Source organism: Pseudomonas sp. NPDC089741, from assembly GCF_044748825.1.
Classification (GTDB): domain Bacteria; phylum Pseudomonadota; class Gammaproteobacteria; order Pseudomonadales; family Pseudomonadaceae; genus Aquipseudomonas; species Aquipseudomonas helmanticensis.
The window spans coordinates 4,678-47,013 of sequence record NZ_JBIVGT010000042.1 but is presented as its reverse complement, the minus strand read 5'-3'; the positions used below and the strand labels follow the sequence as shown (position 1 = coordinate 47,013).

The window sequence follows — 42,336 nt, the reverse complement described above, 5'->3', positions numbered from 1 at the left end:
CCCCTGAGCGCGTGATCGAGACCGCGGTTAAAGGCATGCTGCCTAAAAACCCACTGGGTCGCGACATGTACCGTAAGCTGAAAGTCTATGCGGGCGCTGCACACCCACATACTGCTCAGCAGCCCCAAGAACTGAAGTTTTAACGGAATAGTACATTATGTCGGCGACTCAAAATTACGGCACTGGCCGTCGCAAGACCGCAACCGCACGCGTTTTCCTGCGTCCGGGTACTGGTAACATCTCCATCAACAACCGTTCGCTGGAAAACTTCTTCGGCCGCGAAACTGCCCGCATGGTAGTTCGCCAGCCGCTGGAGCTGACTGAGACTGTCGAGAAGTTCGACATCTACGTCACCGTGATCGGCGGTGGTGTAAGTGGTCAAGCTGGCGCAATCCGCCACGGCATCACTCGCGCTCTGATGGACTACGACGAAACCCTGCGTGGCGCTCTGCGCAAAGCTGGCTTCGTTACTCGCGACGCCCGTGAAGTTGAACGTAAGAAAGTTGGTCTGCGTAAAGCGCGTAAGCGTCCGCAGTACTCGAAGCGTTAATTCCGCTTCTACGTTCAAAAAGAACGCCCGATTCCTCACGGAAGCGGGCGTTTTTTTATGCCTGCGATTTATCAAAAGAATTGCGCTGTGACAACTTGCCACATTCGTAGACCCCCTATACTGCAAGGCTTGAGGGTGAGAGCTCCGGGTAATTCCCTTGTCAGAATTGGGGCTTTTCATTACCATTCGGCAAAATTTTTATAAGTAACATTGATTTATTTAGTAGATGCCTGATTTAACAGGCCACAAAGCTGATGGGAGAGGACTGAATGAGCAATGACGGCGTGAATGCAGGCCGGCGTCGCTTCTTGGTAGCAGCCACATCCGTGGTGGGTGCTGCAGGAGCGGTGGGGGCTGCGGTCCCGTTCGTGGGGTCATGGTTTCCCAGTGCCAAGGCGAAAGCCGCCGGTGCACCGGTGAAAGTGAATGTCGGCAAGATCGAGCCAGGACAGCAGATGATTGCTGAGTGGCGCGGCCAGCCGGTGTTCATTGTCCGCCGTACCAAGGAAATCCTGGATAATCTGAAAAAGATCGAGGGCCAGCTCTCCGATCCGGATTCCAAAAACTCCACGCAACCCACCTATGTCGATCCTGAAGTGCGTTCGATCAAGCCGGAAATTCTGCTGCTGATCGGGATCTGCACACACCTGGGTTGCTCACCGACCTTCCGTCCCGAAGTGGCACCTGCGGATCTGGGTAAAGACTGGGTAGGCGGTTATTTCTGCCCTTGCGACGGGTCGCGCGACGCTCTGGCTGGCCGCGTCTACAAGTCGCAACCTGCGCCTTTGAACCTGCCAGTTCCCCCGCATTCCTATGAGACCGATGACCTGATTGTCATTGGCGTCGATACGGAGAAAGCGTGATGAGCAAGTTCATGGATTGGGTTGATGCGCGCTTTCCTGCGACCAAAATGTGGGAAGACCATCTCAGCAAGTATTACGCGCCAAAAAACTTCAACTTCTTCTACTTTTTCGGCTCCCTGGCGTTGCTGGTGCTGGTCAACCAGATCGTCACCGGTGTCTGGCTGACGATGAGCTACACGCCGTCGGCAGAGGAGGCATTCGCTTCCGTCGAATACATCATGCGCGACGTCGAGTACGGCTCGATCCTGCGTTTGTTGCACTCGACCGGCGCCTCGGCGTTCTTCATCGTGGTTTATCTGCACATGTTCCGTGGCTTGCTCTACGGTTCGTACCAGAAACCGCGCGAGCTGGTCTGGGTCTTCGGCATGCTGATTTACCTGGCGCTGATGGCGGAAGCCTTCATGGGTTACCTGCTGCCATGGGGTCAGATGTCCTACTGGGGTGCCCAGGTGATCATCTCGCTGTTCGGTGCGATACCGGTCATCGGTAACGACCTGACTCAGTGGATTCGTGGTGACTACCTGATCTCGGGCATTACCCTCAACCGCTTCTTCGCCTTGCACGTCGTCGCTCTGCCGATCGTCATTCTCGGCCTGGTGGTGCTGCACATTCTGGCGCTGCACGAAGTCGGTTCGAACAACCCTGACGGCGTCGACATCAAGAAGCACAAAGACGAAAACGGCATCCCGCTGGACGGCATTGCCTTCCACCCGTACTACACCGTGAAAGACATTGTCGGTGTCGTAGTGTTCCTGTTTATCTTCTGCTTTATTGTGTTCTTCTTTCCGGAAATGGGCGGCTACTTCCTCGAAAAACCAAACTTCGAGCAAGCCAACCCGTTCAAGACGCCGGAGCATATTGCGCCGGTCTGGTACTTCACGCCGTTCTACGCAATCCTGCGAGCGATCCCCGACAAACTCATGGGCGTCATCGCCATGGGCGCGGCGATTGCGGTGCTGTTCGTGCTGCCATGGCTGGATCGCAGTCCGGTCAAGTCGATGCGCTATAAAGGCTGGATGAGCAAAATCTGGCTGCTGGTGTTCTGCATTTCGTTCGTGATCCTCGGCATTCTGGGCGTACTGGCCCCGACGCCGGAGCGCACTCTGGTATCGCAGGTCTGCACCTTCCTGTACTTCGCCTACTTCATTCTGATGCCGTTCTACACCCGGCTCGAGAAGACCAAACCGGTTCCGGAAAGGGTGACTGGCTGATGAAAAAGTTATTTTTTGCTCTGATTTTTGCTGCTTTGCCTGTCCTGTCTTTCGCTGCCGAGCATGGTGGTCCGGAACTGGAAAAAGTCGACATCGACGTCTCCGACAAGGCTGCCCTGCAGGATGGCGCGCGGACCTTTGCCAACTATTGCATGGGTTGCCACAGTGCCAAGTTCCAGCGTTACGAGCGGGTTGCCGATGACTTCGGTATCCCGCACGAAATGATGCTGGAAAAACTGGTGTTCACCGGCGCGAAGATCGGCGATCACATGAACATCGGCATGCAGCCGGCCGACGCCAAGACCTGGTTCGGCGCGGCGCCACCGGACCTGACCCTGGTGGCTCGCGTTCGTGGTACCGACTGGCTCTACGGTTACCTGCACTCGTTCTACGAAGATCCGGCACGTCCTTGGGGGGTGAACAACAAGGTCTTCCCGAACGTCGGCATGCCTAACGTACTGGTCGGCCTGCAAGGTCGTCAGGTCGTCGGCTGCAAGCAGGTGCAGATCGTCGAGGACGGCAAGAAGCAATACGATCCGCTGACCGGTACGCCTTTGACGCATGAAGCGTGTGATCAGCTGACCATCGTGCCGAAGACCGGTACTCTGAATGCAGAGCAGTTCGATGAGAAGGTCAAGAATCTGGTAACCTTCCTGGCTTACTCGGCTAACCCGGTTAAGCTGCAACATCAGCGCATCGGTACTTATGTCTTGCTGTACCTGGCGTTCTTCTTTGTGTTCGCCTACCTGCTCAAGCGTGAATACTGGAAAGACGTGCACTGATACGCTTCAAGCATTGCTGTTAATCGCGCGCGCCCAAGGGCGCCTCCAATAACGTAGCGTCTGGTTCGCCAGGTGCTGCGGGAGGCGCCCTCTGGGCGCGCGCGTTTTTCCGGTTCCGACAAATTCAACAAGCGAGGAGGATCGCCATGGGCGTGACCAATCGGTTGGCCTGTTACTCCGACCCCGCCGACCACTATTCCCACCGAGTGCGCATCGTGCTTGCAGAGAAGGGTGTCAGCGCCGAAATCATTTATGTGGAGGCTGGTCGCCAGCCGCCTAAACTGATTGAGGTGAACCCTTACGGAAGTCTGCCTACGCTGGTCGATCGTGACCTGGCGTTGTGGGAGTCGACCGTGGTGATGGAATATCTGGATGAGCGTTACCCGCACCCGCCATTGCTGCCGGTTTATCCGGTGGCGCGTGCCAACAGCCGTCTGCTGATTCACCGTATTCAGCGTGACTGGTGTGGTCTGGTGGATCTGATCCTGGATCCGAAAAGCAAAGAGGCCGCGCGAGTCGTGGCGCGCAAGGAATTGCGTGAAAGCCTGACGGGCGTGTCGCCGCTGTTTGCCGACAAGCCATTTTTCCTCAGTGAGGAACAAAGTCTGGTGGATTGCTGCCTATTGCCAATACTCTGGCGTTTGCCGATTCTGGGTATTGAACTGCCGCGGCCAGCCAAGCCGCTGCTTGATTATATGGAGCGCTCGTTTGCGCGTGAGGCTTTCCAGGCGAGTCTGTCTGGTGTCGAACGCGATATGCGCTAAGGCTTAAGGAGCCGCTATGAACTCCAGTCGACCTTATCTGGTCCGCGCGCTCTACGAGTGGATTGTTGATAACGATTGCACCCCGCACATGCTGGTCAATTCCGAATTCCCGGCGGTGCAAGTGCCACAGGGTTTCGCCAGTGACGGGCAGATTGTCCTGAACATCTCGCCGAGCGCCGTGCGTCATCTGCACATGGACAACGACGTGGTGACCTTCGAAGGTCGCTTCGGTGGTGTTCCGCACAGCTTGTACGTGCCGATCAGTGCTATTCTCGGGATCTACGCCCGGGAGAACGGTCAGGGCATGGTGTTCGATCTCGAGTCGCCAATGGGTGACGAAGACGACATCGAGTCGGATGACGACTTGCCACCACCGGACAGTGAGCCACCGCGTCCAAGCGGCCGGCCAAGCCTGAAAGTGGTGAAATAAAAAAAGGCGATCCGGATGGATCGCCTTTTTCATGCGCGTCTCAAAAATGCATACACATCTCAAAACTGCATACATATCTCAAAATTTCATCACATCTCAAAACTGTAGGAGCTGCCGAAGGCTGCGATCTTTTGATCTTGCTTTAAAAAGATCACGATCAAAAGATCGTCCATCGCGGCCCGAGCCTTCGGCAGCTCCTACACGGAGATGTGTATCAGTCGATGTATTCGAAGAGTTTGACGATCTTCTGTACGCCGGAAACACCCTGCACCAGATTGGTTGCCTGAGTAGCTTCCTGTTTGGTCAGCAGACCCAGCAAGTAGACGATACCGTTCTCGGTCACGACCTTGATGCGCGAGCCGGGGATGCTGGCGTCGGTGAGCATCTGCGTCTTGATCTTGGAGGTCAGCCAGGTGTCATTCTGGCGCGCCAGGAAGCCGGACGGCGGTATGACCTGCAGTTCGTTATGCACGGTTTTTACCCGTTGAACGGCGGCTGCCGCCTGCTCAGCCTTCGCTTTCAAGTCTGCGCGCGGCGTTTGACCGGCCAGTAGCACGACGCCGTTGAAGCTGGTGACGACGATGTGCGAATCGTTGTCCAGAGCCGGGTCGGCCTTAGCCACGTTCACACCCACTTTGGTTTCGATCAGCGAATCGTCGATCTTGCTGCCGAAGGTGCGCGTGCCACGGTCGTCGTCGATCGGTGCTTCACGGCTGGCGTTCACCACCGAGGTGCAGCCGCTGATGCCGAGGCACAGGGTCAAGGCCAGAAGGCCAAGGCGATTAGGGGTCATTCTTCACTCCCGAACAGTTGGCTGTCGATCAGATCGCAAAGGCAATGGATCGCCAGCAAGTGGACTTCTTGAATACGTGCAGTGACATTGGCCGGTACGCGAATCTCGACGTCCTCGGGCAACAGCAGCGACGCCATGCCGCCGCCATCGCGTCCGGTCAAAGCTACGACAATCATTTCGCGATCATGTGCGGCCTGGATCGCTTGAATAATGTTCGCCGAGTTGCCGCTGGTCGAGATTGCCAGCAAGACATCGCCCGGTTGGCCGAGTGCGCGGATCTGTTTGGAGAACACTTCGTTGTAGCTGTAGTCGTTGGCGATCGAGGTGATCGTCGACGTGTCGGTGGTCAGGGCGATGGCCGGCAGGCTCGGGCGCTCGCGCTCAAAACGGTTGAGCAGCTCGGAAGAGAAGTGCTGGGCATCGCCGGCCGAGCCGCCATTGCCGCACGAAAGCATTTTGCCCTCGTTGAGCAGGGCGTTGACCATGATCTGGCTGGCTTGCTCGATGTGCGGTGCAAGTACGTCCATCGCCTGTTGCTTGGTGTCGATACTGGCCTGGAAAAGCTGGCGAATTCGGGATTGCATGTCCATCTGTGTGACCTTAAGTGGCGCGGCTGTTCGGCACGTGAATGTGCAGCCCGCAAAGCAAAGAGCAAAAGTTGTCGGGTGAAAATGTCCGGGGCGGAGGCAGATCAGCAGTCAAACGCATTCTGCAACCAGTTCAGCTGATTCGGGTGGCTGTCGATTGCCACCACATCGAAGCGGCAGGGGGAATTGGCCCAACGCGACTCGCGCTGAAGAAAATACTGCGCAGCGAAAATCAGTTTCTGCTGCTTGCGCCCATCGATGCTAGCGAGCGCGCCACCCCATTGGGTGTTTTTTCTGTAGCGAACTTCAACGAATACTACTGTATCGCCATCAAGCATGACCAGATCAAGCTCGCCGCGTTTGCATAACCAGTTCTGCGCAAGCAACTGCAATCCTTGGTTTTGCAGATGCTCGAGCGCCTGGCGCTCGGCATCCTTGCCGCTTTGCGAGCTTGACCTGTCAGGCATCAGCGCGGGGTGTCCGGCAGGCGTTGAACCTGACCGCTGACGAACTGCGCCCAAGGCAGCTGACGCACAACACGTTGGGTCTGGGTCATGCCGAGGCTGCCCGACTCACCATCAATGCGGCTGTCCGGCAGGGCTTTGAGTTGGCCCAGGCGCGGCGCCAGGCGATAGGCATCGACACCCATTGCGTACAAGCGACCGAGGCTGCCGGCGGCTTGTGGCCACTGCGCAACCACTTGCTGACGCAGTGGATCGCTGTTGTCCAGCAGCCACGGGGTTTCGCAGAAGCGAATGCCGTTCATGTCGTTGTACTGGTTCACGTCGCCACTGGCGCTGTAAACGTGCGAGGTCGCGTAAACCGGAACGTCGCCGGCGTACTGGAAGTTCAGGGTCGGCTTGATCTGCTGCGCCTGTTGTGGCGTGGCGGCAAGGAAGATGAACTCAATGTCCTGGCGACGCGAAGGCTGGGCGGCGACGTTGGTGCCGGCGGCATTCTGCAGGCTTTTGGCGCGGGCTTCGCTCTGGCGCAGCTGGAACATGTCGGCGATCTGCTGGGCCAGTTGCACTGGCTGATCGACACGTTCGGTGGCAACGATGCTGCCGCCGTTGGCCTGCCAGTCCTGGCTGAAAGCGCGCAGTACGCGCTCGCCCCATTCGCCTTTCGGCACCATGATTGCGGCACGATGCAGGCCGTCAGCGCGAGCGCGGCGGGAAACTTCGCGGGCTTCGTCTTCGGCAGCCAGACCAAACTGGAACAGCTGCGCCGGGCCTTGATCGCCTTCGCTGTAGTTCAGCGCAAGGGTGGTGATCGGCAGTTGCGGACGAGTGCTCAGTTGTTTGACCAGTGGTTTTTCCAGTGGGCCAACGACCAGTTGCACACCGTCCGCCTGAGCCTTGCGGTAGAACTCGTCCATCGAGGTCAGTTTCGAGCTGTCGTAGAACTCGATGGCCGGCGGCTTTTGTCCGGCCTGTTGAGCCTGGTAGTGCGCAGCCATGAAGCCTTCACGCAGAGCTTTGCCGACAGCGGCCAGCGGGCCGTCTTGCGGCAGCAGCAGGGCGATCTTGCTCAGCGGCTGGCTGGCCAGTTCCTTGAGTTTGGTCAGCGGCAGCGGCAGGTTGATTGCGGCCGGGTGTTTTGGATTCTGTGCACGCCAGGTATCGATCGCAGCTTGCTGTTGTTCCAGAGTGCCAGCGGATTTCACCGCCAGCGCCAGGCCCATCCAGCCGCCGAGGTCGTCGCTGGTGTTCGGTTGCAATTGGTCGGTTGGCAGCGAGCCGATCAGGGTCCAGATCGCTTCGTGGTTCTTGCTCGCGGCTTCGCCTTGCAGCATCGGTGCGATGAACACGCGCTCGCGGGCGGCAGCCAGTGTCTGGCCATCGGCTTCAAGGGCGCGGGCGTGAACGGTGCCAGTGCGCACTTGCTGCTCTTCAGGCATTTCGCCCAAGTGTTGCAGGCTTGGATGACTCAGGGCAGTCAGCGCGGCTTTCGGCTGATTGCGGGTCATCGCCAGCTCAGCGTTCAGTGTGCTGGCGAAGATCTGCTGGCCTGGCTTCAGTTGCTCCATCGGCACTTGTTGCAGGATCTGCGCGGACTGTCCGGCATTGCCTTGGCGATAGGCCAGGTCCGCCGCGCTCAAGCGCAACAGGGCGGCTTTTTCCGGGGTTTTCGCCTGGGTAGCCTGTTCGAGCAGTTGCTCGATGCTGGCATCCGGGGTCCGTGGAAGTTCGCCAAGGCTGGAGGAAGGGGAGCTGGCGCAAGCCGCCAACAAGGCAGCGAGGCAGAGGGCAGTGAACAGCCGCAGGCAAGCGATCATGTAAGTGTTCCTGATACTCGATCAAATTAGCGTCGAATTGTACCCAAGCACTGGCCGGGGCGCGATGTTAGTGGCGTGAAACGGACAATTTAGCTGGAGTAAATGTTGCAGCGGCGCACAACTGCACGCAAAACCGCAGGCGGGCAGAGCGCATCGCAAGCCTCGTGACGCGCTACAATGGCGGCTTTTACCGAACACGAGGTGTGCGCTTTGACTGCTCCAGGTCCTTTGAATTCCGCTGCTGGCTCGCTTTATGTGGTGGCGACGCCCATCGGCAACCTGGACGACATCAGCGCCCGGGCTCTGAAGATCCTCCGCGAAGTGGCCTTGATCGCTGCCGAAGATACGCGTCATTCGGCGCGTCTGATGCAGCACTTCGGGATTACCACGCCGCTGGCTGCCTGTCACGAGCACAACGAACGAGATGAAGGTAGTCGCTTTATCACCCGTTTGCTGGCGGGCGACAACGTTGCGCTGATTTCCGACGCCGGCACGCCGCTGATTTCCGATCCGGGTTATCACCTGGTGCGTCAGGCCCGTGCTGCCGGCATCAGTGTCGTGCCGGTGCCGGGCGCCTGTGCATTGATTGCTGCGCTGTCGGCGGCGGGGCTGCCGTCCGATCGTTTTATCTTCGAAGGTTTCCTGCCGGCCAAATCGGTCGGGCGCAAGGCGCGTCTCGAAGCTGTTAAAGAAGAGCCGCGTACGTTGATTTTCTATGAGGCTCCGCACCGCATCCTTGAATGCCTGCAGGATATGGAAGAAGTGTTTGGCGGTGAGCGTCAGGCATTGCTCGCCCGTGAAATAACCAAGACGTTCGAAACACTCAAGGGCTTGCCGCTGGCTGAATTGCGCGCATTCGTTGAATCCGACAGTAATCAGCAGCGCGGCGAATGCGTGGTGTTGGTGGCAGGCTGGACGCCGCCGGAGTCCGAAGACGCGGTCAGCAGCGAAGCGATGCGCATCCTCGATCTGTTGCTCGAAGAAATGCCGCTCAAGCGTGCTGCCGCGCTGGCAGCGCAGATCACCGGTGAGCGCAAAAACGTGCTGTATCAGGTCGCGCTGGATAAACAGAAAGGCGTGTAAGCCGTCGCCCATAGCGGTCTTGAGGCTTTTAGCGCTTGTTCTTCAGGCGCTCTGCCGTTAACCTTCGCGGCGGAGAGTCGATCGGACAGTCGCTGCCTTCTATGAAAATTAGGGGGGGGAGGAAAGTCCGGGCTCCATAGGGCGAAGTGCCAGGTAATGCCTGGGAGGCGTGAGCCTACGGAAAGTGCCACAGAAAATAACCGCCTAAGCGCTTCGGCGCCGGTAAGGGTGAAAAGGTGCGGTAAGAGCGCACCGCACGCCGCCCACCAGTCCGGGGCTAGGTAAACCCCACTTGGAGCAAGACCAAATAGGGTCCCAAGGCGTGGCCCGCGCTGGGACCGGGTAGGTTGCTAAAGATGTCCAGTGATGGCCATCGTAGACGAATGACTGTTCAAGACAGAACCCGGCTTACAGATCGACTCTCCACCTTTTTCTTTCCCTGCTTGAATCAAAGACGACAGGGCTGTGTAATATCAGCAGGCCTGGTCTGAAAGTTCGGCAGCGGCAAACGCAGTAATAGCCATTTCCCACCTTGCTTCAATCAACAGCAGAAGCGCTTTTGTAATACCGAAAAAATCTTACTCTTAACAAATTACTTTAACTTTCGAGCGCAGCTATCAGTGCTGCATCAAGTTATGGGTCGAAACTCCGCGCCAGATTGTCGTTACTCCTCCTTTTAAGCTCCTAAATCTCCGTTCTGTAAGGGTTTTCCTTTAATCCGCGCCTTGACGGTGTGGTGGGCGCATTCCTATAGTGTGCGCAAGTGGCGGAAAGTGGCATGAAGTGGGTTTTTTGAGCTCAAAACGATAAAAATTGGAGAAACGCAGACGTGTTTCGCGGAGCTAACGCTATCAGTCTCGATGCAAAGGGCCGTCTCGCTATGCCGAGCCGGTACCGTGACGAGCTCGATTCGCGTAGTTCCGGCCAATTGATCGTCACCATTGATGCCGTTGATCCATGTCTGTGCGTCTATCCGCTCGACGAGTGGGAAATTATTGAAACCAAGTTGCGCGCACTCCCTTCGCTTCGCGAAGAGAACCGTCGCCTGCAGCGTTTATTGATCGGCAACGCCGTCGACCTCGAGCTCGATGGCAGTGGCCGTTTTCTGGTTCCACCGCGTTTGCGCGAATACGCCAAGCTCGATAAGCGCGCGATGCTGGTGGGCCAACTGAACAAGTTCCAATTGTGGGACGAGGATGCATGGAACGCGGTATCTGCCGCCGACCTTGCTGCCATTCAACAACCGGGCGCGATGCCTGATGAACTGCGTGATTTGATCCTGTGACTATTGATAGCGGCTTTAACCACATCACCGTACTGCTTGACGAAGCCGTCGAGGCTCTCGCCGTACGTCCTGATGGCTGCTATCTGGACGGTACGTTCGGGCGCGGCGGACACAGCCGGTTGATCCTCAGCCAGCTCGGCACGGACGGTCGGCTCATCGGGTTCGACAAAGATCCACAAGCGATTGCCACCGGGCAAACGCTAGCGGCCGAAGACGGCCGCTTTGTCGTTGTGCAGCGCAGCTTTGCCGAACTCGGTTCGGTGGTTGCCGAGCAAGGTCTGAGCGGCAAGGTCAGCGGTATTCTGCTCGACCTCGGCGTGTCTTCGCCGCAGCTCGACGACGCTGAGCGCGGCTTCAGTTTCCTCAACGACGGCCCGCTGGACATGCGCATGGACCCGTCCCGTGGCATCAGCGCCGCCGAATTCGTCAACACTGCGCCGGCTGAGGAAATCGCCCGGGTGTTCAAGGAATACGGCGAAGAACGTTTCTCCGGGCGCATGGCCCGTGCTGTGGCCGAACGTCGTGACATCAAGCCGTTCGAGCGCACCGCCGATCTGGCCGAAGTGTTGAAAGTTGCCAACCCGGCGTGGGAAAAGGGCAAGAACCCGGCCACCCGTGCATTCCAGGGTTTGCGCATTCACGTCAACAACGAACTGGGTGATCTGGAAGCCGGCCTCGAAGCGGCGCTGGATGCTCTGGAAATTGGCGGCCGTCTGGTGGTGATCAGCTTCCATTCGCTGGAAGATCGCATCGTCAAACTGTTCATGCGCAAGCTGGTGAAAGGCGAAGCCGACAACCTGCCGCGCAACCTGCCGGTTCGCCACGTTGCGTTCGAACCGAAAATCAAAGTCCATGGCAAAGCGCAGACGGCCTCCGACGCCGAACTCAAAGCCAACCCACGTTCCCGTAGCGCCGTCATGCGCGTCGCGGAGAAGCTGCGGTGAGCAAGCTTTTCGCCAAGCCACTGCCCGGCGGCAGCTTTCTGATGCTGTTGCTGTTTATCGGCGTGCTCGTGTCGGCCATCGCCGTCTCGTACAGCGCGCACTGGAACCGGCAGTTGCTCAACACCCTCTACAACGAACTCAGCGTGCGCGACAAAGCGCAGGCCGAGTGGGGGCGGCTGATTCTCGAGCAAAGCACCTGGACCGCGCACAGCCGTATCGAAGTGCTGGCCACCGAACAACTGAAAATGCACATTCCGGGCGCGGCTGACGTGAAGATGGTGGCGCCATGATGAAACTCGAAGGCGCACTGTTCCCATGGCGTTTCCGCGTGATGGTCGGGCTGCTCGGCGTGATGGTCGCGGCGATCTGCTGGCGCATCATCGACCTGCAAGTGGTTGACCGTGACTTCCTCAAAGGTCAGGGTGACGCGCGCAGTCTGCGGCACATTCCGATTCCTGCTCACCGTGGTCTGATCACTGACCGTAACGGCGAGCCTTTGGCCGTGAGTACTCCGGTCACCACGCTGTGGGCCAACGCCAAGGAAATGCAGACGGCGAAAGAGAAATGGCCGGCACTCGCTGCCGCGCTGGGGCAGGACCCGAAAGCCCTGACCGAACGCCTCGAAGCCCAGGCCAACAAGGAATTCATTTACCTGGTGCGCGGGCTGACTCCCGAGCAGGGCCAGGCTGTGCTCGACCTGAAAGTGCCGGGCGTCTACGGCATCGAAGAATTCCGCCGGTTCTACCCGGCCGGTGAAGTCACCGCGCACATGGTCGGTTTTACCGACATCGATGACCACGGTCGCGAAGGTGTCGAACTCGCCTATGACGAATGGCTCGCCGGTGTGCCCGGCAAGCGGCAGGTCATCAAGGATCGGCGCGGTCGGCTGATCAAGGATGTCCAGGTCACCAAAAACGCCAAGGCCGGCAAGCCCTTGGCGTTGTCCATTGACCTGCGTCTGCAATACCTGGCCAACCGTGAACTGCGCAACGCGATCATCGAGAACGGCGCCAAGGCCGGCAGCCTGGTGATCATGGACGTCAAGACCGGCGAGATTCTCGCCATGGTCAACCAGCCGACCTACAACCCGAACAACCGTCGCAACCTGCAACCGGCGATGATGCGTAACCGCGCAATGATCGACGTGTTCGAACCGGGTTCGACCATGAAAGCCATCTCGATGAGCGCCGCGATCGAGTCCGGTCGCTGGAAACCGACGGACACCGTCGAGGTGTACCCGGGTACCTTGCAGATTGGCAAGTACACCATCAAGGACGTTTCAAGGACCGAAGGCCCGGTGCTGGACATGACCGGGATTCTGATCAATTCCAGTAACGTCGGCATGAGTAAGGTCGCGTTCGATATCGGCGGCGAAACCATTTACCGCTTGGCACAGAAAGTCGGCCTCGGCCAGGACACCGGCCTCGGCTTCCCGGGCGAGCGCGTCGGCAACCTGCCGAACTACCGTGAGTGGCGCAAGGCTGAAACCGCGACCCTGTCTTACGGCTACGGTATTTCCGTGACCGCGATTCAGTTGGTGCACGCGTTCTCGGCACTGGCCAACAACGGTCGTCTCGCGCCGCTGACCCTGATCAAAACCGACAAGCCGCCGCAGACCACTCAGGTATTGCCGGAAGCCGTGGCGAAAACCATGCAAGGCATGCTCACCCAAGTGATCGAGGCGCCGCGCGGGGTATTCCGTGCGCAGGTGCCGGCGTATCACGTGGCCGGCAAGTCGGGTACTGCGCGCAAGACTTCGGTCGGGACCAAAGGCTACGCAGAAAACTCTTACCGCTCGTTGTTCGCCGGTTTCGGCCCGATGAGCGATCCGCGTTACGCGATTGTTGTGGTGATCGATGAACCGTCCAAGGCCGGTTACTTCGGTGGTCTGGTTTCCGCGCCAGTGTTCAGCCGTGTGATGTCCGGCACCTTGCGCCTGATGAACGTGACCCCGGACAACCTGCCGACGACGCAACAAGCCAACGCCACCCCGGTCATTCCGCTGAAAGCCAATGGAGGGCGCGGCTGATGTCATTAAGTCTGAACAAGATATTCCCCCACGCCGGCCACGATCTGTTGATCCGTGAATTGGCGCTGGACAGCCGCAATGTGCGCGCAGGCGATTTGTTTCTCGCCGTGCCTGGCGGCAAATTCGATGGTCGTGCGCACATTGCCGACGCACTGCAACGCGGTGCGGCGGCTGTAGCTTATGAAGTGGAAGGCGCCACCGTGCTGCCGATCACCGACGTGCCGCTGATTCCGGTCAAAGGTCTGGCGGCACAGCTGTCGGACATCGCCGGGCGCTTTTACGGCGAGCCGAGCCATCACCTGAACCTGATCGGCGTAACCGGCACCAACGGCAAGACCAGCGTGACCCAATTGGTCGCGCAGGCACTGGATCTGCTCGGCCAGCACTGCGGCATCGTCGGCACCCTCGGTTCCGGCTTCTATGGCGCACTGGAAAGCGGTCTGCACACCACGCCGAATCCGATCGCCGTGCAAGCGACTTTGGGCGACCTGAAAAAGGCCGGCGCCAAAGCCGTGGCCATGGAAGTCTCGTCTCATGGCCTGGATCAGGGCCGCGTGACCGCGCTGGCGTTCGATGTGGCGGTGATGACCAACCTGTCCCGCGATCATCTGGATTATCACGGCACCATGGAGGCGTACGCCGAGGCCAAGGCCAAGCTGTTCGCCTGGAATGATCTGAAGTGCCGCGTGGTCAACCTCGACGACGATTTCGGCCGGCAACTGGCCGCTGAAAAACGTGAGTCGCGCCTGATTACTTACAGTCTGCTCGACAGCAGCGCGTATCTGTATTGTCGCGAAGCGCAGTTCGACGACCACGGTGTGCGCGCCACACTGGTGACGCCGCAGGGTGAACATCATCTGCGCAGCACGCTGCTCGGTCGCTTTAACCTGAGCAACGTTCTGGCGGCAGTCGGCGCCTTGCTCGGTCTGGATTACGCGCTCGACGAAATTCTCAAGGTACTGCCGAAACTCGAAGGCCCGGCCGGGCGCATGCAGCGTCTTGGCGGTGGCACTCAGCCGTTGGTGGTGGTCGATTACGCGCACACCCCGGATGCGCTGGAAAAAGTCCTGACCGCGTTGCGCCCGCACGTCAAAGGTCAATTGCTGTGCCTGTTCGGCTGCGGCGGCGATCGTGATCGCGGCAAGCGTCCGTTGATGGCCGAAGTGGTCGAGCGTCTGGCCGATCAGGTCGTGGTCACCGACGACAATCCGCGTACTGAAGATCCAGCGGTGATTTTCGAAGACATCCGCGCCGGATTCACTGCTGTGGATAAAGTCACCTTCGTCGCCGGCCGTGGCCAGGCGATTGCACAACTGATTGCCGGCGCGTCCGCCGATGACGTGGTTGTTCTGGCCGGTAAAGGTCACGAGGACTATCAGGAAATCAACGGCGAGCGCCATGCCTTCTCCGATCTGGTCGAGGCTGATCACGCCCTGACCGCTTGGGAGGTGGCCCATGCTTAAGGCGCTGAAACTCAGCGAACTGACCAACGCGCTCGATGCTCGCTTGATCGCTGCCGATGCCAGTTTCAACGGCGTCAGCATCGACAGCCGTGCGATCCAGCCTGGGCAACTGTTTATCGCCCTGACCGGTCCGCGTTTCGACGGTCATGACTATTTGAACGACGTCGCCGCCAAAGGCGCGGTGGCTGCGCTGGTCGAGCGCGAAGTCGCCGACAGCACGCTGCCGCAACTGCTGGTCAAGGACACCCGTCAGGCCCTCGGTCAGTTGGGCGCGCTGAACCGCGCCGCGTTCACTCAGCCAGTTGCAGCGATCACCGGTTCCAGCGGCAAGACCACCGTGAAGGAAATGCTCGCGAGCATCCTGCGCACGCGCGGCCCTGTGCTGGCGACCCGTGGCAATCTGAACAACGACCTCGGCGCACCGCTGACCCTGCTCGAACTGGCCCCGGAACACACTTCGGCGGTCATCGAACTGGGTGCTTCGCGTCTGGGCGAAATCGCTTACACCGTTGGCCTGACCAAGCCGCACGTGGCGATCCTGAACAATGCCGGCACCGCGCACGTCGGTGAGTTTGGCGGGCCGGAAAAAATCGTCGAAGCCAAAGGCGAAATCATCGACGGACTGGCGGCTGATGGTGTTGCCGTGCTCAACCTCGATGACAAGGCTTTCGGTATCTGGAAGACCCGTGCCGGCGCTCGCAAGGTGCTGACTTTTGCCCTGAGCAACACGCACGCGGATTTCTACGCCAGCGACCTGACCACCGATGCCCGCGGCTGCCCGGCTTTCAATCTGCACACACCTGAAGGTGTCGAGCGCGTTCAACTGAACCTGCTCGGCACCCACAACGTCGCCAATTCCATGGCTGCTGCTGCTGCCGCTCACGCCTTGGGCGTGTCGTTGTTCGGCATCGCCACCGGACTTGGCTCCGTGCAACCGGTCAAAGGTCGCACTGTCGCGCAACTGGCGAAAAACGGCATGCGCGTGATCGATGACACTTACAACGCAAACCCCACCTCAATGTGCGCAGCCGTTGATATACTCGCCGGCTTTTCCGGCCGCACCGTCCTGGTGCTCGGAGATATCGGCGAGTTGGGCGATTGGGCGGAGCAGGGGCACCGCGACGTGGGCGAGTACGCCCGGGGCAAGGTATCCGCACTTTACGCTGTCGGGCCGAACATGGTTCACGCCGTCAACGCATTCGGTGAACAGGCGCATCACTTCGGCACACAAGCCGAGCTGATCCAGGCCCTCGACGCCGAGCAGGACACAAACACCACCATTTTGATCAAGGGTTCGCGCAGTGCAGCGATGGAAAACATCGTTGCGGCTCTGTGCGGGTCCAGTCTGGAGAAACATTAATGCTGCTGCTGCTAGCGGAGTATCTGCAACAGTTCTACAAAGGCTTCGCGGTCTTTCAGTACCTGACCCTGCGCGGGATCCTTGGTGTGCTGACCGCGCTGGTTTTGTCGCTGTGCTATGGCCCGTGGATGATCCGCACCCTGCAGAACCGTCAGATCGGTCAATCCGTACGTAACGACGGCCCGCAATCGCACTTGTCCAAGTCGGGTACACCGACCATGGGCGGCGCGCTGATTCTGTCTTCGATCGGCGTCAGCACGTTGCTCTGGGCTGACCTGAGCAACCGCTACGTCTGGACTGTGTTGCTGGTGACCCTGCTGTTCGGCGCGATCGGCTGGGTCGACGATTACCGTAAGGTCATCGAGAAGAACTCGCGTGGCCTGCCGAGTCGCTGGAAGTATTTCTGGCAATCGGTGTTCGGCCTCGGCGCGGCGATCTTCCTTTATATGACCGCTTCCACGCCGGTGGAAACCACGCTGATCCTGCCGATGCTCAAGGACTACAGCATTCCGCTGGGCCTGGGCTTCATCGTGCTGACTTACTTCGTGATCGTCGGTTCGAGCAACGCGGTCAACCTGACTGACGGCCTCGACGGCCTGGCAATCATGCCGACCGTGATGGTTGGTGGTGGTCTCGGCATCTTCTGCTACCTGTCGGGTAACGTGAAATTCGCTGAATACCTGTTGATCCCTTATGTGCCGGGCGCGGGTGAACTGATTGTGTTCTGCGGTGCGCTGATCGGTGCCGGCCTCGGCTTCCTGTGGTTCAACACCTATCCAGCGCAAGTGTTCATGGGCGACGTCGGTGCACTGGCACTCGGCGCGGCACTGGGCACGATCGCGGTGATCGTCCGTCAGGAAATCGTTCTGTTCATCATGGGCGGCGTGTTCGTGATGGAAACCCTGTCAGTCGTCATTCAGGTTGCGTCCTTTAAGCTGACCGGTCGCCGTGTGTTCCGCATGGCACCGATCCACCCCCATTTTGAACTCACGGGCTGGCCCGAGCCGCGCGTGAGCGTCCGTGTCTGGATCATCACCGGGATGCTGGTGCTGATCGGCCTTGCCACCCTGAAGCTGAGCGAGCACGAGTGTCTCTGATCGCTTCTGACCACTTCCGCATCGTTGTCGGCCTCGGCAAGAGCGGCATGTCCCTGGTTCGCTTCCTGGCGAACCGGGGCACGTCGTTTGCCGTGGCGGACACGCGGGAAAATCCACCGGAACTGGCCACGCTCAAGCGTGACTATCCGCACGTGGAAGTGCGTTGTGGCGAGCTGGACGTCGAATTCCTCTGCCGTGCCGACGAGCTCTACGTGAGCCCCGGCCTGGCGCTGGCGACCCCGGCCCTGCAAGCCGCTGCGGCCCGTGGCGTGAAACTGTCCGGCGACATCGAGCTGTTCGCGCGTAACGCGCAGGCGCCGATCGTGGCCATCAGCGGTTCCAACGCGAAAAGCACCGTCACTACCCTGGTCGGCGAGATGGCGGCTGCGGCCGGCAAACGTGTCGCTGTCGGCGGCAATCTCGGCACCCCGGCGCTGGATCTGCTCAGCGACGACGTCGAGCTGTACGTGATGGAGTTGTCGAGCTTCCAGCTGGAAACCACCGACCAGCTCAACGCCGAAGTGGCCACCGTGCTGAACATCAGCGAAGACCACATGGATCGCTACAGCGGTCTGCCGGCGTACCACTTGGCCAAGCACCGGATCTTCCGTGGTGCGAAGCAGTTCGTGGTCAACCGTCAGGACGCGCTGAGCCGTCCGCTGATGGGCGAGGGCCAGCCGTGCTGGACCTTCGGCCTGACCAAACCGGATTTCAAGGCCTTCGGTATTCGCGAAGAAGACGGCGAGAAATACCTCGCTTTCGAATTCCAGAACCTGATGCCAGTGCGTGAATTGAAGATTCGCGGCGCACACAATCAGTCCAACGCCCTCGCGGCGCTGGCGCTCGGTCATGCCGTCGGCCTGCCGTTCGACGCCATGCTCGCGGCACTGCGTACCTTCGCCGGCCTCGAACATCGCTGCCAGTGGGTACTTGATCTCGACGGCGTGGCTTACTACAACGATTCGAAAGCGACCAACGTTGGCGCTGCACTGGCGGCCATCGAAGGCCTCGGTGCGGACATCGACGGCAAGGTCATCCTGATCGCCGGTGGCGATGGCAAGGGTGCCGAGTTCAATGATCTGCGTGATCCGGTGGCGGCGAACTGCCGCGCCGTGATCCTGATGGGCCGTGACTCCGACAAGATCGGCGAAGCGCTTGGCGATGCCGTGCCATTGATTCGCGCGACCTCGCTGGTCGACGCCGTCGCGCAATGCCGCGCCGCCGCCCAACCGGGTGACGTGGTGCTGCTGTCGCCGGCCTGCGCCAGTTTCGACATGTTCAAAAATTACGAAGACCGTGGTCACCAGTTCGTCCGCGCTGTGGAGGAACTGGCATGAGCCTGCGCAATATCATCAAACCGTATCCGTCGCCGATCATCACCGGGCGCGGCATCGATCTCGATTTCCCGATGCTCGCCGGTTGCCTGGCGCTGCTCGGTCTCGGTTTGATCATGATCGCCTCGGCGTCCACTGAAGTGGCAGCCGCGCAGTCGGGCAGTCCGCTGTATTACATGATTCGCCACCTTATTTATGTGGTGCTGGGCCTGGGCGCGTGCATCGTCACCATGATGATTCCGATCGCTACCTGGCAGCGCCTCGGCTGGTTGATGCTGATCGGTGCGTTCGGTTTGCTGGTGATGGTGATCATCCCCGGCATCGGTCGCGAAGTGAATGGTTCGATGCGCTGGATCGGTTTCAGCTTCTTCAACGTGCAGCCTTCGGAAATCGCCAAGGTGTTCGTGGTGATCTACCTCGCCGGTTATCTGGTGCGTCGCCAGAAAGAAGTGCGCGAGAGCTGGATGGGTTTCTTCAAGCCGTTCATCGTGCTGCTGCCGATGGCCGGTCTGTTGCTGATGGAGCCGGACTTCGGTGCCACCGTGGTAATGATGGGGGCTGCGGCGGCGATGCTGTTCCTTGGCGGGGTCGGGCTGTTCCGTTTCTCGCTGATGGTGGTGTTGGCGGTCGGCGCCGTGGTGCTGTTGATTCAGATGCAGCCGTATCGAATGGCGCGTCTGACCAACTTCGCTGACCCGTGGGCTGACCAGTTCGGCGCCGGCTATCAGCTGTCGCAAGCCTTGATCGCCTTCGGTCGCGGTGAATGGCTGGGCGTGGGCCTGGGCAACAGCGTGCAGAAGCAGTTCTACCTGCCGGAAGCGCACACCGACTTCGTGTTCTCGGTACTGGCTGAAGAACTCGGCGCAGTCGGTTCGCTGTGCACCGTCGCGCTGTTCGTGTTCGTGTGTATTCGCGGCATGTACATCGGCCTGTGGGCAGAGAAAGCCAAGCAGTTCTTCGCTGCGTACGTGGCTTACGGTCTGTCGTTCCTGTGGATTGGTCAGTTCCTGATCAACATCGGCGTGAACGTCGGCCTGCTGCCAACCAAGGGTCTGACCTTGCCGTTCCTCAGTTACGGCGGCAGTTCGTTGGTGATCTGCTGTGCCTGCCTCGGCTTGTTATTGAGGATCGAGTGGGAGAGTCGAACCCACCTCGGCAGCGAAGAGATGGAGTTCCATGAGAGCGACTTCGCTGAGGAGCCGAATCATGGGCGCTAACGTATTGATCATGGCCGGCGGAACCGGCGGCCACGTGTTCCCGGCGCTGGCCTGTGCCCGCGAGTTTCAGGCGCGCGGCTACAGCGTGCACTGGCTCGGCACGCCACGCGGAATCGAAAATGAACTGGTCCCGGCCGCAGGGCTGGAACTGCACCGGATCAACGCTACCGGTCTGCGTGGCAAGGGCAAGCTGTCGCTGCTCAAGGCGCCGTTCATGCTGCTGAAATCGGTCTGGCAGGCGCGGGCGATCATTCGTCGCTTGAAACCGGTGTGCGTGGTCGGCTTCGGTGGTTATGTGACTGGCCCCGGCGGCCTCGCCGCGAAACTGGCCGGCGTGCCGGTGATCGTTCACGAGCAGAACGCCGTGGCCGGCACCGCCAATCGGTTGCTGGTGCCGTTCGCCGCCCGAGTGTGTGAAGCGTTCCCCGACACCTTTACTCTGTCGGACACCCGCCGTACCACCGGCAACCCGGTGCGCAGCGAGCTGTTCCTCGACACATCGCGACCAGCCCTGGTCGGTCGCAAAGCGCGTTTGCTGATCCTTGGCGGAAGCCTGGGCGCAGAACCGTTGAACAAATTGCTACCTGAAGCCCTGGCCCAAGTCGCTGCCGATTTGCGCCCGGAAGTGTTTCATCAGGCCGGCAAAAACCACGATGAAGTGACTGCAGAGCGCTACCGCGCCGCCGGCGTCGATGCGCAGGTGCAGCCGTTCATCAAAGACATGGCCCAGGCCTATGGCTGGGCTGACCTGGTGGTGTGCCGCGCAGGCGCGTTGACCATCAGTGAGCTGGCTGCTGCCGGTCTGCCCTCGATGCTGGTGCCTTTGCCCCACGCGATCGACGATCACCAGACCCGCAACGCCGATTATTTGGCCCGTGAAGGCGCTGCCTTCCTGATGCCGCAAAGAACGACTGGTGCCGCGGACCTTGCCGCGCGCCTGACAGAGGTCTTGATGCAACCGCAACGACTCGAAGAAATGGCCCAAGCGGCCCGCCGTCTGGCGAAACCCGATGCCACCCGTAGCGTGGTCGATACCTGTCTGGAGGTGGCCCATGGTTGAGAATCAGAAAGCCATGCCGCAACCGGAAATGCGCCGCATCCGTCGCATCCACTTCGTCGGTATCGGCGGCGTGGGCATGTGCGGTATTGCCGAAGTGTTGTTGAACCTGGGCTATGAAGTGTCCGGTTCCGACCTGAAAGCCTCGCCGGTGACCGAGCGTCTTGAATCGTTCGGCGCGCACATCTTCATCGGCCACCGTGCCGAGAACGCCGCGACCGCCGATGTATTGGTGGTGTCGAGTGCTGTGAACACCTCCAACCCGGAAGTCGCGACCGCGCTTGAGCGTCGTATTCCGGTGGTACCGCGTGCCGAAATGCTCGCCGAGCTGATGCGCTATCGCCACGGCATCGCCGTCGCCGGTACGCACGGCAAAACCACCACCACCAGCCTGATCGCTTCGGTGTTCGCCGCCGGTGGCCTGGATCCGACATTCGTCATCGGTGGCCGTCTGAATGCCGCAGGCACCAATGCCCAGCTCGGCACCAGCCGTTACCTGATCGCCGAAGCCGATGAAAGCGATGCGAGCTTCCTGCACCTGCAACCGTTGGTGGCCGTGGTCACCAACATCGACGCCGACCACATGGCGACCTACGACGGTGACTTCAACAAACTGAAGAAAACCTTCGTCGAGTTCCTACACAACCTGCCGTTCTACGGTTTGGCGGTGATGTGCCTGGACGATCCGGTGGTGCGCGAAATCCTGCCGCTGGTGAAACGTCCGACCGTGACCTACGGCTTCAGCGAAGACGCTGACGTGCGCGCGATCAATGTTCGCCAGCAAGGCATGCAGACTTTCTTCACCGTGCTGCGTCCTGACCGCGAGCCTCTGGATGTTTCCGTGAACATGCCGGGCAACCACAACGTGCTCAACTCGCTGGCGACCATTTGCATCGCCACCGACGAGGGCGTCAGCGATGAAGCCATCGTTCAGGGCCTGTCGGGTTTCCAGGGTGTCGGCCGACGCTTCCAGGTCTACGGCGAACTGCCGGTAGACGGCGGCCACGTGATGCTGGTCGACGACTACGGTCACCACCCGACCGAAGTCGCCGCAGTGATCAAAGCCGTGCGCGGTGGCTGGCCGGAGCGCCGTCTGGTGATGGTCTACCAGCCGCACCGTTACAGCCGCACCCGCGATCTGTACGACGACTTCGTCAATGTATTGGCCGATGCCAACGTGCTGCTGCTGATGGAAGTCTATCCGGCCGGCGAAGAGCCGATCCCCGGTGCTGACAGCCGCAAGCTGTGCAACAGCATTCGCCAGCGCGGTCAGCTCGACCCGATCTACATCGAGCGTGGCGTCGATCTGGCGCCGCTGGTCAAGCCGCTGCTGCGTGCCGGCGACATCCTGCTGTGCCAGGGCGCCGGTGATATCGGCGGTCTCGCGCCGAAGCTGTTGAAAAGTGAATTGTTCGCTGGCGCCGTGGCGGCGTCGGTCGAGGGGAAGTTGAAATGACTGCTGCCTACGCCAAGCTGTTTTCCACTATCGCGCCGAAAGACTTCGGCCGCGTCGCCGTGCTCTTTGGCGGTCTGAGTGCCGAGCGTGAGGTTTCGCTGAAATCCGGTAACGCCGTGCTCGACGCACTGCAAAGCGCTGGCGTGGACGCGTTCGGCATCGACGTTGGCGACGACATTTTGCAACGTCTGCTCAGCGAAAAGATCGACCGCGCCTTCATCATTCTCCACGGTCGTGGCGGTGAAGACGGCAGCATGCAGGGCCTGCTCGAAGTGGCGGGCATTCCGTACACCGGCAGCGGCATCCTCGCCTCGGCATTGGCGATGGACAAGCTGCGCACCAAGCAGGTCTGGCACAGCCTCGGGATTCCGACGCCGCGTCACGCCGTGCTGTGCAGCGAAGCCGATTGTATTTCGGCGGCGACGGAACTGGGCTTCCCTTTGATCGTCAAACCGGCGCATGAAGGTTCAAGTATCGGGATGGCCAAAGTGAGTTCTGCGTCCGAGTTGATCGACGCATGGAAAGCGGCCAGTACCTACGATTCGCAAGTCTTGGTTGAGCAATGGATTCAAGGTCCGGAGTTCACCATCGCCACCCTGCGTGACCAGGTGTTGCCTCCTATCGCCCTGGGTACGCCGCACACGTTCTACGACTACGACGCCAAGTACATCGCCAACGATACCCAGTACAGCATTCCGTGCGGGCTGGATGCCGCCAAGGAAAAGGAACTCATGGATCTCACGGCCAAGGCCAGTGAGGCGCTGGGTATTGCCGGTTGGGGCAGGGCGGACGTGATGCAGGACGCCGACGGGCAGTTCTGGTTTCTCGAAGTGAATACGGCACCGGGCATGACCGATCACAGCCTGGTACCGATGGCGGCGCGCGCTGCCGGTCTGGATTTCCAGCAACTGGTTCTGGCCATTCTGGCCGCCAGTGTTGAAGGCGCGGTAACCCAAGAGGCGCGAGGTTAAGACCATGCAAGGCGCTCAGCTCCGACATCAGCCTCCCGCACCCGGCCGCAAGCCGGTGCCACGGGGTGCCAGCCGTATGGTGGCGAAAGAGCCGATGTCCGCGCGCCTGCCGAAAGCCAATTTCAGCTTTCTGAAAAGTCTGTTCTGGCCGGTGCTGCTGGTCGTGCTGGGCTTTGGTACGTACGAAGGTGCAACGCGTTTGCTGCCGTACGCTGACCGGCCGATCACCAAGATCGCCGTGCAGGGTGACCTGAGCTACATCAGCCAGCAAGCAGTGCAGCAACGGATCGCCCCGTACGTAGCGTCGAGTTTCTTCACCATCGACCTCGCCGGCATGCGCACCGAGCTTGAGCAGATGCCATGGATCGCCCACGCCGAAGTACGTCGGGTGTGGCCGGACCAGGTGGTGATCCGCCTCGAAGAGCAACTGCCGGTGGCGCGTTGGGGCGACGAGTCGTTGCTCAACAACCAGGGGCAGGCGTTTACGCCCAAGGAGCTGGCGAACTACGAACACCTGCCACAGCTGTTCGGTCCACAACGGGCCCAGCAGCAAGTGATGCAGCAGTATCAGGTGCTGAGCCAGATGCTGCGGCCGTTGGGCTTCTCGATTGCGCGCCTGGAATTGCGTGAACGCGGCAGCTGGTTCCTGACCACCGGTGCCGGCAGTTCCGGTCCCGGCATCGAGTTGCTGCTGGGACGCGGCAACCTGGTGGAAAAGATGCGCCGCTTCATTGCCATCTATGACAAGACGCTTAAAGACCAGATTACGAACATTGCGCGCATCGATCTGCGCTACGCCAACGGCCTCGCTGTTGGCTGGCGGGCCCCGCGCCCCCCGACGACCGCCCCACCCGCGGTCGCCACGCCCCCAGCCGCGGCAGGACCCATGGCAAACGTGCAAAGCGGCAAAATGATCGTCGGTCTCGATATCGGCACCTCCAAAGTGGTGGCGCTGGTCGGCGAGGTCTCCGACGACGGCACGCTGGAAATCGTCGGGATCGGTACCCATCCGTCCCGTGGCCTGAAGAAGGGCGTGGTGGTCAACATCGAATCCACCGTGCAATCGATCCAGCGCGCGATCGAAGAAGCCCAATTGATGGCGGGCTGCCGCATTCACTCGGCGTTCGTCGGCGTGGCGGGCAATCACATCCGCAGCCTGAACTCCCACGGCATCGTTGCGATCCGTGATCGCGAAGTCAGCTCGGCCGACCTTGAGCGCGTGCTCGACGCCGCCCAGGCCGTGGCGATCCCGGCTGACCAGCGCGTGCTGCACACCTTGCCGCAGGATTACGTGATCGATAACCAGGAAGGTGTTCGCGAACCTCTGGGCATGTCCGGCGTACGTCTGGAAGCCAAGGTTCACGTGGTCACCTGCGCCGTCAACGCCGCGCAGAACATTGAAAAATGCGTGCGCCGCTGCGGTCTGGAAATCGACGACATCATTCTCGAGCAACTGGCCTCGGCCTACTCGGTGCTGACCGACGACGAGAAAGAGCTGGGCGTGTGCCTGGTCGACATCGGCGGCGGTACTACCGACATCGCGATCTTCACCGAAGGCGCGATCCGTCACACCGCGGTGATCCCGATTGCCGGTGATCAGGTGACCAACGACATCGCCATGGCGTTGCGCACCCCGACCCAGTACGCCGAAGAAATCAAGATCCGCTACGCCTGCGCCCTGGCCAAGCTGGCCGGTGCCGGTGAAACCATCAAGGTGCCAAGCGTCGGCGACCGTCCACCGCGCGAACTGTCGCGCCAGGCCCTGGCCGAAGTGGTCGAACCGCGTTACGACGAACTGTTCACGCTGATTCAGGCCGAGCTGCGTCGCAGTGGCTACGAAGACCTGATCCCGGCCGGCATCGTCCTCACCGGCGGTACTTCGAAGATGGAAGGCGCCACTGAACTGGCCGAAGAAATCTTCCACATGCCGGTTCGTCTGGGCGTGCCGCACGGCGTCAAAGGTCTGGATGACGTGGTGCGTAACCCGATTTATTCCACTGGCGTTGGCTTGTTGATGTACGGCCTGCAAAAGCAGTCAGACGGGATCTCTTTCTCGGGCATCGGCAGCCGCGACAGCTACAGCAACGAAGAGCCACAGGCGCCGTTGCTGGACCGATTGAAGAAGTGGGTTCAAGGCAACTTCTAACGCTTTACCGCAACACCGCAACAAAAATGCAGTAGGCGAAAAAACTAGAGAATGTAAGGAGAGGGAAAATGTTCGAACTCGTAGACAACATCCCCGCAAGCCCGGTAATCAAAGTTATCGGTGTCGGCGGTGGCGGCGGCAACGCTGTCAACCACATGGTCAAGAGCAACATCGAAGGCGTTGAATTCATCTGCGCCAACACCGATGCTCAAGCGCTGAAAAACATCGGCGCGCGCACCATTCTGCAACTGGGTACCGGTGTGACCAAAGGTCTGGGCGCCGGCGCCAACCCTGAAGTAGGTCGTCAGGCCGCTCTCGAAGACCGTGAGCGCATTGCCGAAGTCCTGCAGGGCACCAACATGGTGTTCATCACCACTGGCATGGGCGGCGGCACCGGTACTGGTGCTGCGCCGATCATCGCCGAAGTGGCCAAGGAAATGGGCATTCTGACCGTTGCCGTGGTAACGCGTCCGTTCCCGTTCGAAGGCCGCAAGCGTATGCAGATCGCCGACGAAGGCATTCGCATGCTCTCCGAAAGCGTCGACTCGTTGATCACCATTCCCAACGAGAAGCTGCTGACCATCCTCGGTAAAGACGCAAGCCTCTTGTCGGCTTTCGCCAAAGCTGACGATGTACTGGCCGGTGCCGTTCGCGGTATCTCCGACATCATCAAGCGTCCGGGCATGATCAACGTCGACTTCGCCGACGTACGTACCGTGATGAGCGAAATGGGCATGGCGATGATGGGCACTGGCTGCGCCAGCGGTCCGAACCGTGCACGTGAAGCCACTGAAGCTGCCATCCGCAACCCGTTGCTTGAAGACGTGAACCTGCAAGGCGCACGCGGCATCCTGGTGAACATCACCGCCGGTCCTGACCTGTCCCTGGGTGAGTACTCCGACGTGGGTAGCATCATCGAAGCCTTCGCTTCCGAGCACGCCATGGTCAAGGTTGGTACCGTTATCGATCCGGACATGCGCGACGAACTGCACGTCACCGTGGTTGCCACCGGTCTGGGCGCGAAAATCGAGAAGCCTGTAAAGGTCATCGACAACACCGTTCACACCTCCATGGCGGCCTCCCAGGTACAACAATCGGCTCCGGCCCGTCAGGAAGCGCCAGCGGTGAACTACCGTGATCTGGACCGTCCGACCGTCATGCGCAACCAGGCTCAGGCCGGTGCTGCGGCTGCCGCGAAGATGAATCCGCAAGATGATCTGGACTACCTGGACATCCCGGCATTCCTGCGTCGTCAGGCCGATTGATGGAATGTATCAGGGCTATGAAGGTGATTGGTGTTCAGCAAAGGCATGGTCTGCTATCATCGCCAGCCTTTGTTGATACCAGTTCGCAATTTGCGCTGAAGCGGCCCAAGCCATGATTAAACAACGCACACTGAAAAATATTATCCGTGCCACAGGTGTAGGCCTGCACTCCGGTGAGAAGGTCTATCTGACCCTCAAGCCTGCGCCTGTCGACACTGGCATTGTGTTTTGTCGCGCTGACCTCGACCCTGTGGTGCAGATCCCTGCCCGCGCGGAAAACGTCGGTGAAACCACTATGTCGACGACGCTGATTAACGGCGACGTGAAAGTGGACACGGTAGAGCACTTGCTCTCGGCCATGGCTGGCCTGGGCATCGATAACGCCTACGTCGAGCTCTCCGCGTCCGAAGTCCCGATCATGGATGGCAGCGCTGGACCCTTCGTATTCCTGATTCAATCGGCAGGCCTGGAAGAACAGGACGCCGCCAAGAAATTCATCCGCATCCTGCGTGAAGTGACAGTGGAAGATGGCGACAAGCGCGCCACTTTCGTCCCTTTCGAAGGGTTCAAGGTGAGCTTCGAGATCGATTTCGATCACCCGGTATTCCGGGACCGCACCCAAAGTGCAAGCGTGGATTTTTCCAGCACTTCGTTCGTAAAAGAAGTCAGCCGCGCGCGTACCTTTGGTTTCATGAGTGATATCGAGTACCTGCGCAAGCACAACCTCGCACTCGGCGGCAGCGTTGAAAACGCAATCGTGGTCGATGCCGATGGCGTACTGAACGAAGACGGTCTTCGCTATGAAGACGAATTCGTGAAGCACAAGATCCTCGATGCAATTGGCGACCTGTACCTGCTGGGTAACAGCCTGATTGGTGAGTTCAAAGGCTTCAAGTCCGGTCATGCACTGAACAACCAGCTGTTGCGCAAGTTGATTGAGCAAACAGATGCTTGGGAAGTGGTGACGTTCGATGACGCCAGCACCGCACCAATCTCTTACATGCGCCCGGTTGCGGCGGTGTAAGTAAAAAACCTCTCTAGTTTTTTGAAGGCCATCCTAGGATGGCCTTTTTTTATGCCCTTTCCAAAGCAAAAGATCGCAGCCTGCGGCAGCTCCTACATGGGATCACATACCCCTGTAGGAGCTGCCGCAGGCTGCGATCTTTTGATCTTAAGAACTGACGACACGATTTCGCCCGTTGTCCTTGGCCTGATACAACGCTTTGTCAGCCACAAACAACAACTGCTCCAGCGTCATCTCACTCGCCGGCGTCCACGTCGCGATTCCAATACTCACCGTCATCGGTCGATCAGCCCCTGCAACCCACGGCAACTGCTCAACCGCCTCACGAGTATGCTCGGCAATCTGCTGCGCGCCATGGCTGTCGGTCTCGGCCAGAATCACCGAAAACTCTTCGCCACCATAACGCGCGACCAGATCCGCCGGTCGCCGTACATTCGCCGAAATGACCTTGGCCAACTCCCGCAGCGCCTGATCCCCGGCCTGATGCCCATGCCGGTCATTGAACGCCTTGAAGTGGTCGGCATCGATCATCATCACTGACATCGGCTGCCCCGAACGCTGCGCGCGAAACCACTCGTGGCGCAGCGATTGATCAAGCATCCGACGATTGGCGACACCGGTCAGCGCATCGGTCGCGGCCAGTTGCGCCAGTTCGCGCTCGGCCCGTTGGCGCAAACGCAACTCGCGAGCCAGCAGCCAGGTCAGCCACAGCAAACCAATGCACAACACGCCGGTAGCGCCGCTGATCAGGACCGCTGTACGGCGCCAGGTGGCGAACACCTCATCGCTGGACAGCGCAACCATCACCGTCAGCGGCAAATTGCCGACCCGTGAATAGGTATAAAGGCGCTGCTGCTGATCCATGCTCGAAGTACTGGTGAAACTGCCGTTGCCGTCCTTGTCGCGCAGGATTCGTATGACGTTGGGCCGGTTGCCGAAGCTCTTGCCGATGGAGTCGCTTTGCAGATAAGGCTTCTGCGCCAGCAGCACGCCGTCGTTATCGATGATGTTCAGCGTGCTGCCTTTGCCGATGTCGAGGCTGTTGAACAACTGATCGAAGTAGTCGAGTTTCATCGACGCCACGGCCACCCCGGTGAATTCGCCGGTGTCCGAGGAAATCCGCCGGCTGAAACTGATTCGCCATTGATTGGCTTCATCACAATCGCAACGGGTCTTGAACGGACGGCTGATGAACATGCCGATGTCGCGGTTGAAGGCGTGGGCGAGGAAGTAGTCGCGGTCGGCGAAATTGCCCGGTTTCGCTTCGACCCGTGAAGAGTCGGCGACCACGTCGCCGTGCTTGTCGAGCAAGAGGATGTCGCCCTTGAAGCGCGCCGTGGTGGAACGGTCGAACAGCGCCAGATGGCGTATCTGCGGCGAGACGTCTTGCAGGTCATCGCGCTGGGCGGCGGCGATCAGGCCTTGCAGGGTCAGGTCGTACAGCTCGACGGTGCGCAGTACGTCGGCATCAATCAGTTGAGCAATGGTGGTGGCGCTGCGGGTGGCCGATTCCCGAGCGTTGGTGTGCTCGCGGATCAGCAGGAAAGTGACGATGCATAAAATCGCGATCACGGTCAGTGAACTGCCGCAGATCAGCAGCAGTTCGGGGCGTCCGGTCTTGCCCGCAACGGGTGGGGTACGGCTCGCGATCATGATTGGGCGTCGGTTGGGAGGATCTTATAAGCGTAGGAGCTGCCGGAGGCTGCGATCTTTTGATCTTGTTTTTAAAATCAAGATCAAAGATCGCAGCCTCCGGCAGCTCCTACGTTGATCTTAGAAGACGTTGATCGGGTAGTCGATGATTACGCGGTATTCATCGGTGTCTGTATCAATCGCACCATAGCCGTTGCCGCTACGGTTGGTCGCCCATTGCAGGCGTACCGCAAGATCTTTGGCCTGGCCGCTTTGCACGACATATTTGAGATCCAGATCGCGTTCCCAATGCTTGGCGTTGCGACCTTCAGCGCTGTACCAGTTGGCGTAACCCTTGCTGTCCGGGTCAACCTTGGTCAGGTCCACCGTGCCGCGCGAGTACGACACCGCCGAGGTCAGACCCGGCACGCCGACACCGGCAAAGTCATAGGCGTACTTGAGCTTCCACGAGCGTTCGTTCGGGCCGTTGAAGTCCGAGTATTGCTGCGAGTTGTCGAGGTAAACGCTGTCGCCCTGACTGATGTAGTCGAACGGCGTATTGCCGTTGACCCGCTGATACGCGGCGGTGACGCTGTGGCTACCGACACCCACGGTGAAATGCAGGCTATAGGTGTTGTTGTCGATGTCGCCGAACAGCGCATCGCCGGTATCTTGCGTGTGATAGAAGTGCAGGCCCGGGTTGAGGCTGACCAGATCGTTCAACTGCCAGGTGTAGTCGAGGTCGTAGTAATACTGGTTCCAGATGTCCTTGAGCTCGGAGGCATAAAGACTGCTGGTCAAGCCTTCGACACCGCTCCAGGCGACACCGGCCCAGTTCAGGTGCTGGCTCTCGTCGCCATCGGCCAGCGTGCCGTAGGACGTGCCGATACGTTTGTGACCGCTCTGGTTGTACGGCTTGGTGAAACTGGCCTGACCACCTTCGATCAGCCAGCCGTCGAAGCTGTGATTGGTCAGGCTGACGCCGCGAAAAGTCTGCGGCAGCATGCGACTGTCACCGCCGGCAATCACCGGATTGGTGAGGAACAGATCACCGGCCTTCAATTCGGTATCGAATGCGCGCATTTTCAGCGTGCCACCGGCTGTTGAGAAAGCCCCCGGTGCTTTGCCGCCATTCTCTCGGACCGGCAAGATGCTTGAGCCGTCCGTGCCGCCACCGCCGTCGAGTTTCAGCCCGAGCATGGCGTGGGCATCGATACCGAAGCCGACCGTGCCTTCGGTGTAACCCGACTTGAAGATGCCGAGAAAGCCCTGGCCCCACTCGATGTTGTCGTCCGCTTTCTGCAAGCGGTTGCGATTCATGTAGTAGTTACGGGCGTTGAGGTTGAGGCTCGAACCTTCGACGAAGCCTTCTTTGGCGGGTTCGTCGGCGTGGGCCGCGGGGGCAATCGTTGCGGCAATTGCAATGAACAGCAGGGTGAAGCGGACTGGGTAACGCACGTGCGATGGAGCTCCTTGGGTCAACTGGCGCCTCTATATTTTGAGGCGCTCGATGTTTCTTGTTGTTACAGACGAACCAAACGGCTTTCAGACCACAACGAAAAAAGGCCGCTGAAAGGCAGCGGCCTGGAATGACGACGGTTGAACGGGAAGAGCCAAACAACCGCGTCGAGGGAAACGTTGGCGCGGAGCGCGACTCAGCTGTCTTTCTCGGATGCTTGAGCCTGGGAAGTTGCTGCCTGCGGGGCTTGTGTGGCGTCTTGCGCCTTGGCCATCACTTCGGCCTGATGCTGATCGAATGCCTGAGCGCGAGCGACATTTTGCGCCACGAACGACTGCGATTCTTCAGCCATCGCCATCGGCGACAGGATCAATGAGGACAAAACGAAAGCGCTGGCAATACCCATACTGTTGGACATCTGGAAAACCTTCTCGCTTGGCGAGTGCTGTTTGGTGCGGGCAAAGATAAGGTTGCCGGGCGATGGGAAACAGCTCGATTTTCATAAATGACTGTTACAGCAGGAGCAAAAATAACCCCCTCACCCCAGCCCTCTCCCGGAGGGAGAGGGAGCTGACCGAGGTGTCTGGCGTTGTACATCGACCTGAAAGATCGAGTCGATTATGGATTCGGTGAATCAAGATCAGGTCGGTGCACATCTTCAGCATCCCCCAATCAGTCCCCTCTCCCTCCGGGAGAGGGTTAGGGTGAGGGGCTTTTCAGACCGGCAAATAAATCCCGAAGGTATTCATCCCCCGATCACTGCGCACAAACACATCCCCACCATGCATCAGCGCAATCGCCTTGACGATCGCCAGCCCCAGCCCATGGTTATTGCCACTGTTGCTGCGCGACGCATCAACCCGATAAAAGCGCTCGAACAAGCGTGGCAAATGCTCGCTGGCAATCGGCGAACCCGGGTTGGCCACGCCGATGCTGACTTGATGCTCTTCCACCTCGATCCGCACCTCGATCACCTGACCCGCCCCGGTGTGCTGCACCGCGTTGCTGAGCAAATTGATCAACGCCCGGCGCAAATGCGCGACCTCGATCTGCACCTGCGCATCACCGCTGACCTGCACCTCAACCTGCGCGTCTTCGAGGATGAAATCGAGATACTCCAGCGTCGTCGCCACCTCATCGGCCAGCGAAGTCGAGGTGAGTTTGGTCGCCTTGTTGCCCTGATCCGCACTGGCGAGAAACAGCATGTCATTGATGATCGAACGCAGCCGTTCCAGCTCCTCAAGATTGGATTGCAGCACTTCGAAATAATGTTCGGCAGAGCGCCCACGGGTCAGAGCCACTTGCGTCTGGCCGATGAGGTTGGTCAGCGGCGAACGCAATTCATGAGCGACGTCGGCGTTGAACGATTCCAGCCGCGAGTAAGCCTGTTCGACCCGCTCCAGCGTCGAATTGAACGAGTCGACAAACTGCTCCAGCTCCGGCGGCAGCGGCGACAAACGCAAGCGCCCGGCCCTGAGCGGCGGTGCCAGTCGTTGCGCTTCGTGGGACAGTTTGATCAGCGGCTTGAGGCCGATCCGCGCCACCCAATAACCCAGTGCCGAAGCCATCAACACACCGACAATCGCCAGCCCGATCAGCGCGATCAGCAAGTTGTGCTGGGTCTCGTGAAAGGTCTCGGTATCGATGCCGATCATGAAGCGCAGCGGCGGGCGCTGATCTTTGGCCGGCAACTCGGTCAACAGCACTTTCAGCGGATAAGCATGGTCGGCCACCTGCATGTCGTGCATGCCTGGCGGGCCTTGGGCGAACGCACGAATCGCCGCATCCGGCTGACCGTATTCGTAACCCGGATCGCCACTGACCACCCAGAAACGAATGCGCTTGTCCTCTTCGCCGAGCAGCTTCAACTTGGCGTTGATCTTCAGCCAATGCTCCGGCGTGCCGAAGCGATTGAGCGCCGATTCGAGCACGCTGTAACGCGCATCCAGCTCGGCTTCCGGCAGCAACCCCAAACCTTTGTCGACCTGTTGATACAACGCGCCGCCGATCAACAGAAACACCAGCAGCGCCACCAGCGTGAACATGCCGCTCAAGCGCAGGGCAATCGAATTACTGGACACCACGGCTCTCCAGCACATAACCCATGCCGCGAATGGTGTGCAGCAGTTTTTCGTCGAACGGCCCGTCGAGCTTGGCGCGCAGGCGTTTGATCGCGACTTCGACGACATTGGCGTCACTGTCGAAATTGATGTCCCAGACCATCTCGGCAATCGCAGTTTTCGAGAGGATTTCACCTTGCCGGCGAGCCAGCACGCTAAGCAGCGAAAACTCTTTGGCGGTCAGGTCAAGCCGCGTGCCGGCGCGGGTGGCCTTGCGGCTGATCAAATCTATCCACAGGTCGGCGATGCTCACCTGCACCGGTTCATGGCCGCCACTGCGCCGGGTCAGGGCTTGCAAACGTGCGACCAGTTCGAGGAAGGAAAACGGTTTTCCGAGGTAGTCGTCGGCACCGTCGCGCAGGCCTTTGATGCGGTCTTCAACGCGCTCGCGGGCGGTGAGCATGATCACCGGGGTCTGCTTGCGCGCACGCAATGCGCGCAGCACGCCGAAGCCATCGAGGCCCGGCAACATGACGTCGAGGACGATCACCGCGTAGTCGCTTTCCAGCGCCAGATGCAGACCCTCGACGCCGTCGCGGGCCAGATCCACGGTGTAACCCTGTTCCGTCAGACCGCGGTGCAGATAGTCCGCGGTTTTTTCCTCGTCTTCGATAATCAGAACGCGCATGACCCTGCCTCAGTCTGTGGTCGCCAACGCCGCTGCGGGCGCTGGTTTGGGCCTGTGGAACAGCCGCTCAAGCCACAAGTATATGACCGGAGTGGTAAACAACGTCAGCATCTGGCTGACCAGCAAACCGCCGACCACCGCGATCCCCAGCGGCTGGCGCAGTTCGGCGCCGGTGCCGTAGCCGAGCATCAGCGGCAGTGCGCCGAGCAGGGCGGCGAGGGTGGTCATGATGATTGGCCGGAACCGCGTGATGCACGCCTCGAAAATCGCCTCCTGCGGCGACAGGCCTCGATGACGCTGCGCCTCCAGGGCGAAGTCGATCATCAGGATGCCGTTCTTCTTGACGATACCGATCAGCAACACCAGGCCGATCAACGCCATGATTGAGAAATCCTGGCCGCAGATCCACAGCATGATCACCGCACCCAAGCCTGCCGCCGGCAGCGTCGAGATGATCGTCAGCGGGTGCACGAAGCTTTCATAAAGCACACCGAGAATGATGTACACCGCCACCAGCGCCGCAAGAATCAGCCATGGCTGACTGGCCAGCGAACTCTGGAACGCCTGCGCCGCGCCCTGGAAATTGCCACTGATGGCGGTGGGCATGCCGATCTCGGCCTTGGCCTGATTGAGCAAAATCACCGCATCACCCAACGCCACGCCGGGTGCGAGGTTGAACGACAGGTTGGCCGCCGGGAACATGCCGTCGTGGGCAATCGACAACGGGCCAATGGTCGGTGCGTCGAATTTGGCCAGTGCTGACAGCGGCACCATCTCGCCACTCAGCGGCGAGCGCAGGTAGAAGTAGTTGAGGCTTTCGGCTTTGCCGCGCTGCTTGGTGTCCAGCTCCAGAATCACGTTGTACTGGTTGACCTGGGTCTGGAATTCATTGATCTGCCGTTGGCCAAACGCATCGTACAACGCCTCGTCGACATCGCTCGCGGTCAGGCCGAAACGTGCGGCGGCGCTGCGATCGATGCTGATGTGGGTGATGCTGCCGCCCAGTTGCAAGTCGTTGGAAATGTCGCGGAACGCCGGGTTGCTGCGCAGTTTTTCCGTGAGGCGTTGCGTCCAGGTAGCGAGAGTCGCGCCGTCGTTGCTCTTCAGTACGTATTGGTACTGCGCACGGCTCGGCCCGGAGCTGAGGTTGATGTCTTGCCCGGCGCGTAGATAAAGGACGATGCCGGGGACTTTCATCAATTGCGGACGGATGCGGTCGATGAACTGACTGGCGCTGACATCACGGTCGCCGCGTTTTTTCAGGGCAATCCAGAAACGGCCGTTGGCGATGGTCTGGTTACTGCCGGACACGCCGACCGAGTGGGAAAACGCCTGCACCGCCGGATCGGCTGCGACGATTTCGGCCATCGCCAAGTGTTTTTTTACCATGTCGCGGTAGGAAATATCCGCAGCGGCCTCGGTGGTGCCGAGGACGAAACCGGTGTCCTGAATCGGGAAGAAACCTTTCGGGATAAAGATGTAACCGCCGATGGCCATTGCCAGCGATAAACCGAATACGCCGATCATCAATTTCTGATGGGCGAGGGCGCGGCGCAGGCCTTTTTCGTACCAGCCGAGCAGGCGTTCGCTGAAACCCGGTTTGTCGTGGGCGTGGTGCACCGGTTCGCGCATGAACAGCGCCGCCAGCGTCGGCGCGAGAGTCAGCGAAACTACCACGGAAATCATGATGGTCGAGGTCGCGGTCAGGGCGAACTCCTTGAACAGTCGCCCGACCACGCCGCCCATGAATAGCAGCGGAATGAACGCTGCCACCAGCGAGAAGCTGATCGAGACCACGGTGAAACCGATCTCGCCCGCGCCTTTGATCGCGGCCTCGCGCATATCGTCGCCGGCTTCCAGATGGCGGTGGATGTTTTCCACCACCACAATCGCATCGTCGACCACGAAGCCGACCGCGACAACGATCGCCACCAGCGTCAGGTTGTTCAGGCTGAAACCGAGGATGTACATCAGGGCGAAACTGGCGATCAACGACACGCCGAGCACCGCCGAGACAATCAGGGTCGCCGACAGCTGGCGCAGGAACAGCGCCATGACCGCGACCACCAGCAGAATCGCGATCATCAGGGTGATTTCGACTTCATGCAGCGAAGCGCGAATGGTTTGTGTGCGGTCGATCAGGGTTTTCACTTGCACCGAGGCCGGCAACATTGCTTCGAGGCCGGGGAGGGCGGCTTGAATGCGGTCGACGGTTTCGACGATGTTGGCGCCGGGCTGGCGCGAGATCACCAGGTTCACACCGGGTTGATCGCCGGCCCACGCTTGCACGTAGGCATCTTCCGAACCGTTGACGACTTTGGCGACATCGCGCAGGTGAACCGGGGCACCATCCTTGTAGGAAACGATGAGTTGGCTGTAGTCCTCAGGATGGAACAACTGGTCGTTAGTCGACAGCGTCGAGATGCTCGATTCGCCGTACAGTGCACCTTTGGCGAGGTTGAGGCTGGTCTGCTGGATCGCCAGCCGAATGTCGGCGAGGGTCAGGCCGATCGCCGCGAGTTTGTCCGCCGAGGCTTGCACGCGGATAGCCGGACGTTGCTGACCGGTGATGTTGATTTGTCCTACGCCGTCGATCTGGCTGATCTGACGCGAGAGCAGGGTTTCCACCAGGTCGCTGAGTTCGGTGCCAGGCATTTGCGTCGAGCTGACGCTGAGGATCAGCACCGGGCTGTCGGCCGGGTTGACCTTCTTCCACGTTGGCAGCGTCGGCATGTCCTTGGGCAGTTTGCCGGCGGCGGTGTTGATCGCCGCCTGGACTTCTTGCGCGGCAGTGTCGATGCTTTTATCGAGGGTGAATTGCAAGGTCAAAAGGCTTGAGCCCAGCGCACTGCTCGACGTCATCTGGGTCATGCCGGGGATGGCACTGAATTGCACCTCCAGCGGCGTGGCCACGGACGAAGCCATGGTGTCGGGGCTGGCACCGGGCAACTGCGCGGACACCTGAATCGTAGGAAATTCCGCTTCCGGCAGTGGGGCGATGGGTAAGCGCGGGAAGGCAATCAAACCGACCAGCACCAGCGCGATGGTCAGCAGGATTGTGGCGACCGGGTGATCGATGCACCACGTGGAGACGCCTTTGTGCGCCTTCATGGTTTCGGCTCCGCTTGCACCACCTGCGCCGGCTCGGTCATCACTTGCACGGTCGAACCGGGTTTGAGCCGCGACTGGCCATCGGTGACCAGTACATCACCGGCCTTCACGCCTTTGATGATGTCCTCGCCACTGCCTTGGTAAACCATCTGCACTTGTACGGCTTCGACCTTGTCGCCGTTTACCCGGTAAACGAAGTGTTGGTCGAGGCCACGTTGTACGACGGTGGGCGGGACGACCAGCGCATCCTTGTCGAGGGCTGTCTGAATTTTTACCGTGACCAGCAGGCCGGGCCAGAGCTTCTGGCTGGCGTTGTCGAATTCGGCCTTGGCGCGAATGGTGCCGGTGTTGGCGTTGATCTGGTTGTCGATCAGGGTCAGGTGACCTTCGCCGAGCAGGTTACCGGTTTCGCCATCGGTGTCGGCGCCGATGTAGGCCTTGACCTGGGCGCGTTGCGGATCGCTGATCAGACCTTGCAGGGTCGGCAGCATTTGCTGGGGCAGGGAAAACTCGACGGCGATCGGGTCGATCTGGGTGACGGTGAACAGTCCGGCGGTGTCGGTCATGCGCAGGAAGTTGCCTTCATCGACCGTACGAATACCGACGCGGCCGGTGACCGGAGAGCGGATCTGCGTGTAGGAAAGTTGTACTTGTGCCGCATCAATCGAGGCTTGATTGCCTTGGGCGGTGGCCTTCAATTGGTTGACCAGGGCTTGTTGTTGGTCGTAGGTCTGTTTCGAGATGCCGTCGTCAACGGTGAGCAGTTTGTAGCGTTTGAGGTTGACCAGGGCGACTTGCAGTTGTGCCTGGCTTTCGCCCAGTTGGGCGCGGGCCTGGTCGAGACTGGCGCGGATGGAGCGGTCGTCGATGGTGGCCAGCAGGTCGCCTGCTTTGACCAGTTGGCCTTCTTTGACGAGGATTTTGGTGAGGATGCCGTCGATCTGTGGGCGCACAACCACGCTGTGTAATGAGAGTACGGAGCCGATGCCGCTGGTGTAACGGGGGACGTCTTTTTCGCTGACGGCCACGACTCGCACGGGGATGGCGGTTGGGGTGGCGAGTTTGGTCGGGGCGGGTTTCAGGGCGTACCACAGACCTGCGCCTGCGAGAACGATCAATAGGGTAGCGAGCAGGGCTTTGTTCTTTTGGATTCGCATGCGGGGTGGGCGCCGGACGGAGTTTGGGCAGGGTTGGTGTCTTTATAAACTTGTTTGCGGGTCAGGAGGGTGACGGCTGGCTGTCAGCGCTGTCAGTTTCGCTGTGTACATATCCGTTGCTGCGGTAACGGCGGCTGAGGGTTCCGCCCTGACGGCGGGTCTCCGCAAACCTGATCTGCAGGTCTACCGCGTCATCGTTCTTCGCGAGCAAGCCCGCTCCCACAGGGGGATGCGTTCAAAATGTGCGAGCGGGCTTGCTCGCGAAGGCGCCTGAACTGGCGATACATCTCTATTGGTCCATTTCGTTAACCGGTCCCAAAAAGGCACTGATCGTTCCCCATTCGGGACTCGTTTGCCAACTATGCTTCTCAAGATCCGTCCCTGCTCGCGGATAAACTCTGTGTAGCCCGGGTTCTCTGGGCCGCTCACCCCGGGAGTGTCTTGAAATGAAGCTGAAAACCGCTCTGCCGTACGTGCTTCTCCTGCTTCCACTCACAACCTTCGCCGCGCCTGGCAGTCAATCCGGCGAGATCCGTTTTACCGGGCAAATCGTTGACTCCGGCTGTGCGGTCGGACGTGTCGGTGGGTTGTCCGCAACGGAGTCTCGTCAGGTCGAAATCAAACCGGGCCTGAAAATCGATGTGGACACTTATCGCAATGCTTGCAGCCATCAATCGCTGCCGATGTCGATGACTTATCAAGCTCTGAAGACTTCGACCGACAAAGGCATCGTCACCATCAGCTACCTGTAGGCCGTTCGGCGTGTGCTGCAAATCTTCAGGTGCCGAGCGAAGGCGCACAGGTATACTGCGCGCCTTTGCGGCTCACTGATCGGGCCCGACTTTTTGCTTTGCGGAGCTTTTATGACTTCCCCAACCCAACCGCCGGTTGACGACGCCGTGAGCGATGTCCCGGCTGAAGTGGCCGACACCCCAGAAACCAAAGCCGAGATTCCGGCCTTCAAGTTCCCCTTCAAACCGGGTGAGCTGGCTGGCGCCAAAGAATCGAATCAGCCGTGGTACAAGAACGGCGCGAAGAATGGTCACACCAAGACCCCGGGCATGGCGCCGCCGGGCACTCGTCGTTCTATGGGCAAACGCTGAGTTTTATTGCCGCGTGCGGCGGCAAGTTCGCGATCAAGGTTGACCGGGCGGGCCTCATCGCTGGCAAGCCAGCTCCCACAGTTTTCTCGGGTGTTCACACATTTTGTGTACGACGCAAAACCCTGTGGGAGCTGGCTTGCCAGCGATGGACGTTCGATCACCGTTAATCTGGATCAGGCCGCGCGCAGCGAGATAAACGCATAAGTCTGCGCCGGCTCGCTCACCACTTGCGCCCCGGCCGCCAGCACCTGCCCGGCGATATCATCCCCGGACACATGAAACAGCCATTCACTCAGGGTCTCGCCCGGCGGTTGCGCGCGCACCTGATCGATCGCCGACGCAAACGCGCTCATGTTCGGCAGATAGGCAGTAAACCCGTCACCTTTCAATGCCGTGGTACGAATCCCGAGCATTGCGCAAATCGCATCCTTGATACCGATGTCATCACGATCCGCCTGACGTGATCGCTGGATCAATTCAATCAGTTCCTGATCAACCAACTCGCCACCCGCAATCAATACCGGCCCCTGTTCCCAAGACTCCGGCGGGCAATCCTTGGCCGCAGGGTTGAGCGGGATATGCGGATTGATTTCTGCCGGGTAAATGCGGCACACCAACGGTCGCCGTGCATAGATCCGGCACAGCTTGTCTTCGTCAAGATTCCGGCAGGGACCGACGTTGTAGGCGGCGAAGGTGATCGCCACGTGCGCAGCGGTCGCGCCGCTGCGCACCACCACCGAACGGCGTTCGGCATGTTCACGCTGGTGCGCCGGTAAACCCAGGCCATTGCCGAGAAAGGCTTCGACCAGCACGATCACCTGGCCGCCATCCGCCGCCCACATACGGGCTTCGGCCAAGGTCAGCGGGACATGATGATCGGTGCAGCATTTGCCGCAGCCTACGCAGGAAAACGTCGTATTCATTGAGCGATCTGTCTTCAATCAGGGTGTGAGACGGTGGCGGAAAACCACCGCACAGGCCCGGTTCGAAGCAAGTTGTGCGCCAGTCACTGGGTTTTGCCGGTCGGCCGGATCGAGTCCCACTCGGTGACGAAGGCGGTTTTGGACTGTTTGTTGTACAGGCACAGCTCGGTGCCCTGTTGGCCTTTCATGTGTTTTTGCGGGTATTGGCCTTGCAGCAATACGGCGGTGTAGCCAACGCGGTCATCGAATTGTGCGGGGGTGCCGACCGGTTTGGCGTTTTTCAGGCCGCTGGCTTTGGTGCAACTGGCGAGTACATTTTTGTCGTAAGCGGCCCAGGCGTCGGGGCTGGAGGCGTGGGCCTGAGAGGCGAGGGCGGAGAGGCAGAGCAGGCTTGCGGTGAGGGCTTTCATGTTGGGCATCCTTGGTCGTGAGTGGCCAAGGTTGGAGTCTGCCAAGGGTTTTTGGTTGCCTGATTTAAAGTCAAAAGATCGCAGCCTTCGGCAGCTCCTACCTGTGATCCTCTGTAGGAGTTGCCGAAGGCTGCGATCTTTTGATCTTACAGTTCCGGTACCAACTCCCGGCGCACCACATACATCCCGGCACGTTCATACAACCGCTGCGCCCGCAGATTGTCTTCCAGCACCTTCAAATCGACAAAACCTTCACGCCGTTGTTGAAACACCTTGAATGCATTCAGCAGCAGCGCGCGGCCCAATCCCAGGCCCTGAGCGCGCGGATGCACCACCAGATTCTTGATATACGAACTCGTCCAGCACTGCGCCACGCCGACCACGCCCTCGGCATCGCAAGCGATGAAACACAACGTCGGATCGTATTCGGGATCGTTTTCAAACCGCTGCTGCCAGTCTTCCAGTGCTGGTACCCGGCCGCCACCTTCGCGGAAACCGATCTGCATCAGTCGATGCACCGCTGGCGCCAGTTCCGCGCGGTAAACAGACAGTTCGATACCTTGCGGCAATGGGGCGGTCGGTACGTCCTCGCCGAGGTCGCGCCGCATCAAAAAACAATACGCCTCGACCAAGACTCAGTGCCCTTGCGCGGCGACGTGCTTGGCCGCTTCGATCAGGCGCTGGGTCAACTCTGGCGAAGAAAACTTGGTCAGCACCGCGTTCGCTCCGGCCAGACGTGCCTTCTCGCCGTTCATCGCGCTGTCGAGCGAGGTGTGCAGCAATACGTAGAGGTGGGAGAAATCCGGCGTCTCGCGCAGGGTGCGGGTGAAGGCGTAGCCGTCCATCTCGGACATTTCGATGTCGGAGACGATCAGGTTGATCTGTTGTGCGGTGCCTTGCAGATCGAGCAGGCAATCGATGGCTTCCTTGGCACTGCGCGCAGTGTGGCATTGCAGGCCGAGGTTGCGCAGGGTGTGTACCGATTGCTGCAGCGCCACCTGGCTGTCGTCGACCACCAGAATCCGCGCGTTGCCGAGGACGTCAGCGTCTTCCATGGTCAGGTCGGTCGGGGCCATTTCGATCTGAGCCGGGGCGATGCTGTGGATGACTTTTTCGATGTCGAGCACTTGCACCAGCGTGCCGTCGACGGAGGTCACGCCGGTGATGTAGGCGCGCGAGCCGCCGGAACCGAACGGCGGCGGTTTGATGTCGGTGGTCAGGCAATGGACGATTTTGCTTACCGCTTGAACGTGCAGACCCTGTTTGGAACGGCTGACGTCGGTGACGATCAGGCAACCGCCGTTCGGGTCTTCCAGCGGACGTTCGCCGATGGCGCGGCTGAGGTCGATGACCGACAAGGAGGCGCCGCGCAGGGTGGCGATGCCTTTGACGTGCGGGTGCGACTCCGGCAGCTTGGTCAGCGGCGGGCAGGGGATGATTTCACTGACTTTCAGCAGGTTGATCGCCATCAGCTTGCCGCTGCGCAAGGTAAACAGCAGAAGCGAAAGTGAATCTGCGCGGGCTTTGGTGGAAGACATATGAACCTTCTGTGGAAAAAGGTGGTGGGCGAGGGTGGAAATCGCCAGAAACTATTGATGCCGGGTTATCGGCGTTAACGGGTGGGGCTTTAGGTTAGTTGTCGGGTAGTCGGCTTGAGTTGATCGCTGTTCTCTCGATCACTGCCCCTCACCCCAGCCCTCTCCCAGTGGTAGAGGGAGCCGACCGAGGTGTCTGGCGTTGTACATCGACCTGAACGACCGAGTCGATTATGGATTCGGTAAAGCAGGTCCACGTCGGCGGATCG

The 42,336-nt window shown here is 59.9% G+C and carries 40 protein-coding genes, 1 other RNA gene and 1 pseudogene; 27 read left to right on the top strand and 15 right to left on the bottom strand.

The window, feature by feature from the left end; genetic code table 11:
* The 7 genes from ACIPZE_RS26390 to ACIPZE_RS26360 all read left to right on the top strand — a co-directional run.
* On the top strand, positions 1 to 143 hold a 143-nt coding region (locus ACIPZE_RS26390), incomplete at its 5' end, for an uL13 family ribosomal protein (RefSeq protein ID WP_400776295.1).
* Positions 144 to 157: 14 nt separating this feature from the next.
* Positions 158 to 550, top strand: coding sequence for a 30S ribosomal protein S9 (rpsI, locus tag ACIPZE_RS26385; protein WP_008080273.1), 393 nt, complete (start codon positions 158 to 160; stop codon positions 548 to 550).
* Between the two features lie 269 nt (positions 551 to 819).
* Positions 820 to 1,413 carry a ubiquinol-cytochrome c reductase iron-sulfur subunit gene (petA, locus tag ACIPZE_RS26380; RefSeq protein WP_400776291.1) on the top strand — a complete coding sequence of 198 codons (594 nt, stop codon included), beginning with the start codon at positions 820 to 822 and terminating at the stop codon, positions 1,411 to 1,413.
* Entirely contained in the window at positions 1,413 to 2,624 is a 1,212-nt protein-coding gene (locus tag ACIPZE_RS26375) for a cytochrome bc complex cytochrome b subunit (RefSeq protein ID WP_129395442.1), read from the top strand. Before petA ends, ACIPZE_RS26375 begins: the two co-directional genes overlap by 1 nt.
* Positions 2,624 to 3,406 (top strand): cytochrome c1, encoded by a 783-nt coding sequence (locus tag ACIPZE_RS26370; protein ID WP_129395441.1) that lies wholly within the window; start codon positions 2,624 to 2,626, stop codon positions 3,404 to 3,406. Before ACIPZE_RS26375 ends, ACIPZE_RS26370 begins: the two co-directional genes overlap by 1 nt.
* Positions 3,407 to 3,552: 146 nt before the next feature.
* Positions 3,553 to 4,170 (top strand): glutathione S-transferase N-terminal domain-containing protein, encoded by a 618-nt coding sequence (locus ACIPZE_RS26365; RefSeq protein WP_047303097.1) that lies wholly within the window; start codon positions 3,553 to 3,555, stop codon positions 4,168 to 4,170.
* A gap of 16 nt (positions 4,171 to 4,186) precedes the next feature.
* On the top strand, positions 4,187 to 4,600 hold the full coding sequence (locus ACIPZE_RS26360; RefSeq protein WP_283439409.1) for a ClpXP protease specificity-enhancing factor: 414 nt from the start codon (positions 4,187 to 4,189) through the stop codon (positions 4,598 to 4,600).
* A gap of 214 nt (positions 4,601 to 4,814) precedes the next feature.
* On the opposite strand, the gene ACIPZE_RS26355 is transcribed toward ACIPZE_RS26360, so the two are convergent.
* The 4 genes from ACIPZE_RS26355 to ACIPZE_RS26340 form a co-directional block, all read right to left on the bottom strand.
* Complete coding sequence (locus ACIPZE_RS26355) at positions 4,815 to 5,393, bottom strand: BON domain-containing protein (protein WP_007917023.1); 579 nt, start codon at positions 5,391 to 5,393, stop codon at positions 4,815 to 4,817.
* On the bottom strand, positions 5,390 to 5,983 hold the full coding sequence (locus ACIPZE_RS26350) for a phosphoheptose isomerase (RefSeq protein ID WP_008082788.1): 594 nt from the start codon (positions 5,981 to 5,983) through the stop codon (positions 5,390 to 5,392). The genes ACIPZE_RS26355 and ACIPZE_RS26350 overlap by 4 nt, the downstream gene beginning before the upstream one ends.
* Before the next feature lie 101 nt (positions 5,984 to 6,084).
* Positions 6,085 to 6,447: a YraN family protein gene (locus ACIPZE_RS26345; RefSeq protein WP_400776288.1), complete on the bottom strand. Its 363-nt coding sequence runs from the start codon at positions 6,445 to 6,447 to the stop codon at positions 6,085 to 6,087.
* Positions 6,447 to 8,258 (bottom strand): penicillin-binding protein activator, encoded by a 1,812-nt coding sequence (locus tag ACIPZE_RS26340; protein ID WP_400776285.1) that lies wholly within the window; start codon positions 8,256 to 8,258, stop codon positions 6,447 to 6,449. Before ACIPZE_RS26340 ends, ACIPZE_RS26345 begins: the two co-directional genes overlap by 1 nt.
* 177 nt (positions 8,259 to 8,435) lie before the next feature.
* On the opposite strand from ACIPZE_RS26340, the gene rsmI reads away from it, so the two are divergent.
* From rsmI to lpxC, 18 genes and pseudogenes are all read left to right on the top strand, one after another.
* Complete coding sequence (rsmI, locus tag ACIPZE_RS26335; protein ID WP_400776282.1) at positions 8,436 to 9,341, top strand: 16S rRNA (cytidine(1402)-2'-O)-methyltransferase; 906 nt, start codon at positions 8,436 to 8,438, stop codon at positions 9,339 to 9,341.
* Between the two features lie 73 nt (positions 9,342 to 9,414).
* Positions 9,415 to 9,768: RNase P RNA component class A (gene rnpB / locus ACIPZE_RS26330), an RNA gene on the top strand.
* 402 nt (positions 9,769 to 10,170) lie between these two features.
* Complete coding sequence (gene mraZ / locus ACIPZE_RS26325) at positions 10,171 to 10,626, top strand: division/cell wall cluster transcriptional repressor MraZ (RefSeq protein WP_007917012.1); 456 nt, start codon at positions 10,171 to 10,173, stop codon at positions 10,624 to 10,626.
* Positions 10,623 to 11,570 (top strand): 16S rRNA (cytosine(1402)-N(4))-methyltransferase RsmH, encoded by a 948-nt coding sequence (gene rsmH, locus ACIPZE_RS26320; RefSeq protein ID WP_008082779.1) that lies wholly within the window; start codon positions 10,623 to 10,625, stop codon positions 11,568 to 11,570. Before mraZ ends, rsmH begins: the two co-directional genes overlap by 4 nt.
* The gene (gene ftsL, locus ACIPZE_RS26315; protein WP_007917008.1) at positions 11,567 to 11,860 is read left to right on the top strand and encodes a cell division protein FtsL; all 294 of its coding nucleotides are present in this window, start codon (positions 11,567 to 11,569) and stop codon (positions 11,858 to 11,860) included. Before rsmH ends, ftsL begins: the two co-directional genes overlap by 4 nt.
* Complete coding sequence (locus tag ACIPZE_RS26310; protein ID WP_174823980.1) at positions 11,860 to 13,599, top strand: penicillin-binding protein 2; 1,740 nt, start codon at positions 11,860 to 11,862, stop codon at positions 13,597 to 13,599. The genes ftsL and ACIPZE_RS26310 overlap by 1 nt, the downstream gene beginning before the upstream one ends.
* Positions 13,599 to 15,062, top strand: coding sequence for a UDP-N-acetylmuramoyl-L-alanyl-D-glutamate--2,6-diaminopimelate ligase (locus tag ACIPZE_RS26305; RefSeq protein ID WP_129395435.1), 1,464 nt, complete (start codon positions 13,599 to 13,601; stop codon positions 15,060 to 15,062). The genes ACIPZE_RS26310 and ACIPZE_RS26305 overlap by 1 nt, the downstream gene beginning before the upstream one ends.
* Entirely contained in the window at positions 15,055 to 16,422 is a 1,368-nt protein-coding gene (murF, locus tag ACIPZE_RS26300) for a UDP-N-acetylmuramoyl-tripeptide--D-alanyl-D-alanine ligase (RefSeq protein ID WP_283439406.1), read from the top strand. Before ACIPZE_RS26305 ends, murF begins: the two co-directional genes overlap by 8 nt.
* Entirely contained in the window at positions 16,422 to 17,519 is a 1,098-nt protein-coding gene (gene mraY, locus ACIPZE_RS26295) for a phospho-N-acetylmuramoyl-pentapeptide-transferase (protein ID WP_400776276.1), read from the top strand. The genes murF and mraY overlap by 1 nt, the downstream gene beginning before the upstream one ends.
* On the top strand, positions 17,510 to 18,856 hold the full coding sequence (gene murD, locus ACIPZE_RS26290; RefSeq protein ID WP_283439405.1) for a UDP-N-acetylmuramoyl-L-alanine--D-glutamate ligase: 1,347 nt from the start codon (positions 17,510 to 17,512) through the stop codon (positions 18,854 to 18,856). Before mraY ends, murD begins: the two co-directional genes overlap by 10 nt.
* On the top strand, positions 18,853 to 20,070 hold the full coding sequence (ftsW, locus tag ACIPZE_RS26285; RefSeq protein ID WP_007916996.1) for a putative lipid II flippase FtsW: 1,218 nt from the start codon (positions 18,853 to 18,855) through the stop codon (positions 20,068 to 20,070). The genes murD and ftsW overlap by 4 nt, the downstream gene beginning before the upstream one ends.
* Positions 20,060 to 21,130, top strand: a complete 1,071-nt coding sequence (gene murG / locus ACIPZE_RS26280; protein WP_400776272.1) for an undecaprenyldiphospho-muramoylpentapeptide beta-N-acetylglucosaminyltransferase — start codon at positions 20,060 to 20,062, stop codon at positions 21,128 to 21,130. Before ftsW ends, murG begins: the two co-directional genes overlap by 11 nt.
* Positions 21,123 to 22,583, top strand: a complete 1,461-nt coding sequence (gene murC / locus ACIPZE_RS26275; RefSeq protein ID WP_129395430.1) for a UDP-N-acetylmuramate--L-alanine ligase — start codon at positions 21,123 to 21,125, stop codon at positions 22,581 to 22,583. The genes murG and murC overlap by 8 nt, the downstream gene beginning before the upstream one ends.
* Positions 22,580 to 23,554, top strand: a complete 975-nt coding sequence (locus tag ACIPZE_RS26270) for a D-alanine--D-alanine ligase (RefSeq protein ID WP_400776269.1) — start codon at positions 22,580 to 22,582, stop codon at positions 23,552 to 23,554. Before murC ends, ACIPZE_RS26270 begins: the two co-directional genes overlap by 4 nt.
* A 4-nt stretch (positions 23,555 to 23,558) precedes the next feature.
* Positions 23,559 to 24,416, top strand: a pseudogene (locus tag ACIPZE_RS26265) (cell division protein FtsQ/DivIB); the annotation flags it as partial.
* A gap of 24 nt (positions 24,417 to 24,440) precedes the next feature.
* Positions 24,441 to 25,700, top strand: a complete 1,260-nt coding sequence (ftsA, locus tag ACIPZE_RS26260) for a cell division protein FtsA (protein WP_053123630.1) — start codon at positions 24,441 to 24,443, stop codon at positions 25,698 to 25,700.
* 68 nt (positions 25,701 to 25,768) lie between these two features.
* Positions 25,769 to 26,965 (top strand): cell division protein FtsZ, encoded by a 1,197-nt coding sequence (ftsZ, locus tag ACIPZE_RS26255; protein ID WP_129395428.1) that lies wholly within the window; start codon positions 25,769 to 25,771, stop codon positions 26,963 to 26,965.
* 112 nt (positions 26,966 to 27,077) lie between these two features.
* Complete coding sequence (gene lpxC, locus ACIPZE_RS26250) at positions 27,078 to 27,989, top strand: UDP-3-O-acyl-N-acetylglucosamine deacetylase (protein WP_008082763.1); 912 nt, start codon at positions 27,078 to 27,080, stop codon at positions 27,987 to 27,989.
* A gap of 147 nt (positions 27,990 to 28,136) precedes the next feature.
* Here lpxC and ACIPZE_RS26245 read toward each other — a convergent pair whose 3' ends face one another.
* From ACIPZE_RS26245 to ACIPZE_RS26215, 7 genes are all read right to left on the bottom strand, one after another.
* Complete coding sequence (locus tag ACIPZE_RS26245; RefSeq protein WP_400776266.1) at positions 28,137 to 29,642, bottom strand: sensor domain-containing diguanylate cyclase; 1,506 nt, start codon at positions 29,640 to 29,642, stop codon at positions 28,137 to 28,139.
* Positions 29,643 to 29,762: 120 nt separating this feature from the next.
* Positions 29,763 to 31,079 (bottom strand): OprD family porin, encoded by a 1,317-nt coding sequence (locus tag ACIPZE_RS26240; protein ID WP_400776264.1) that lies wholly within the window; start codon positions 31,077 to 31,079, stop codon positions 29,763 to 29,765.
* A gap of 197 nt (positions 31,080 to 31,276) precedes the next feature.
* Positions 31,277 to 31,498, bottom strand: a complete 222-nt coding sequence (locus ACIPZE_RS26235; protein WP_129395425.1) for a hypothetical protein — start codon at positions 31,496 to 31,498, stop codon at positions 31,277 to 31,279.
* A 298-nt stretch (positions 31,499 to 31,796) separates the two neighbouring features.
* Complete coding sequence (locus ACIPZE_RS26230; RefSeq protein ID WP_283439402.1) at positions 31,797 to 33,161, bottom strand: heavy metal sensor histidine kinase; 1,365 nt, start codon at positions 33,159 to 33,161, stop codon at positions 31,797 to 31,799.
* Entirely contained in the window at positions 33,151 to 33,828 is a 678-nt protein-coding gene (locus ACIPZE_RS26225; RefSeq protein WP_007916978.1) for a heavy metal response regulator transcription factor, read from the bottom strand. Before ACIPZE_RS26225 ends, ACIPZE_RS26230 begins: the two co-directional genes overlap by 11 nt.
* A gap of 9 nt (positions 33,829 to 33,837) precedes the next feature.
* On the bottom strand, positions 33,838 to 36,939 hold the full coding sequence (locus tag ACIPZE_RS26220) for a multidrug efflux RND transporter permease subunit (RefSeq protein ID WP_400776261.1): 3,102 nt from the start codon (positions 36,937 to 36,939) through the stop codon (positions 33,838 to 33,840).
* Positions 36,936 to 38,096, bottom strand: coding sequence for an efflux RND transporter periplasmic adaptor subunit (locus ACIPZE_RS26215; RefSeq protein WP_400776258.1), 1,161 nt, complete (start codon positions 38,094 to 38,096; stop codon positions 36,936 to 36,938). The genes ACIPZE_RS26220 and ACIPZE_RS26215 overlap by 4 nt, the downstream gene beginning before the upstream one ends.
* Positions 38,097 to 38,542: 446 nt before the next feature.
* Here ACIPZE_RS26215 and ACIPZE_RS26210 point away from each other — a divergent pair, with 446 nt between their 5' ends.
* Together ACIPZE_RS26210 and ACIPZE_RS26205 are read left to right on the top strand one after the other, a co-directional pair.
* Positions 38,543 to 38,848 (top strand): type 1 fimbrial protein, encoded by a 306-nt coding sequence (locus tag ACIPZE_RS26210; RefSeq protein ID WP_129395421.1) that lies wholly within the window; start codon positions 38,543 to 38,545, stop codon positions 38,846 to 38,848.
* 111 nt (positions 38,849 to 38,959) lie between these two features.
* The gene (locus ACIPZE_RS26205) at positions 38,960 to 39,199 is read left to right on the top strand and encodes a hypothetical protein (protein WP_129395420.1); all 240 of its coding nucleotides are present in this window, start codon (positions 38,960 to 38,962) and stop codon (positions 39,197 to 39,199) included.
* 173 nt (positions 39,200 to 39,372) lie between these two features.
* Here the strand turns inward: ACIPZE_RS26205 and ACIPZE_RS26200 are convergent, their stop codons facing one another.
* From ACIPZE_RS26200 to ACIPZE_RS26185, 4 genes are all read right to left on the bottom strand, one after another.
* A complete protein-coding gene (locus tag ACIPZE_RS26200; RefSeq protein ID WP_400776253.1) occupies positions 39,373 to 40,122 on the bottom strand; it encodes a YkgJ family cysteine cluster protein in 750 nt (249 codons plus the stop codon).
* A gap of 83 nt (positions 40,123 to 40,205) precedes the next feature.
* Entirely contained in the window at positions 40,206 to 40,532 is a 327-nt protein-coding gene (locus tag ACIPZE_RS26195) for a hypothetical protein (protein WP_129395418.1), read from the bottom strand.
* Positions 40,533 to 40,678: 146 nt separating this feature from the next.
* Positions 40,679 to 41,140 (bottom strand): GNAT family N-acetyltransferase, encoded by a 462-nt coding sequence (locus ACIPZE_RS26190; RefSeq protein ID WP_400776251.1) that lies wholly within the window; start codon positions 41,138 to 41,140, stop codon positions 40,679 to 40,681.
* 27 nt (positions 41,141 to 41,167) lie between these two features.
* Entirely contained in the window at positions 41,168 to 42,070 is a 903-nt protein-coding gene (locus tag ACIPZE_RS26185) for a chemotaxis protein CheV (RefSeq protein ID WP_400776248.1), read from the bottom strand.
* Positions 42,071 to 42,336: the final 266 nt, after the last annotated feature.

What these genes read in the sequence shown, in the direction of transcription:
- mraY (WP_400776276.1), top strand. Translation starts at nt 16,422, where the DNA reads ATGCTGCTGCTGCTAGCGGAGTATCTGCAACAGTTCTACAAAGGCTTC.
- ACIPZE_RS26205 (WP_129395420.1), top strand. Translation starts at nt 38,960, where the DNA reads ATGACTTCCCCAACCCAACCGCCGGTTGACGACGCCGTGAGCGATGTC.
- ACIPZE_RS26220 (WP_400776261.1), bottom strand. Translation starts at nt 36,939, where the DNA reads ATGAAGGCGCACAAAGGCGTCTCCACGTGGTGCATCGATCACCCGGTC.
- ftsW (WP_007916996.1), top strand. Translation starts at nt 18,853, where the DNA reads ATGAGCCTGCGCAATATCATCAAACCGTATCCGTCGCCGATCATCACC.
- ACIPZE_RS26195 (WP_129395418.1), bottom strand. Translation starts at nt 40,532, where the DNA reads ATGAAAGCCCTCACCGCAAGCCTGCTCTGCCTCTCCGCCCTCGCCTCT.
- rpsI (WP_008080273.1), top strand. Translation starts at nt 158, where the DNA reads ATGTCGGCGACTCAAAATTACGGCACTGGCCGTCGCAAGACCGCAACC.
- ACIPZE_RS26370 (WP_129395441.1), top strand. Translation starts at nt 2,624, where the DNA reads ATGAAAAAGTTATTTTTTGCTCTGATTTTTGCTGCTTTGCCTGTCCTG.
- murG (WP_400776272.1), top strand. Translation starts at nt 20,060, where the DNA reads ATGGGCGCTAACGTATTGATCATGGCCGGCGGAACCGGCGGCCACGTG.
- ACIPZE_RS26210 (WP_129395421.1), top strand. Translation starts at nt 38,543, where the DNA reads ATGAAGCTGAAAACCGCTCTGCCGTACGTGCTTCTCCTGCTTCCACTC.
- ACIPZE_RS26235 (WP_129395425.1), bottom strand. Translation starts at nt 31,498, where the DNA reads ATGTCCAACAGTATGGGTATTGCCAGCGCTTTCGTTTTGTCCTCATTG.
- ACIPZE_RS26190 (WP_400776251.1), bottom strand. Translation starts at nt 41,140, where the DNA reads ATGCGGCGCGACCTCGGCGAGGACGTACCGACCGCCCCATTGCCGCAA.
- ACIPZE_RS26360 (WP_283439409.1), top strand. Translation starts at nt 4,187, where the DNA reads ATGAACTCCAGTCGACCTTATCTGGTCCGCGCGCTCTACGAGTGGATT.
- ACIPZE_RS26365 (WP_047303097.1), top strand. Translation starts at nt 3,553, where the DNA reads ATGGGCGTGACCAATCGGTTGGCCTGTTACTCCGACCCCGCCGACCAC.
- ACIPZE_RS26345 (WP_400776288.1), bottom strand. Translation starts at nt 6,447, where the DNA reads ATGCCTGACAGGTCAAGCTCGCAAAGCGGCAAGGATGCCGAGCGCCAG.
- ACIPZE_RS26215 (WP_400776258.1), bottom strand. Translation starts at nt 38,096, where the DNA reads ATGCGAATCCAAAAGAACAAAGCCCTGCTCGCTACCCTATTGATCGTT.
- ACIPZE_RS26200 (WP_400776253.1), bottom strand. Translation starts at nt 40,122, where the DNA reads ATGAATACGACGTTTTCCTGCGTAGGCTGCGGCAAATGCTGCACCGAT.
- ACIPZE_RS26375 (WP_129395442.1), top strand. Translation starts at nt 1,413, where the DNA reads ATGAGCAAGTTCATGGATTGGGTTGATGCGCGCTTTCCTGCGACCAAA.
- ACIPZE_RS26310 (WP_174823980.1), top strand. Translation starts at nt 11,860, where the DNA reads ATGAAACTCGAAGGCGCACTGTTCCCATGGCGTTTCCGCGTGATGGTC.
- ACIPZE_RS26225 (WP_007916978.1), bottom strand. Translation starts at nt 33,828, where the DNA reads ATGCGCGTTCTGATTATCGAAGACGAGGAAAAAACCGCGGACTATCTG.
- ACIPZE_RS26270 (WP_400776269.1), top strand. Translation starts at nt 22,580, where the DNA reads ATGACTGCTGCCTACGCCAAGCTGTTTTCCACTATCGCGCCGAAAGAC.
- ACIPZE_RS26355 (WP_007917023.1), bottom strand. Translation starts at nt 5,393, where the DNA reads ATGACCCCTAATCGCCTTGGCCTTCTGGCCTTGACCCTGTGCCTCGGC.
- ftsZ (WP_129395428.1), top strand. Translation starts at nt 25,769, where the DNA reads ATGTTCGAACTCGTAGACAACATCCCCGCAAGCCCGGTAATCAAAGTT.
- rsmI (WP_400776282.1), top strand. Translation starts at nt 8,436, where the DNA reads ATGGCGGCTTTTACCGAACACGAGGTGTGCGCTTTGACTGCTCCAGGT.
- petA (WP_400776291.1), top strand. Translation starts at nt 820, where the DNA reads ATGAGCAATGACGGCGTGAATGCAGGCCGGCGTCGCTTCTTGGTAGCA.
- ACIPZE_RS26350 (WP_008082788.1), bottom strand. Translation starts at nt 5,983, where the DNA reads ATGGACATGCAATCCCGAATTCGCCAGCTTTTCCAGGCCAGTATCGAC.
- lpxC (WP_008082763.1), top strand. Translation starts at nt 27,078, where the DNA reads ATGATTAAACAACGCACACTGAAAAATATTATCCGTGCCACAGGTGTA.
- ACIPZE_RS26245 (WP_400776266.1), bottom strand. Translation starts at nt 29,642, where the DNA reads ATGATCGCGAGCCGTACCCCACCCGTTGCGGGCAAGACCGGACGCCCC.
- murC (WP_129395430.1), top strand. Translation starts at nt 21,123, where the DNA reads ATGGTTGAGAATCAGAAAGCCATGCCGCAACCGGAAATGCGCCGCATC.
- ACIPZE_RS26305 (WP_129395435.1), top strand. Translation starts at nt 13,599, where the DNA reads ATGTCATTAAGTCTGAACAAGATATTCCCCCACGCCGGCCACGATCTG.
- ftsA (WP_053123630.1), top strand. Translation starts at nt 24,441, where the DNA reads ATGGCAAACGTGCAAAGCGGCAAAATGATCGTCGGTCTCGATATCGGC.
- murF (WP_283439406.1), top strand. Translation starts at nt 15,055, where the DNA reads ATGCTTAAGGCGCTGAAACTCAGCGAACTGACCAACGCGCTCGATGCT.
- ACIPZE_RS26185 (WP_400776248.1), bottom strand. Translation starts at nt 42,070, where the DNA reads ATGTCTTCCACCAAAGCCCGCGCAGATTCACTTTCGCTTCTGCTGTTT.
- ACIPZE_RS26340 (WP_400776285.1), bottom strand. Translation starts at nt 8,258, where the DNA reads ATGATCGCTTGCCTGCGGCTGTTCACTGCCCTCTGCCTCGCTGCCTTG.